This is a genomic window from Sorangium sp. So ce834 (genome assembly GCF_051521425.1).
Taxonomy (GTDB): domain Bacteria; phylum Myxococcota_A; class Polyangia; order Polyangiales; family Polyangiaceae; genus Sorangium; species Sorangium cellulosum_D.
This window is the reverse complement of sequence record NZ_CP150351.1, coordinates 9,897,999-9,954,927: the sequence shown is the minus strand read 5'-3', so window position 1 is coordinate 9,954,927 and position 56,929 is coordinate 9,897,999. Positions and strand designations below refer to the sequence as shown.

The 56,929-nt window shown below is 72.5% G+C and carries 45 protein-coding genes; 22 read left to right on the top strand and 23 right to left on the bottom strand.

Features of this window, described 5'->3' with window-relative positions; translation table 11 throughout:
* The first annotated feature begins 80 nt into the window (after positions 1-80).
* On the top strand, positions 81-467 hold the full coding sequence (locus WMF20_RS36585) for a hypothetical protein (protein ID WP_129578622.1): 387 nt from the start codon (positions 81-83) through the stop codon (positions 465-467).
* A 151-nt stretch (positions 468-618) separates the two neighbouring features.
* Complete coding sequence (locus WMF20_RS36580) at positions 619-1,317, top strand: alpha/beta hydrolase (RefSeq protein ID WP_437606416.1); 699 nt, start codon at positions 619-621, stop codon at positions 1,315-1,317.
* 251 nt (positions 1,318-1,568) lie between these two features.
* On the opposite strand, the gene WMF20_RS36575 is transcribed toward WMF20_RS36580, so the two are convergent.
* Both WMF20_RS36575 and WMF20_RS36570 read right to left on the bottom strand, forming a co-directional pair.
* Positions 1,569-3,497 (bottom strand): 2-hydroxyglutaryl-CoA dehydratase, encoded by a 1,929-nt coding sequence (locus tag WMF20_RS36575; RefSeq protein WP_437606415.1) that lies wholly within the window; start codon positions 3,495-3,497, stop codon positions 1,569-1,571.
* Between the two features lie 74 nt (positions 3,498-3,571).
* Entirely contained in the window at positions 3,572-7,180 is a 3,609-nt protein-coding gene (locus WMF20_RS36570) for a BadF/BadG/BcrA/BcrD ATPase family protein (RefSeq protein WP_437606414.1), read from the bottom strand.
* Between the two features lie 330 nt (positions 7,181-7,510).
* Between WMF20_RS36570 and WMF20_RS36565 the strand changes: the two genes are divergently transcribed.
* On the top strand, positions 7,511-8,308 hold the full coding sequence (locus WMF20_RS36565; RefSeq protein ID WP_437606413.1) for a TetR/AcrR family transcriptional regulator: 798 nt from the start codon (positions 7,511-7,513) through the stop codon (positions 8,306-8,308).
* A 24-nt stretch (positions 8,309-8,332) separates the two neighbouring features.
* Here the strand turns inward: WMF20_RS36565 and WMF20_RS36560 are convergent, their stop codons facing one another.
* Entirely contained in the window at positions 8,333-9,097 is a 765-nt protein-coding gene (locus WMF20_RS36560) for a glutamine amidotransferase (RefSeq protein WP_437606412.1), read from the bottom strand.
* A gap of 80 nt (positions 9,098-9,177) precedes the next feature.
* On the opposite strand from WMF20_RS36560, the gene WMF20_RS36555 reads away from it, so the two are divergent.
* Positions 9,178-9,822 carry a YkgJ family cysteine cluster protein gene (locus WMF20_RS36555; protein WP_437606411.1) on the top strand — a complete coding sequence of 215 codons (645 nt, stop codon included), beginning with the start codon at positions 9,178-9,180 and terminating at the stop codon, positions 9,820-9,822.
* A 12-nt stretch (positions 9,823-9,834) separates the two neighbouring features.
* Here WMF20_RS36555 and WMF20_RS36550 read toward each other — a convergent pair whose 3' ends face one another.
* Positions 9,835-10,731 (bottom strand): hypothetical protein, encoded by an 897-nt coding sequence (locus WMF20_RS36550; RefSeq protein WP_437606410.1) that lies wholly within the window; start codon positions 10,729-10,731, stop codon positions 9,835-9,837.
* A 529-nt stretch (positions 10,732-11,260) separates the two neighbouring features.
* Between WMF20_RS36550 and WMF20_RS36545 the strand changes: the two genes are divergently transcribed.
* A complete protein-coding gene (locus WMF20_RS36545; protein WP_437606409.1) occupies positions 11,261-12,529 on the top strand; it encodes an MFS transporter in 1,269 nt (422 codons plus the stop codon).
* An 85-nt stretch (positions 12,530-12,614) separates the two neighbouring features.
* Here the strand turns inward: WMF20_RS36545 and WMF20_RS36540 are convergent, their stop codons facing one another.
* Entirely contained in the window at positions 12,615-13,634 is a 1,020-nt protein-coding gene (locus WMF20_RS36540) for a hypothetical protein (protein WP_437606408.1), read from the bottom strand.
* Between the two features lie 14 nt (positions 13,635-13,648).
* Positions 13,649-14,431, bottom strand: coding sequence for an IS630 family transposase (locus tag WMF20_RS36535; RefSeq protein ID WP_437606407.1), 783 nt, complete (start codon positions 14,429-14,431; stop codon positions 13,649-13,651).
* 1,857 nt (positions 14,432-16,288) lie between these two features.
* Between WMF20_RS36535 and WMF20_RS36530 the strand changes: the two genes are divergently transcribed.
* The gene (locus WMF20_RS36530) at positions 16,289-16,714 is read left to right on the top strand and encodes a hypothetical protein (RefSeq protein ID WP_437606406.1); all 426 of its coding nucleotides are present in this window, start codon (positions 16,289-16,291) and stop codon (positions 16,712-16,714) included.
* A gap of 42 nt (positions 16,715-16,756) precedes the next feature.
* On the opposite strand, the gene WMF20_RS36525 is transcribed toward WMF20_RS36530, so the two are convergent.
* Positions 16,757-19,348, bottom strand: a complete 2,592-nt coding sequence (locus WMF20_RS36525) for an SUMF1/EgtB/PvdO family nonheme iron enzyme (RefSeq protein ID WP_437606405.1) — start codon at positions 19,346-19,348, stop codon at positions 16,757-16,759.
* Between the two features lie 129 nt (positions 19,349-19,477).
* On the opposite strand from WMF20_RS36525, the gene WMF20_RS36520 reads away from it, so the two are divergent.
* Positions 19,478-20,035, top strand: a complete 558-nt coding sequence (locus WMF20_RS36520; RefSeq protein ID WP_237244401.1) for a DJ-1 family glyoxalase III — start codon at positions 19,478-19,480, stop codon at positions 20,033-20,035.
* A 47-nt stretch (positions 20,036-20,082) separates the two neighbouring features.
* Here WMF20_RS36520 and WMF20_RS36515 read toward each other — a convergent pair whose 3' ends face one another.
* Both WMF20_RS36515 and WMF20_RS36510 read right to left on the bottom strand, forming a co-directional pair.
* A complete protein-coding gene (locus WMF20_RS36515; protein WP_129578609.1) occupies positions 20,083-20,652 on the bottom strand; it encodes a manganese efflux pump MntP in 570 nt (189 codons plus the stop codon).
* A complete protein-coding gene (locus tag WMF20_RS36510) occupies positions 20,649-20,870 on the bottom strand; it encodes a metal/formaldehyde-sensitive transcriptional repressor (protein WP_437606404.1) in 222 nt (73 codons plus the stop codon). The genes WMF20_RS36515 and WMF20_RS36510 overlap by 4 nt, the downstream gene beginning before the upstream one ends.
* Positions 20,871-21,132: 262 nt before the next feature.
* Here WMF20_RS36510 and WMF20_RS36505 point away from each other — a divergent pair, with 262 nt between their 5' ends.
* The gene (locus WMF20_RS36505; RefSeq protein ID WP_437314490.1) at positions 21,133-22,089 is read left to right on the top strand and encodes a zinc-dependent alcohol dehydrogenase family protein; all 957 of its coding nucleotides are present in this window, start codon (positions 21,133-21,135) and stop codon (positions 22,087-22,089) included.
* A 157-nt stretch (positions 22,090-22,246) separates the two neighbouring features.
* Positions 22,247-23,977 (top strand): carbon starvation CstA family protein, encoded by a 1,731-nt coding sequence (locus WMF20_RS36500; RefSeq protein WP_437606403.1) that lies wholly within the window; start codon positions 22,247-22,249, stop codon positions 23,975-23,977.
* A 166-nt stretch (positions 23,978-24,143) separates the two neighbouring features.
* Here the strand turns inward: WMF20_RS36500 and WMF20_RS36495 are convergent, their stop codons facing one another.
* Positions 24,144-25,190 (bottom strand): Glu/Leu/Phe/Val dehydrogenase dimerization domain-containing protein, encoded by a 1,047-nt coding sequence (locus tag WMF20_RS36495; protein WP_437606402.1) that lies wholly within the window; start codon positions 25,188-25,190, stop codon positions 24,144-24,146.
* Between the two features lie 120 nt (positions 25,191-25,310).
* Here WMF20_RS36495 and WMF20_RS36490 point away from each other — a divergent pair, with 120 nt between their 5' ends.
* The gene (locus WMF20_RS36490; protein ID WP_437606401.1) at positions 25,311-26,825 is read left to right on the top strand and encodes an AlkA N-terminal domain-containing protein; all 1,515 of its coding nucleotides are present in this window, start codon (positions 25,311-25,313) and stop codon (positions 26,823-26,825) included.
* Positions 26,806-27,333 (top strand): methylated-DNA--[protein]-cysteine S-methyltransferase, encoded by a 528-nt coding sequence (locus tag WMF20_RS36485; RefSeq protein ID WP_437606400.1) that lies wholly within the window; start codon positions 26,806-26,808, stop codon positions 27,331-27,333. The genes WMF20_RS36490 and WMF20_RS36485 overlap by 20 nt, the downstream gene beginning before the upstream one ends.
* Here WMF20_RS36485 and WMF20_RS36480 read toward each other — a convergent pair.
* The 5 genes from WMF20_RS36480 to egtD all read right to left on the bottom strand — a co-directional run bounded on the left by WMF20_RS36480 (position 27,298) and on the right by egtD (position 32,581).
* On the bottom strand, positions 27,298-28,599 hold the full coding sequence (locus WMF20_RS36480) for a MopE-related protein (protein WP_437606399.1): 1,302 nt from the start codon (positions 28,597-28,599) through the stop codon (positions 27,298-27,300). The genes WMF20_RS36485 and WMF20_RS36480 overlap by 36 nt on opposite strands.
* A gap of 91 nt (positions 28,600-28,690) precedes the next feature.
* Positions 28,691-29,395: a TlpA family protein disulfide reductase gene (locus WMF20_RS36475; protein WP_437606398.1), complete on the bottom strand. Its 705-nt coding sequence runs from the start codon at positions 29,393-29,395 to the stop codon at positions 28,691-28,693.
* Positions 29,392-30,090, bottom strand: a complete 699-nt coding sequence (locus tag WMF20_RS36470; RefSeq protein ID WP_129578600.1) for a hypothetical protein — start codon at positions 30,088-30,090, stop codon at positions 29,392-29,394. Before WMF20_RS36470 ends, WMF20_RS36475 begins: the two co-directional genes overlap by 4 nt.
* A gap of 7 nt (positions 30,091-30,097) precedes the next feature.
* Positions 30,098-31,432 (bottom strand): vitamin K epoxide reductase family protein, encoded by a 1,335-nt coding sequence (locus tag WMF20_RS36465; RefSeq protein ID WP_437606397.1) that lies wholly within the window; start codon positions 31,430-31,432, stop codon positions 30,098-30,100.
* Positions 31,433-31,591: 159 nt separating this feature from the next.
* On the bottom strand, positions 31,592-32,581 hold the full coding sequence (egtD, locus tag WMF20_RS36460; protein ID WP_437606396.1) for an L-histidine N(alpha)-methyltransferase: 990 nt from the start codon (positions 32,579-32,581) through the stop codon (positions 31,592-31,594).
* Positions 32,582-32,788: 207 nt separating this feature from the next.
* Between egtD and WMF20_RS36455 the strand changes: the two genes are divergently transcribed.
* The 3 genes from WMF20_RS36455 (at position 32,789) to ygfZ (ending at position 35,104) form a co-directional block, all read left to right on the top strand.
* Positions 32,789-33,367: a hypothetical protein gene (locus WMF20_RS36455; protein ID WP_129578597.1), complete on the top strand. Its 579-nt coding sequence runs from the start codon at positions 32,789-32,791 to the stop codon at positions 33,365-33,367.
* A gap of 32 nt (positions 33,368-33,399) precedes the next feature.
* Positions 33,400-34,029: a hypothetical protein gene (locus tag WMF20_RS36450; protein ID WP_437606395.1), complete on the top strand. Its 630-nt coding sequence runs from the start codon at positions 33,400-33,402 to the stop codon at positions 34,027-34,029.
* Positions 34,030-34,105: 76 nt separating this feature from the next.
* Complete coding sequence (gene ygfZ, locus WMF20_RS36445) at positions 34,106-35,104, top strand: CAF17-like 4Fe-4S cluster assembly/insertion protein YgfZ (protein ID WP_437606394.1); 999 nt, start codon at positions 34,106-34,108, stop codon at positions 35,102-35,104.
* A gap of 72 nt (positions 35,105-35,176) precedes the next feature.
* Here the strand turns inward: ygfZ and WMF20_RS36440 are convergent, their stop codons facing one another.
* Positions 35,177-37,189 (bottom strand): ABC transporter ATP-binding protein, encoded by a 2,013-nt coding sequence (locus WMF20_RS36440; protein WP_437606393.1) that lies wholly within the window; start codon positions 37,187-37,189, stop codon positions 35,177-35,179.
* Positions 37,186-38,919, bottom strand: a complete 1,734-nt coding sequence (locus WMF20_RS36435; protein ID WP_437606392.1) for an ABC transporter ATP-binding protein — start codon at positions 38,917-38,919, stop codon at positions 37,186-37,188. Before WMF20_RS36435 ends, WMF20_RS36440 begins: the two co-directional genes overlap by 4 nt.
* Positions 38,920-39,070: 151 nt before the next feature.
* On the opposite strand from WMF20_RS36435, the gene trpS reads away from it, so the two are divergent.
* On the top strand, positions 39,071-40,165 hold the full coding sequence (trpS, locus tag WMF20_RS36430; protein ID WP_437606390.1) for a tryptophan--tRNA ligase: 1,095 nt from the start codon (positions 39,071-39,073) through the stop codon (positions 40,163-40,165).
* 67 nt (positions 40,166-40,232) lie between these two features.
* Here trpS and WMF20_RS36425 read toward each other — a convergent pair whose 3' ends face one another.
* From WMF20_RS36425 to uppS, 3 genes are all read right to left on the bottom strand, one after another.
* A complete protein-coding gene (locus tag WMF20_RS36425) occupies positions 40,233-41,558 on the bottom strand; it encodes a Glu/Leu/Phe/Val family dehydrogenase (protein WP_437606389.1) in 1,326 nt (441 codons plus the stop codon).
* Between the two features lie 169 nt (positions 41,559-41,727).
* Entirely contained in the window at positions 41,728-42,549 is an 822-nt protein-coding gene (locus tag WMF20_RS36420) for a phosphatidate cytidylyltransferase (RefSeq protein WP_437606388.1), read from the bottom strand.
* Positions 42,550-42,552: 3 nt separating this feature from the next.
* Entirely contained in the window at positions 42,553-43,398 is an 846-nt protein-coding gene (uppS, locus tag WMF20_RS36415; RefSeq protein ID WP_437606387.1) for a polyprenyl diphosphate synthase, read from the bottom strand.
* 58 nt (positions 43,399-43,456) lie between these two features.
* Between uppS and WMF20_RS36410 the strand changes: the two genes are divergently transcribed.
* Both WMF20_RS36410 and WMF20_RS36405 read left to right on the top strand, forming a co-directional pair.
* Positions 43,457-44,839, top strand: coding sequence for a 3-keto-5-aminohexanoate cleavage protein (locus WMF20_RS36410; protein ID WP_437606386.1), 1,383 nt, complete (start codon positions 43,457-43,459; stop codon positions 44,837-44,839).
* The gene (locus WMF20_RS36405; RefSeq protein WP_437606385.1) at positions 44,836-47,769 is read left to right on the top strand and encodes a hypothetical protein; all 2,934 of its coding nucleotides are present in this window, start codon (positions 44,836-44,838) and stop codon (positions 47,767-47,769) included. Before WMF20_RS36410 ends, WMF20_RS36405 begins: the two co-directional genes overlap by 4 nt.
* Positions 47,770-47,897: 128 nt before the next feature.
* Here WMF20_RS36405 and WMF20_RS36400 read toward each other — a convergent pair whose 3' ends face one another.
* Both WMF20_RS36400 and WMF20_RS36395 read right to left on the bottom strand, forming a co-directional pair.
* Complete coding sequence (locus tag WMF20_RS36400) at positions 47,898-48,887, bottom strand: sigma-70 family RNA polymerase sigma factor (protein WP_129578587.1); 990 nt, start codon at positions 48,885-48,887, stop codon at positions 47,898-47,900.
* A 107-nt stretch (positions 48,888-48,994) separates the two neighbouring features.
* The gene (locus tag WMF20_RS36395; RefSeq protein WP_437606384.1) at positions 48,995-50,170 is read right to left on the bottom strand and encodes a DUF882 domain-containing protein; all 1,176 of its coding nucleotides are present in this window, start codon (positions 50,168-50,170) and stop codon (positions 48,995-48,997) included.
* Between the two features lie 293 nt (positions 50,171-50,463).
* Here WMF20_RS36395 and pilM point away from each other — a divergent pair, with 293 nt between their 5' ends.
* From pilM to WMF20_RS36370, 5 genes are all read left to right on the top strand, one after another.
* Positions 50,464-51,525: a type IV pilus assembly protein PilM gene (gene pilM / locus WMF20_RS36390; RefSeq protein ID WP_061628342.1), complete on the top strand. Its 1,062-nt coding sequence runs from the start codon at positions 50,464-50,466 to the stop codon at positions 51,523-51,525.
* Positions 51,522-52,166: a PilN domain-containing protein gene (locus tag WMF20_RS36385; RefSeq protein ID WP_129578585.1), complete on the top strand. Its 645-nt coding sequence runs from the start codon at positions 51,522-51,524 to the stop codon at positions 52,164-52,166. The genes pilM and WMF20_RS36385 overlap by 4 nt, the downstream gene beginning before the upstream one ends.
* Positions 52,166-52,804 carry a type 4a pilus biogenesis protein PilO gene (locus WMF20_RS36380; protein WP_129578584.1) on the top strand — a complete coding sequence of 213 codons (639 nt, stop codon included), beginning with the start codon at positions 52,166-52,168 and terminating at the stop codon, positions 52,802-52,804. The genes WMF20_RS36385 and WMF20_RS36380 overlap by 1 nt, the downstream gene beginning before the upstream one ends.
* Positions 52,801-53,445: a pilus assembly protein PilP gene (locus WMF20_RS36375; RefSeq protein WP_437606383.1), complete on the top strand. Its 645-nt coding sequence runs from the start codon at positions 52,801-52,803 to the stop codon at positions 53,443-53,445. Before WMF20_RS36380 ends, WMF20_RS36375 begins: the two co-directional genes overlap by 4 nt.
* A 151-nt stretch (positions 53,446-53,596) precedes the next feature.
* Positions 53,597-55,855 carry a type IV pilus secretin PilQ gene (locus tag WMF20_RS36370; RefSeq protein ID WP_437606382.1) on the top strand — a complete coding sequence of 753 codons (2,259 nt, stop codon included), beginning with the start codon at positions 53,597-53,599 and terminating at the stop codon, positions 55,853-55,855.
* A gap of 44 nt (positions 55,856-55,899) precedes the next feature.
* On the opposite strand, the gene WMF20_RS36365 is transcribed toward WMF20_RS36370, so the two are convergent.
* On the bottom strand, positions 55,900-56,838 hold the full coding sequence (locus tag WMF20_RS36365) for a LysR family transcriptional regulator (protein ID WP_437606381.1): 939 nt from the start codon (positions 56,836-56,838) through the stop codon (positions 55,900-55,902).
* Positions 56,839-56,929 lie beyond the last annotated feature (91 nt).

Below are 56,929 nucleotides of genomic sequence, written 5' to 3'. Positions count from 1 at the left end.
TCGGGCCCAGAGGCGGCGTCGGCGGGCTCTGGTACGGCCGATGCATCGGGCCGGGTGATCTCATGTTCAGAGGAGGATCCATGGCTGTCGAGGCCCTGCGCAAGAATCACATGATGGCTCACCTGCTCGGCGCGCTCGAGCGCGGCGAGTCGATCGGGCGCTACGGTCGCCTGGTATTCGCGATGATCGCCCACCACTTCCTCGATCACGACGAGCTCGTCGACTGGCTCGGCCGCGACCCGGAGGGCGGCGCCGAGGAGGCCCGCTCGCTCGCGATGCAGGTCGAGCGGCGCGGCTACAGCCCGCCGCGGCGCGAGCGGATCCTGGAATGGCAGCGACAGCAGGAGTTCCCCATCATCCCGAACGCCGACGATCCCGACGAGGGCAATGTCTACAAGGACCTCGAGTTCCCCGAGGAGGTCTATCAGCATATCAATGAGTACTACGAACAGAAGGCGGCGAGCTGACGGCGGCCGCGGCCCCGCGGGGCCGGGACCCGAGCTCGCGCGGCGGCGCCTGCTCGGCATGGGGAGCGCTGGGGCCCTGGTCGGGCTCCTGGGATGCGGGCGAGGTCAGGCGACCACGAGCCCGTCCGGGCCTCCGGAGGAGGATGAGGCAATGCGCGCCGGCGCCATCACGAACGATCCCTCGCGCCTCCGGGCGCGGCCGAGAGCCAAGCCCGGGGGCGAGGTCTCGACCGGGCTGAGCCCGCTCGGGCTGTCCCCGCGGCGCGACGGGCTGCTCTACGTCCCGGCGGGCTACCGGCCGGACCGCCCGGCGCCGCTCGTGGTCCTGCTGCACGGGGCCGGGGGCAGCGCGCACCACGGGATCGCGCTGCTGCGGGAGCTGGCGGACGCGGCGGGGCTCCTGCTGCTCGCGCCCGACTCCCGCCATTCGAGCTGGGACATCATCTCGGACGACGCGTACGGGCCCGACGTCGACTTCCTGGATCGCGCGCTCGACCAGCTGTTCCGCGGCGCCGCGGTCGATCCGGTGCGGATCGCGATCGGCGGCTTCTCGGACGGCGCGTCGTACGCGCTGTCGCTCGGGCTGACCAACGGCGACCTGTTCACCCATGTGATCGCGTTCTCGCCGGGCTTCATGGCCCCCGCGGAGCAGCGCGGCCGGCCGCGCATCTTCATCTCGCACGGCACGCAGGACCAGGTGCTGCGGATCGACCCCTGCAGCCGGCGCCTCGCGCCGCTGATCCGGGTCGCCGGGTACGACCTGCGCTACGAGGAGTTCGAGGGCCCGCACGTGGTGCCCCCGGAGATCGCGCGCGACGCCCTCCGCTGGTTCCTGCCCGCGGAGGGCTGACCCCAACGCGAGAAGAGAAGCGAGAAAAAACGCAAAGGCGCAAAGGCGCAAAGGCGCAAAGGCGCAAAGGCGCAAAGGCGCAAAGAGGAGAGAAAGAAAAGCTCCTTTCTAACTCTTCTTTTTTGCGTCTTTGCGCCTTTGCGCCTTTGCGTTTTTTCTTCTCTCTCTGCGTCTCTCAGCCCAGCTCACCGCGCCGGACCGACCTCCGAGAGGCCGAGGGAGCCGCCGGGACGAGCCCGGCGGCGGCCGCCTCACTCCGCCGCGATGGCTTCCTCGCTGTAGGTCGTGTGGCGCACCTCGGGGTTGTTCTCGAAGTACGCCTTGCCGGCCAGGCGCTTCACGAGCGGGCTGAACCGCTCCGCCGCCTTGCCCGCGAGGAGGTCGCGGACGAGCGCGACGTCCTCGCGCGCCCGCGAGAGCGTCTCCGGGTCGGTCAGGAACGCCTTTGCGGCCACCGCCTTGGCCGGAGCCGCCTTCACCGCCTCGCGGACCGCCGCCGCCGCCGCGCGGACCTTCTCCGCGGCGCGCTCGGCGGCCGACTGCTTGATGAGCGGCGCCACCTCGTAGACCAGGTTCGCGGCCGACCCGGCGACCCGGTGCGGCGCGTGGTGCAGCGGGCTCGCGTACTTCGGGTGCTTCTCGAGGAACGCCCGCACCTCGGCCTCCGTGACGCCCGCCTCCTCGTAGGCGCGGGCGAGCTCCTGCTCGGCCAGGATGCGCGCCTTGAACATGTACATCTGGATACGAGAGTAGAAGTTCGTCGCGCCGTCGCCGCTCGTCTCGACCGCGCAGAAGATCGTCCCCGGGTAACGCGCCGTGATCAGCGACTGCACGCCGTCGGAGACGCCCGAGGACGGCATGCAGCCGAACGGCTTCACGCTCACCGTGAGGTGCGCCTTCGACTTCACGGCGTTCACGATGAGCTTGCCGACCTCCATGTGCCCCTCGCCGCCGCGGAGGTCGTTCGAGTAGTAGTCCTTCGCCACGTCGGCGACGAGATCCATGTCCGGGAGGTGGTAGTCGAACAGGCCGAGCGGCAGCGCGAACGCCTGGAAGCCGACGCGCAGCGCCGACTCGGCGAGGCGCATCGTCGCGAGCCGCTTCGCCACGCCGAACTCGTCGAGGCCGGCCAGGCCGTAGTTGCCCTCGTCCGCGCCGCGCAGATCGCGCCGCTCGCGGGTGTCGCGGGCGCACTCCCAGATGTTGTAGAGCAGCCACGCGGTCGTGAGCTGGATGTCGTTCTCGCCGCCCTCGCTCTCGAGGAACTTCTGAAGGGCGTAGTTGCCGTCGCCCTCGGTCGTCATCGCCCAGAACTCGCCGATGATCGACGTCTTCGCCTTGGGCCGGAGCTTGTCCACCCGGACGGCCTCGAACTCCTTGCGCGCCTCGTAGAGCGCGCGGAAGACGTTCGTCTGCTCGTAAAGCGCCTTGTAAAGGATGCGCTTCGCGCTCTCCATCGCGCGGTTCGTCGCGCCGGGCTCGACCTCGTAAGGCCGGACGCGGTAGCCGAGCGCGTTCAGCGTGTCGCCGCAGACGATCGCCTTGATGATCGCGATGAAGAAGGCGGGGTTCATCTCGAGGCCGACGTCGTCGCCCGTCGCCTGCGAGAGGCCGCCCGTCTGCTGGAAGAGCATCACCCGGAAGCCGTCGAAGCCGGCGTCGCGCAGCGCCTTCCGGTACTCGGTCACGTACATGCCGAACCGACACGGCCCGCAGGCGCCCGCGGTCAGGAACACGTAGTTCTTGATGATGTCCTCGGTCGTCATCCCCTGCTTGTCGCGCAGGTCGATGAGGTACTTCACCAGACCGCCGACCGTGAAGTACGTCGGGTTGCACTGCCCGCGGTTGCCGAACTCCTTGCCCGTCTGGAGGCCGGCGTTGTCGCTCATCCCGAAGTAATGGACGTTGTAGCCGAGGCCCTTCAGCGCGCCCTCGCACAGGAAGTCCTGCGCCGCGGTGAGGCCGCTGATGAGGAGCGTCACGTTGTCGCGCTCCTTCTTCGTCATCTTCGGCTTGAGCATGTTGTCGACCCACTGCCGACGCTCGGCCTTCAGGCCGAGCCGCTCCCGCTCGGCCTCCTCGAACGCCCTGAGCTCCGCCTCGATGTCGATGTCCGCCTTGATGGATTTCTTCTCGCCGACCAGAGGAAGGCGCGTCTTCTGCGTGATCGTCTGTTGCATGGCGTGGCTTCCCTTCGCTCGGATGCTGGAAGGGGGCCGGACGCGCCGTCCCCCCCTCGACCTTGGCCGTGTCTTCAGGCTTCCAAGGGGACGACGGTCCCGTCGGACTGCTTCTTCTTGAGCTGGACGAGGCCCGTCTTCGGCGCCTCGGGCGGAGACGCCGGCGCGACGTAGCTCCGCACCTTCTCGGCGAGCGCCGCGATCTCCCGCTCGAGCGCGGGATCGGTGATCTTGCGCGCCGCCTGCTGCTCGCGCTTCAGCTCGAGCAGCTCGAGCCGCTTCTCGTCGATGCGGTGGACGAGCTCCGCCTTCTTCTTCGCCGCGTCCTCGAGCGCCTCCTCGTGCAGCTTGAGGCTGTGCGCGTACGTCTTCACGCGGATCTTGATCGAGCCGCCCGGCTTGTTGGCGTCGATGTCGTGCAGCGCGGCGTACGGGGTGGCGCTCGAGCTCACGATGCTGTCGATGATGCCGTAGGTCGGCGCGTCGTGGCCGCACTTGAAGCTCGAGAGGTCGAGCAAGACGACGTTCGGGTGGCGGGCGGCGAACTTGACCGCCCAGACCTTCTGCGCGCTGTTCGCCGAGTAGTTCTCGGGCCAGACGTCGTTGATGTCGAGCGGGTGCTGGCCGTTCGCGATCTCGTCCTTGAAGTACCGAGCGAGGTACTCCATGTCGCGCGGGAGCGACCGGACCGAGAGGATCGGATAGCCGAGCACCTGGAACTCCTCCGGGATGCCGTGGTTCAGGCCCGGATCGGAGTGGTACGGCCGCCCGACCATCAGGATGGCGACGCGGTTCTCGGCCTCGACCGTCTCGAGGATCGCCCGCCCCTTGTCCTGGAGGTCGCGCTCGAACTGCGAGAGCGCCCGCATCCCCTCGCGGTGCGCGTGGTCGCTCTCGTCCTCGGTGACGCCGAGCCGCGGGCCCCACGTCTCGAACATCCGGCGCGCCGTCAGCGTCATCTCGGAGAACGTGAGCGGCGGATCGAGGTACTCGATCCCGCGCGTCTTGAAGAAGTCGATCTCCTTCGTGAACGCCGCCTTCATGACGTCCGGCACGCCCGCGACGATGGGGCAGCTCGTCTTGTCCATCACCCCCTCGCCGAAGCTCGGCACGTGGGTGAGGATCGGGAAGAAGATGTAATTGAGCTTCTTCTCGTCCGAGTGGTGGGTGAAGAGGAGGTTGTGGATGTGGGCCTGCGCCACCTTGGAGGGGAAGCAGGGGTCGATGGAGCCGTACTTGCCGCCCTCGACCCACATCTCCTCGCTGGTCGCGTCGCTGAAGACGACGTTCTGCTTCGGGACGCCGAGCGCCTCGAAGTAGGCCCGGTAGTACGGGCCCGTCGAGTAGATGTTGAGGACGCGCGGGATGCCGATGCGGACGCGGCGGAGGCGCTCGCGCACCTCGGGCCCGCTCCGCCGGAACGGGCGCGTCGTCTCCACCCGGCGGATGCCGAGGAAGCCCTTCTTGACGACCACGTCCTTCACCGGCGCGCCGCCCTCCGGCAGCGGCGCCGTGTCGTAGAAGTGCCGGAAGGCGAGCTTCGACTCGTAGTCGACCAGGTTCGGGAACTGCTTCGCGATCTTCTTCCGCTCGGCGACGAGCGCGAGCATCGCCTGCTCGCTCTCGACCGTGCCCTTCTCGCACGAGAAGCCCGAGATGTAGCGGCTCGTCGTCCCGTCGGGCCGCTTCGCGTCGATGAACGTCCGCTTGCACTCGTTCGGGCAGAAGTGGCAGACCGTCTCCTCGTCGTTCTTCGTCGTGTATTCGAGCGCGATCGCCGCGTCGATCCCGATGAACGTCGAGCGGCCCCTGCGCTTCACGACCCGGAGCGTCTCGAACGCGGCGCCGAGCGCGCCGGCCTCGCCGGTGTGCGGGTGGACGAACACCTCCGCGCCGGGGACGCGCTCCTTGATGTAGTCGACCTGCGCCTTGACCGCCGCGAGGTTGTACTGCGTGCCGCCCTGGAGCACGTAGCGCGTGCCGAGCGCCGCGAGCCGCGGGATCTGCACGACGTACTGCCACACGTTCTTGGGCAGCACCTGGGCGAGGCCGGCGAGCAGCTCCTCCTTCGAGAAGCCCTCCTTCTGGAAGTTCACCCGGTCGGTGTCGAGGAAGACGGCGCAGCCGTAGCTGAACTTCGGCGCGAGCTCGGCGCCGAACGCGGTGTCGGCGTACTCGGTCACCTTCAGGCCGAACTGGTCGGCCATCGCCTGGAGCAGCATGCCGTTGCCGGCAGAGCACGAGTTGGAGAGGCGGAAGTTCGCGATGTCGCCGTTCTTCATGAACAGGACCTTGATGTCCTGTCCGCCGATATCGCAGATGACGTCGACGTCGCCGAAGAACTTCACGGCGCTCATCATGTGGGCGACGGTCTCGACGATGTTGACGTCGGCCCGCATGCACTCCTGGAGCACGTCGGCCGCGTACCCGGTGCCGCCGAAGCCGAGCACCTCGAGCTGCGCGCCCTGGTCGATCACATACTGCCGGAGCTGGGCGAGCAGCTCCTTCGCGTCCTGGATCGGGTTGCCCTTCGAGAGCTGGTAGGCCTTGCAGACGATGCTCCCGTCCTCGTCGATGAGCACCGCCTTCGACGAGGTGGAGCCGCCGTCGAGGCCGATGACCCCGCGCACCACCTGGCCGGGCGCGAGCTTCATCGGCGTGAACCTCGGGATGCTGTAGAGCTTGCGGAACTCCTCGACCTCGTCCCGCGTCTTCACGAGCGGCGGGCCCGCGCTCTCGCCGAGCCGGGCCTTGCGGCCGTTCGTCATGTACTCGATGAGCCCGGCCTTGCCGGCGTAGAGGCCGACCTCCGGCGCCTCCTTGAGCCCGTACACGCAGGCGCCGAACGCCGCGTAGTACTGCGAGTTCTCCGGGACGAAGATCGTCTCCTCGATCGGCCGGTCCTTCGGCCAGCCGTAGCCGCGCTCCTCCCAGGTCTCGGGGATCCGCTTGCGCCAGCACTCCTGGAGGAAGGGGAGGTAGGTGTTGGGGCCGCCGAGCAGGATGACCTTGTGCTTCAAGGTCGAGCCGCGCGTGAGCACCGACAGGTTCTGGAGGACGATCGCGTCGGCGAGCGAGCAGAGGATCTCCGTCGAGGGGATACCGCTCTTCACGAGGTTCACGATGTCCGTCTCGGCGAAGACGCCGCATTTCGCCGCGACGTGGTGGAGCTTCGAGTCGTCGAAGTGGATCTTGACCACCTCGCTCGACGGCAGGCCCACCTTGATCATGCACTTGTCGATGGTGGCGCCCGTGCCCGAGGCGCACTTGTCGTTCATCGACGGCGCGGCGGTCTTGTCGCCCGTCTTCTCGTCCCGCTGGAAGATGATGATCTTCGCGTCCTGCCCGCCGAGCTCGATGACGCTGCCCACGTCCGGGTGCAGGTTCTCGACCGCGAGCGTGACCGCGTTGACCTCCTGGACGAACTTGGCGCCGAGGCCGGCACAGAGGGGCGCCGCGCCCGAGCCCGTCATGAACACCCGCCAGCTCTCGCGCGGCGACGCGGGGAACGACGCCTCGATCGCCTCGAGGAGCTCCAGCACCTTCTCCGGCTGCTTCGTCTGGTGCCGCTGGTAGTCGCTCCAGAGAATCTCGAGCGTCTGCGGATCGAGCACGACGGCCTTCACGGTCGTCGAGCCGACGTCGATGCCGACCACGACCGGATCCTGGATCTGCCTTCCCATCGGGGCTCCTCCCACCGCCGTCGCCGGTCACCAGCGCCCGACTGACTGGCTGGTCAGTCGTGATGGCTACAACGGGATGACCCGAAAATCAAATGATTCGGTGCGTCTTGGCCGGCGGCGATCGCCGGTTTCCCGGGATCTGCGTCCGGGGCGCAAGGTTCCGCCGCTGGGCTCGGCGCGGCGGGGCGCGGTACGGTCGGCGCGTCGGCCCGCCCGTCGTCCACTGTCCTCCGATCTTTCCGGCGCTTTTCGGGCGGCACGCCCGGGCGACGCCGCGGCGGAGACATCGCGCCCCAGGTGACGGGCCGGTGGTGGTAAAGCGACCGGCCCATGAACAAGTCCGAGCGCCGCCAAGCCCTCCTCCGGGCGGCGCGCGCCGTGTTTTCCGAGAAGGGCTATCACGAGGCGAAGGTCGACGACATCGTCGCGCTCGCGAAGGTCGCGAAGGGGACGTTTTACCTGTACTTCCCCGACAAGCGCTCGGTGTTCGGCGAGCTCGTGCGCGGGCTCTTCTCGCGCCTCGGCGGCGCCATCCTGCGCGTGGACCCGTCGGCGGACGTGGAGGCGCAGGTCAAGCACAACATCCGCGCGATCGTGGCGGTGCTGCTCGACGATCCGGCGCTGACGAGCATCCTCCTGTCGCACGCGGCGGGGCTCGATCCGGCGTTCGTCAAGGAGCTGCGCGCCTTCCGCCAGGAGGTCAAGCTGCTCCTGGAGCGGAGCCTCGCCGAGGGGCAGCGGCTCGGCGTCATCGAGCCGGGGGACACCGAGCTCTACGCGACGTTCACGATCGGCGCGCTGAAGGAGGTGCTGTTCGAGAACGCCCTCGAGGACCAGGCCCGCCCGCGCGAGCGCATCGTCACGGCGCTCTACGATCTCCTGCGGCGCGGCTACCTCCGGATGGACCCGGCGCCCGGCCAGCCGGCGCTGCGCGCCGAGCCCGGCCCGCCGGCGCCGCGCGTCGGGCCCGGCCAGCCGGCGCCGCGCGCCAAGCCCGGCCCGCCGGCGCCGCGCGCCGACGGCGAGCCCGAGGCGCCCGCGCCGGAGGACGCCGCGCCCGCCCGGGCGGCGCGCGCGGAGCGGGCCAGCCCGCCGCGCGCCCGCCGCGCCAGGCCCCGAGGGAACTGACCGGCGCGTCAGTCAGGGCGGTGACTATGCAGGTCCGGCGGACGGCGTACGGCCGAGGCGCGGCAGGACGATGTGCGCGATGAAATTGTGCAGGGTCCGGGTGCCGAGCTGATCCGGGGAGATGCGGTCGAGGAGCGCCGGGACGTCGAGGCCCTCGGCCTGCAGGACCTCGCGGCGAAAGGCGATGTAGCCGGCGATGACGTCGTGATCCATCTCGGGGTGGAACTGCACGCCGTAGCAGGTGCTCGTGAAGCGGATGACCTGGTGGTCGTCGAGCTCGGTGAACGCGAGGCTCCGGGCGCCCTCGGGCAGCGTGCCGACCGTGTCGACGTGGGTCGCGTGGGTCTCGAAGCTCGACGGGAGGCCGTCGAAGAGGACGTCGTCGGCGCGGCGCTGGACGCGGATCCGGCCGATCTCGCGGCCGCGCGGGTTGCGGATGACCTCGCCGCCGAGCGCCTGGGCGAGGATCTGGTGGCCGAAGCAGATGCCGAACGTGGGGGTGCCGGCGCGGACGACGTCGCGCAGCCACGCCTCGCAGCGGAGCATCCAGGGCTCGCGGTGGGGGACGTTGGCCGAGGAGCCGGTGATGACGAAGGCGGCGATCCCCGGGGCGTCGGGCGCGGGGAGCTCGCCCGCGCGGGCGTCGACGACGGCGTAGCCGCCCCGCCAGGCGGCGCCGATCGTCTGCTCGATCAGGACCGCGAACTCGCCGCGCCGCTCGAGGACCGGGGGCACGGGCTCACCGGTCTTCACGATGACGATCTTCTTGTCCTTTTCGTCCTGTCCCACGCGGTCAAGATAGCAGAGCGGCCGCCTCGGCAAGGGCGGGGGCTTGGCAGCGCGGGGCGGGGGCGCGAAGATGCGCCCGCATGTCGGCCTATGTCGTGTCGCGCCCCGTGTGGCGGCGGTTTCGCCCGCGTTTCCTGGCTCGCGCTGCGGCGCACGTGAGGGCCGGCGGGCACGCGGCCGTCGTGCTGCCGGACGAGCGGATCGATCTCCTCCTCTCGGTCGACGCGCAGGGCAAGCTCACCGAGCTCGGGCTGTGGTCGCTCCTGTCGATCGAGCAGCAGCGCTTCCGGCGGGTGACCGAGGGCCCGGCGCAGGGGCTCGCGACGGCGCGGGTGAAGCGGCAGTACGAGGGCTCGGTGCTCGACTGGTGCGAGCGCGACAGCGTGCACGCCGGGGCGATCCGCGAGGTGGCGCTCGACTGCCTGGCCTGCGGCGCCTGCTGCCACGACGCGAACGTGGTGCTCGACGACGTGGACCTCTCGCGGTGGCGGGGGGCCGGGCGGGGCGACCTCACGGGGCGCGCCTACGTGCGGCGGTCGCGGGACGGGAAGATCACGCTGCGCTTCGCCGCGAGCGGCCGCTGCCAGCACCTCTGCGAGGACAGGCGCTGCGCGATCTACGAGATCAGGCCGGACAACTGCCGCGCCTTCGTCGTGGGGAGCGAGGCGTGCCTGTCGGCGCGCGAGGAGACGCTCGGGCTCCGGGACGGGGCGGCGCTGGGCTAGGCGCGCGGCCCCTCACGGGAGCGGCGCGCAGCCGGGGTAGAGCGCGTTGAAGTCGTCCCTCTTGAGGTACACCGTGATCACCTCGGGGTACTCGAACAGGCCGCCGGACCAGCCGTCCGGCCCGCTCGGCTCGGCGAAGCAGCCCTCGACGAAATCCGCCGAGGCGTCCTCGCAGGTCTGCAGCTCGGGCTGCGCCAGGTCGCGGCAGGGGCCGGCGAAGGAGAGCTCGCAATCCTCGCTCGCGCCGCAGGACCGCGAGGGCACACCGGCGCTCGGGTTCGCGCCGCACTGCGCCTCGACCGCGGCGCCCGCGCACGCGTACATGCCGTGATCCGGGCCGCTGCCGAACAGGTTGCCGTAGAACGCCGCCTCCTGCGCGTTGAACTGCGCCCGCTCGGTCGTGGTGGTCCCGAGCGCCTCGTGCTCGCCGCGCAGCGAGATGGGCACCTCGACGCCGTAGCCGTTGACGTGGGCGAGCAGGCACGCGCTCACCCAGCGCTGGCCGGCGGGATCCAGCGGCTCGTCGCGCCAGTCCGGGGCGACGCCGACGGCGCCGGGGAAGGTGTACGTCACGCCGCCGTGCGCGCCGCTGAGGCTCTCGCCCTCGGGCAGGGCGCACCGGATCACGTAGGTGAGCAGCTCGCGGCCCTCGGGGGTCTCGATGAGCGCCGTGGAGGAGAGGTCCGCGCCGCTCGGCGACAGCCCGCCCGCGGACAGGCCGTTCATCGAGAGGCGGTTCATCGAGAGGCGGTTCATCGAGAGGCGGTTCATCGAGGTGAGCGCCTCTCCCGCCGACCCGAGCTGCCCCTCGGCGGGCTCGCTCTCGAGCGCCTCCGCGAGGCAGCCGGTCTGCGCGACACCCACGGCGATTGCCGCGACAAGGATGAGCAGGTCATGCGTGCGTGACATCGATCGCTCCTGGGGCGCTCCTGGGGCCGAATGCCTCGAGCCGACGGGGGTCTCACGGGATCGCGGCGAGGCGCCTCGACCAGCGGACGATCGCTCGTGGCTCACCTCGATCCGCCCGGGCGCTGCGGGGCGTGCGAGACCCAGAAGCTGCCCTGAGGCACGGCGATTCTGCCGATGTCGGGCACTGCAACGTCCAGGCCGCGAGGGCGAGCTCGCAGGGGCCGCGAGCATCCGGGCAGGCTCGGCCGCCGCGCGTCCGCCCGACGATCCCGGGGCCGGCGATGGATGGTGCAGCTGGCCACATGGGGCGATTTGTCGCGGGCTCGCGCGCGCGATCACGCGATCGCGCGATCGCGCGATGGAAAGCCGCGGGTCGCCGCCCTTCGAGGGCGGGTGCTCTCGGTTCGCGACGTCCCCGTGCGCTCCGCGTCCCACGTGGTGGGAGGATCGCGCGCGGGAGGCGCGATGCGCGCGCGGGGCGGCGAGGGGGCACGCTCTCTGATACGTAGGCGTCGAGAGGCGCCAGACGATGCAGAAGACCGAGGGTGAGCTCGCGCGAGGGCCGGAGGAGGCGGGGGTCGAGCACGAGGTTGTCGAGGGGGCGAGGGGCCGGACCGCCGCCGCGCGGGTCCGGGCGCAGCGCGCCGCCGGGCTCCTGATCTTCCTCGCCAACGGCTTCTGCATCGGCACGTGGGTAACGCGCATCCCCGACTTCAAGCGCGCGCTCGCGCTGAGCGAGGCGACGCTCGGCAACGTGCTGCTCGCGCCGGCGCTCGGCGCGTTCGTGGGGATGCCGCTCGCGGGGTGGCTCGTCGCGCACCTGGGGAGCCGGGTCGTGGCGGTGTCCGCCGGCGCGGCGTTCGCGATCAGCCTGTTCGGGCCGGGGCTCGCGCGGACGCCGACCGAGCTGTTCCTCGTGCTCACGTTCTTCGGCGTGTCGAACGGCGTGATGGACGTGTCGATGAACGCGAACGCCGCCGAGGTGGAGGAGGCGTGGGGGCGGCCGATCATGTCGTCGTTCCACGCGCTGTACAGCGTCGGGGGGCTCGCGGGCGCGGCGGCCGGCGGGGCGCTGGCGCACGCGGGGGTGGCGCCCGCGGCGCACCTCTCCCTGGCCGCGGTGGCGGTGCTGCTCCTCGTCGGGCTGCTCTCGCCCTGGGTGCGGCCCGGCGTCCCCGCGCCGGAGCCGCCGAGGAACCCGTTCGCGCTGCCGCCCCGCGCGATGTGGCCGCTCTGCGCGATCGCGTTCCTGTGCATGTTCGGCGAGGGCGCGATGGCCGACTGGAGCGCGGTGTACCTCCGGGAGACGCTCGGCACGACGGCGGCCTTCGCGGCGACGGGGTTCGCGGCCTTCTCGGTGGCGATGGCGGCGGGCCGCTTCCTCGGCGACGGGGTGAGCAGCAGGCTGGGCCCGGTCGCGGTGGTGCGCGGCGGGGCCGTCCTGGTGACGGTGGGGCTCGCCGCGGCGCTGCTGATCGGCCGTCCGATCGCCGGCCTGTTCGGGTTCGCGTGCGTGGGGCTCGGGCTCTCGTGCGTCATCCCCACGGTCTTCAGCGCGGCCGCGCGCTCCGGCCCCACGGGCACCTCGATCGCGGCCGTCGCGACGTTCGGCTACCTGGCGTTCCTCGGCGGTCCGCCCGTGGTCGGCCACATCGCCGCGGCCACGAGCCTGCCGTTCGCGCTGTCGCTCATCGTTGTCGGGGCGATCGCCATCGTGCTGCTCGCCGGGGCCGCGGGCGGTCCGGCGAAGGCGGCGCAGGGCGCGGGGAGCCTGGCGGGAGAGCGCGTGGAGACGTGAGGTGCGGCGAGCGTGTGGCTCGTGGGCGAACGGAGACGTCTTCCGGAGCGCCTCGAGCTCCGGGCGGACCGGTCGAGGCGCCCGCTCACGCGTCGCTCTCTGGAGCGTCGCCCTCCGACGCGAGTTTTTCCTGGAGCTCCGTGGCGGTGAGGCTCCATCGATCGCCGATTCCAGCTTCGATCAGAGCATTGACGAGCGTTGCGCCCTGGCCGGTCTCGCTGAAAACCTTGACCCTGGAATCGGGTGCCAGCGAGCGAGCTGCGCGCACTGCTTCCACGACGCGGGCTGCATCCAGCCCCGCAACCAGCACCTCGGTGCGATTCGGCCCATACTCGACGATCTGCCAGAGCAGAACTCCATCCCCTTCGTAGGTCTGCTCGAGCTCATCCGTCGCCTCTCGCACCTCGCGAAGACCCAGCCGGTGCGCCGCCTCCGCCCCGACGTCGGCGAATACGTGTACCGGGACATAGTGGCCCCATTCAGACCACAGGTGCTCTTCGAGCGCGATGCGCTCGAGAAAGGTTCGCGGGGTGCCGGCCGCGACGTCGAGCTGGCCAGCGAGCCCATCATAGCGCCAGATAGCACCTGCCGCATCGCAGAACACGAAGCGTCCTCGCCACTCGCCGATGAACACCAGGTCGTGTCCACGCCAGCTCCAGAGCAGGTAGCGGCGCACTTGGGGTTCTTCGACACCACACGACAGCAGCAGAGGCTCGTCCGGGGAGGTCTGATACGCCCGGCTCCAGGAGGCCACCAGCGTCTCCGGCGATCGCATGAGGAGGCCGAGCCCCAGGACGATCGCTGGACGGCTCAGCGGGTCGGCGTCGCCCGCTCCTCCGCCGCCGGGCGCCAGCAGGCCGCCGAGATCTTGCTCGCACCGGGCGAGCGCTGGCCAGGGCGTGATTCCTCGCTCCCTCGCCCACTGCGCCACGCTCGCTTCGTCCAGCTGGGTGGAGGTGCGTACCACCCGCGCGGTTCGCGCCCACCGCGCTAGGCGCTCGGAGCCGTGAGGCGGAACGACATCAAAGTGCCGCACGCCGCCGCCGGGCGTGAACTGTGCATCTTCGATCCTGATGCCCAGCACCTCTAGTGGACTGTTCGACAAGTTTTTTAACATAATCACGCGGCATGCCGCTCAACCCAGCGGTGCATCTTCTGCCGCGTCCAGGACCACCTGAACGGGTGAGCGTAGAGCTGGTCGTACTCCCGCCAGCTCGCGTCCAGGTGCTCGACGAGCTGCTGGCGGCTGTTCCAGCTGCCGCGCTTCAAGTAGCGCTCGCTGAACGCGCGCAGCAGCAACTCGGCCTGGTTGAGCCACGAGGCGTGCGCCGGCGTCACGAGCACGCGGACGTGCGGGTAGAGGGTACGCAGCAGGGTGGTGGTCTCCTGTGCAACGTGCGACGGGGCTCCGTCCCAGATGAGGTGCACGCGTCGCGCATTGCAGCACTCGTGGAGTAACTCGGGCAGGATCGCGCGCAGGTGCTCGCTATCGTTCCGGTTGGGGCACCACCCGCGCATCTTGCCCGTGTGCACATCGAGCACCGCGGCGAAGTTCACCGTCCCGTGCCGGATGTACTCGAACTCCTGGTGCTCGACCTGGCCGCGCCTCACGGGGCGGGTCGGTCGCCGACGTTCGAGCACCTGGATGTTCGGCTTCTCGTCGAAGCAAAGTACAAGCTCGCCGCGCGCAGTGAGATCCGAGGCTCTTTCGTAGCACCACAGGATGCGCGTCGCCCTCCTCTCGAAGTCGGCATCGATCGTGGGCGTCTTCCAGTACCGCGAACGGTGGGGTTGGAGATCGGCGGTACGCAGGATCAGCGAGACGGTCGAGTGCGCAATCTTCGGCACCAGCCCACGCTCAGCCGCCACCTTCGCCAGGCTGCGCGTCGACCAGTGCGTCATGTGCAGCCCGAGCCCTGCGGGCTCACAACAGGCGAGCATCTCGAGGCCGACGCGTTGCAGAGGGGGAAAAAGCCCGGGGCCGACCCTCGCGAGGAGCGTCCTCGACCGCCCGAACCCCCACCTTTTCGTACCGACGGCAGAGGTGCCAGATCGTCTCGCGCCTCTGCTCCACGTGCGCCGCCAGTTCCTCCACGACCGTCGCCGGGTCTGCCATGGCCAAGAGCACCCGAGCTCGGCGAGCCACGCGTTGCTCGGTGCGTCCGTCGCGCACCAGCCGCTCCAGGTACGCCCGATCGTCCCGCGACAGCTCGATCTTCCTGGGTGGTCGTCCTCGCATGCCGAAGCTTACGCCACCCAGGGGAATATGTTAAAAAACTTATCAAACAGTCCACTAGCTGTTGCACGACGGCGTGCTTTCCAACGAGGACGCGTAATGCGCCGAAGTACGTTGCGCGACGATGCTCGTTTACGATATCCGTGAGTCCCGCCAGGATGGCACCGAAGGGGAGCCGTGTTGTATCCATGCACCAGGGGAGACCGATCTCTGTAGCGGCCCGTAGCGCCGCGTCGAGAGCGCCGGTGTTCGTGGTGTAGACGCGCTCTCGGCTGCCTCCATGTGGGTACGCCCCCATCACCAGCGTGTCCTCCTTCGCGAAGATTGGGGATACGTCGTCGTTCGTCGGCTCCTGTGAGAGGCCTAGATTGGTAATGAAGCTCGATAGCAGCTCACGCTGTGCTTGGCGGTTCTTTGCATTCGAGACGACGAGCGGAGGAGGGAACGGCGCCATCGCATCGACACGGGCGAGACGCTCGACCCAGTCCCGCCAGTCCTGTGCGAGATGGAGCCCGTTCAGCGTAGATATGCTACGCAGCGACTTCGGGCCGCTCGGCGCGCTGATGTACAGCGCCCCCAGGGACGGCGATGAGGCGAACGGCTTTCGGGCAGCGCCTCCCTCGCAAGACTCGACGGGAGCCGCCGAGGCGGTGTCATGTCCGAGCTCGGTACCGAGCAGGCGGGGCAGGCCTCTTCTGTCGGTCAGCTCATAGAGCTCCAGCTCCCAATCCTGGGCGCTGCTCGGGTCGAGCGGCCGCACGTCGACTCTACTCAGGTGCGCTCTGCAGAAAGGCGACCAGTCGCTCGTGCTCATATGCGCACCCAGGCGCCGCTCATGCCCATGGGACGGGTTCGGGCAGCCTCCACCGCTCCCCGGGCCGCAGGAGCCGGCGTCCTTGCCGCCGCCCTTGCCGTCGGCGCCTTGCCCGCCCCCGCCGCCGCGGCCTCCGCGCCCCCGCCGCCGCGGCCTCCGCGCCCCCGCCGCCTCCTCCGCTGCCCCCGCCGCACAGGATCCACGTCCCGGGGTTCATGCCAGGGAGGGCGGGGATGTTCGGAACCGGAGCCGTGCGCGCCATGGGACGAGGGTCGCCGGCGGCCACGCGCGGCGTCAATTCGCAGCACGTTGCCGTCTCGCAGGCGACGAAGGTGTGCCAGGACGACCTTCACCTGTGCCAATCGAGGGGGGTCCGACACTGGCTCAACCGCAATGCATTGCGACACACCGGGGTCCGGACCCCCCCGGAACGCTCCGCGGAGCGTCTCTCGGCGCGAAATTGTGCCAAAATACGCTCTGGATTGTGCGGTTCTGCGCCATTTACCCCCCGGGAAGCGCCGGATCTTGTGCCAGCAGGGGGGGTCCGGACCCCTCCGGACCGCAATGCACAGCGCCGGCGCGGGGTCGGGACCCCCTCCGAACCGCAAGTCGTATCGTCCAAGGCCGTCCTCCCAGCGCGCTCCAGGGTCGTGACGCCGTCGGCCCGGACCGGCTTGCGGTAGTTCCACCGGACCGCGAGACTCGCAGCATGGACGGCATCGACCCGAACAACCCCGTGGTGCGGCTCTGCGCCGAGGGCATGCAGGCCGAAGCCGAGGGACGGAACGAGGACGCCCGGGCCCTGTTCGAGAAAGCATGGGCCGCGCGCACCGACGATTACGAGGCGTGCATCGCCGCCCACTACGTCGCCCGCCACCAGGGGAGCGACAAGGAAACGCTCGCGTGGAACCAGGAAGCCTTGCGCCGGGCCGACGCCGTGGGCGGCGACCGGGCGCGCGGCTTCTATCCGTCGCTCGTCCTCAACCTGGGGCACTCGCACGAGGCGCTCGGCGACATGGCCGAGGCGCGCGCCTGCTACGAGCGCGCGGCGGCGCTGCTCCACGAGCTCCCCGCGGGGCCGTACGGCGAGATGGTCAGGAACGCCGTGAAGCGCGCCCGCGGGCGGGTCGAGTAGCCCGCGCCCTTCCGCCCCGTGCGTCACGGCGCCGCGGGGCGCTCACGGCGCCGGGGCGCTCTCCTGGGCCGGGGCGCCCTCCGGCGCCGGCGCATCCATGGCGCAGCGGAAGCCGATCCAGGCGTGCGCGGTCACCGGCGCCGCGGCGGTGCGGTACGTGGCCGAGAGCTTCTCCGGGCCGTCCAGGAAGCTCCCGCCGCGCACCACCTTGAGCGGGAACGACGGGTCGCCCTGCGGGTTCTCGCCGCCGGGCGGCGGGAAGACGAGGCCGTCCGAGACCCACTCGGACACGTTGCCGGCGAGATCGTAGACGCCCTCCGGGGTGCGATCGCTCGGGTGCGCGCCCGACGCGCAGGTCGCGACCTCGGTGCCGCGCGCGAGGCAGCCCTCGTTGCGGTCGTAGCAGGCGCGCTCGCACGTGGGCGCGTCGTCGCCCCAGACGTAGGCCCGCCCCGCAGCGCCGCGCGCCGCGACCTCCCACTCCGCCTCCGTGGGCAGCCGGCGGCCCCGGAAGCGGCAGTAGCTCTCGGCCTGGGAGTAGTCGACGCAGTTGATCGGGTGCCCGGTCGCGTTGCGCGGCTCGTTGCAGCGCCGCGACCACAGCTCGGCCTCCTGCTGGTCCTCGGACGCCGCCGGCGCCTGCACGCCCGGCAGGAGCTCGGGCGTCAGCGAGACGTGATCCGCGGCTCCGCACATGCGCTGCTGCATGCAGGCGCGGTAGGCGCGGACGGTCACCTCGTTGCGATCGATGTAGAACCCGCGGGTGAGCGTCACCTGGCGCGCCTCGCCCGCGGCGCCGATCGTGGTCGTGACCGGCCCGATGTAGACCATGTCGGCCGGCGGCGCCGACGGCGCGGCGGGCGCGGCGGCCGACGCCTCGGTCGGGGCGCTCTCCGCCGGCGCGGCGGTGGCGACCGCCGTCGCCGCGCCCGCGGGGGCCGTCGCCACGGCGCGCCCGGTGGGCGATGCCTTCGCGGGGGCGCGCGCGGCCGGGGCCCGCGCCGGCTTCTTGCCGTCGGGCGCCAGCACCAGGAAGTACGCCGCGGCGCCGGCGCCGCCGAGCAGGAGCGCCGCGAGGAACCAGGGAAGCGCCGCGCGCACGGGGCCGCGGCCGCGCTGCGGCGGGGCGACGGGCAGCGCGGCGTGCGGCGGGCCGCCGGCCGGGTATGGGGCGGCGCCGGGCGGCGCGGCGTGGGGCGGGCCGCCGGCCGGGTATGGGGCGGCGCCGGGCGGCGCGGCGTGGGGCGGGCCGCCGGCCGGGTGCGGGGCGGCGCCGGGCGGCGGGGGCGGCGGGCGAGCCCCGGGGTATCCGGCGGGCGCGACCGTCTCGATCATGGAGTCGTCGACCTGCGCGGTCCGGGAGCCGCCCGTCGCCAGCGCGCCGGCGGCGGAGGCCGCGCCGGAGACCGCTGCCGCGCCGCCCGTGAAGCCGGCCGCGCCGCCGCTGCCGGCCGCGCCGCCCGTGAAGCCGGCCGCGCCGCCCGTCGGCGGCCCGCCCGCGCCGTGGCTCACCTTGACCACGGCGGGCCGCGCCGGGGCGGGCGCGCGCGCGTCGGCGAGCATCGTCGGCTCGACCGGCAGGCCGGCGTGACCGGCCGCCGCGCCGAGCCCGCGCGCGGCCGCGTACTCGGCCGTCGACAGCCCGCCCGCGTGCTCCGCGCCGGGGACGTCGAGCCGCGGGCCCGACCCGGCGCGCTCGCCGAGCGCCGCGGCCGAGAGCGCGTCCCAGAACTCGCCCGCGCTCGTGAAGCGGTGCTTCGGCTCGATGGAGAGCGCCTTGTCGAGCACGCGCTCGACCGCCTCCGGCGCGTCCGGCAGCCCGCGCGCGCGCAGCGTCGGGCGCACCGCCGGGTCGGCCGAGGCGATGTAGAGCTGCGTGGGGTCGTCCCCCTCGAGCGCGCGCCTGCCGCTCACGAGCTCGACGAAGATGAGCGCGAGCGCGAACACGTCGGTCCAGGGGCCGGTCGCGCCGCGGGCCTTGTTGAACTGCTCGGGCGCCCCGTAGCGCGGCGTGAACGCGCTCGGCCCCTGCCGGGTCGCCGCGAGCGCCTCGGTGAACGTGGGGTGGTCGGCCAGCACCTTGGCGATGCCGAAATCGAGCACCTTCAGCGTCCGCACCCCGCCGACGTCCGTGAGGAACAGGTTGGCCGGCTTCACGTCCCGGTGCGCGACCTTGTGCGCGTGCGCGACGGCGAGCGCGCGCGCGGCCGGCGAGAGCAGCTGGATCGCCTCGGCGATCGACATGCCGACCTCGCCCCGGTCGCGCCGGTCCCGGAGGTGCTGCCCGAGCGTCTGGCCCTCCAGCCACTCCAGGACGAGGTAGGGCACCCACACGCCGGCCCGGGTCGTGAACGCGCCGACGTCGAGCGCCTGCACGATGCCCGAGGTGGCCCGCGACAGCCGGTGCAGGATCCGCCCCTCGCCCCGCAGCGTCTCGAGCAGGGCGTCGCGCTGCTCCGCGTCGAGCGAGGTCGGCAGCTTCAGGCACTTGATGGCGATGAGCTCGCCGAAGCCCTCGTGGACCCCGCGGTAGACCACGCCGAACCCGCCGTCGCCGATGACGGCGGCGACGCGGTACTTCCCCTCGATGGTCTGGCCCGCGAGGCCGAAAGGATCGTCGAAGGGCTCCGTCATGCCCCGCTCCTAGCGCGGAGCCGCTCGCAGGCAAAGGGGCTTCAGCGCCGCGCGCGCCCGCCCGCGCCGTCCGCTCCGGTTCGTTGGTGCTGCTTGCATCCGGCGGCCCGCGGGGCCATGGCGGTCCTCATGAAGGCACCGCGCGCGCTCGTGATCCTGGCCGAGGGAGCTGAGGAGATGGAAACCACCATCATCGTCGATGTCCTCCGGCGCGCCGAGGTCGAGGTCGTCCTCGCCGGGCTCGACGGGCCGGGGCCGGTGCGCTGCAGCCGCGGCGTGCGCCTCGTGCCGGACGTGGATCTCTCGGCGGTGGCGGGCGACTTCGACGCCGTGATCCTCCCGGGCGGCAAGGGCGGGGCCGACCGGCTGGCCTCCTCGCCGGCCGTGGGGGAGCGCCTGCACGCGCAGGCGCACGCGGGCCGCACCGTCGCGGCGATCTGCGCGGCGCCGATCGCGCTCGCGGCGCACGGGCTCTTCCAGGGCAGGACGATGACGTGCCACCCGTCCGTGAACGACGTCGTGTCGGCGCACGGCGCGATCGTCGCGAGCCCGGTGGTCGAGGACGGGCAGCTCGTGACCAGCCAGGGGCCGGGCACCGCGATGGCGTTCGCGCTGGCGCTCGTCGAGCGCCTCCGCGGCCAGGAGGTCGCGGCGAAGGTGCGGGCGCCGATGATGCTGCCGTCCTGAGCGCGCGCGGCCCGCCGAGGAGGCCAAGACGAAGGCAGGGGCAGCGACTATGCCGCCTGCAAGTGCTCGATCAAGATCTTCACGCCGAGGCCGATGAGCACGAGGCCTCCCGCGACGTCGAGCCGCTTGCCGAGCATCGCTCCGAAGCGCCTCCCGGCGAAGAGGCCGATCGCGCTCAGGACCGCCGTCGTGATCCCGATGGTGGCCAGCGAGAGCGCGAGCGGTGCGTTCAACATCGGAAGCGTGAAGCCGATCGCGAGCGCATCGATGCTCGTCGCGATGGCGAGCACGAACATGACCTTCAAGGCGAACAGGTCCTTCGGCGCGTCGTCGTCGTCGTCAGCGCTGGACCGCGCCTCCCACAGCATCTTGCCACCGATGGCCCCGAGGAGCACGAAGGCGATCCAGTGATCCCACGCCTGTACCAGGGGCCCGACACGCGCACCGAGGAGCCACCCGATCAAGGGCATGAGCGCCTGAAACCCACCGAAGAAACCGGCGACGAGCGCGACGTGCCGGGCGCGAATCACGGGGACCGCAAGCCCCCGCGCGGCCGAGACCGCCGTCGCATCCATGGCCAGGCCGAGGGCGAGCAGCAGAATCGCGCCGAAGCTCACGACGCCACCGCCGACCCGGAGATGAGCCTCGATGATCCGCGCATGAGCTCGTCGAGGGCACCTCGCGCCAAGGTCGCCGTCTGGAGAGCCGCTGCACAGCCGAGGTCGCCATCGAACGCCCGCTCCACGGCCTCCAGCCGATCGCGCGTGCGCCGCGCGCGAGCAAAGCGCCTCTTCGTGTTCTCGATCGTGTGCACCCGGAGAGCGTAGGAGACCATGCCACGTGCCACAAGCGGGCAGGAGCTTGCTCAGCTCGGGGCGCCCGCGCGGTTCATGCGGATTCCTGATCCCTGAAGGGCGGCTCAGGTGTGCTATCCGCCGTGACCAATCCAGAATCCAGCGCTCACCTCCACCAGCTCCGATCTCCTCCGGCGCCTGGCCATGCCCTTCGCTGGCCGGACCGCCGGCCGGTTGAACTAGAATGGCGGCCAGCCGGCGCTTCAGGTGTGCGCCAGCGGCGGCGCCGGGGAGGAAAATGCGATGCGAGCGATGGTCATCCCCGCCTTCGGCGGGCCCGAGCTGTTCGAGCTGCGTGAGGTAGAGCGGCCCTCGCCCGGGCCGGGCGAGGTCCTGGTGCGCGTCGTCGCGTCGGGCACGAACCCGGTCGACGCGAAGATCCGGGCCGCGGGGAGCTGGGCGCAGATCGCGCCGCCGGTGGTCCTCGGCTACGACGTCTCCGGGGTCGTCGAGGCGGTCGGCCCGGGCGTCCGCGGCTTCGCCCCCGGCGACGAGGTCTTCTACACGCCGGAGATCTTCGGCAACCCGTCGGGGAGCTACGCCGAGTACAACGTGGCGCCCGCGTCGATCGTCGCCAGGAAGCCGCGCGGCATGTCGCACGTCGAGGCGGCCGCCATCCCGCTCGCGGGCGGCACCGCGTGGGAGGCGATCGTGCGCCGGCTCGCGGTGAAGCCCGGCGAGACGGTGCTCGTCCACGGCGGGGCGGGCGGCGTCGGCTCGTTCGCCGTGCAGTTCGCCCGCGCCTCGGGCGCCCGCGTGCTCGCCTCCGCGGGCGCGGCGAACCAGGAGACCCTGCGCGGGCTCGGCGTCGATCGCCCCATCGATTACACGTCCGAGGACCCGGCCGAGGTCGCCCTGCAGGAGACCGGCGGCGCCGGCGTCGACGCGGTCTTCGACACCGTGGGCGGAGACCTCGTCGCGAAGAGCCTGCGCGCGACGCGCCCGGGCGGCCGGCTCGCCTGCGTCCTCGCGCCGCAGGGCGACCTCTCCGCGCTCTACGTGAAGAACCAGACGCTCCACGGCATCTTCCTCACCCGGGAGGCCGCGCGCCTCCGCGAGATGACGCCGCTCTTCGAGCGGGGGCTCGCGTTCCCCGTCGTCTCCGGCGTCCTGCCGCTCGAGCAGGTCGCCGAGGCGCACCGGCGCCTCGACTCGGGCCACGGCGCCGGCAAGCTGATCCTCTCGATCGCCAAGGGCTGAGCCGCCCGCGCCGAGCCGCCCGCGCCGAGCCGCCCGCGCCGACGACCGAGCCGCCGCGCCGACGACCGAGCCGCCCGCCCGGCACCCCGGGTCGCCCCCCTCGGTCGGGGCGTTTGCAGGACCACAACCGCGCGCGGATGGCCTTATACTGCGCCGCGTGCTGCCGCTGCTCGCCCTGACCGTCGTCGTCGTGCTGTGCCTTGGCTACCGCTTCTACGGGAGGCTGGTCGCGCGCAACTACGCGCTCGACGACGCCGTGGTGACGCCCGCGGTCAAGGTGAACGACGGCGAGGACTACGTGCCCACCAAGCCGTTCTACCTCTTCGGCCAGCACTTCAGCGCCATCGCCGCCGCCGGGCCGATCGCCGGCCCGATCCTCGCCGGCCAGGCGTTCGGGTGGCTGCCGTGCGTGCTCTGGATCTCGCTCGGCGTCGTGTTCATCGGCGCGGTGCACGACTTCTCCGCGCTCATCGCGAGCGTCCGCCACGGGGCCGAGAGCGTCGCCGAGATCGCGAAGCGGCACATCGGCCGGCGCGCCTGGCTGTCGATGATGATCTTCATCTGGCTCGCGCTCGCCTACGTGATCGTCGCCTTCACGGACATCACGGCGAGCACCTTCGTCGGCAAGACCGAGGAGTTCGAGGGCGGCGCGTTCCAGTTCAACCCCGGCGGCGCCGTCGCGGCGGCGAGCGCCGCCTACCTCGGCCTCTCCCTCGTCATGGGCGTGGTCGAGCGGTACCTCAAGCCGCCGCTCTGGCTCACCACGCTGATCTTCGTCCCCGCGACGCTCGGCGTCGTCTGGCTCGGGACGAAGATCTCGACCGCGTTCGTGCTGCCGGTCGACAACCCGCAGCGCGCGTTCGGCCTCATCATCCTCGTCTACTGCTTCGTGGCCTCGCTCCTGCCGGTCTGGCTGCTCCTCCAGCCGCGCGGCTACCTGGGCGGGTTCATCCTGTACGTGGCGCTCGCGGTCGGCGTGATCGGGATCTTCTTCGGGAACCTCCGGTACCCGGGGGAGTTCGAGCTGCGGCAGCCCGCGTTCACCACGTGGAACGCCGGCGGCGCGACCGGCATGCTGTTCCCGTTCCTGTTCGTCACCATCGCCTGCGGCGCCTGCTCAGGCTTCCACGGGCTCGTCTGCTCGGGGACGACGTCGAAGCAGATCTCGAAGGAGACGCACACCCACCCGGTGGGCTACGGCGCGATGCTGGCCGAGGCGTTCGTCGCGCTGATCGCGCTCGCGACGCTGGTCATCGTGGCCCAGGGGACGAAGCTGCCCGGGCCGGGCAAGATCTACGGCGACGGGATCGGCAGGTTCCTCACCGTGATCATCGGCAAGGAGCACTTCCTCTTCGCCGCGACGTTCGGCGCGATGGCGTTCTCCACCTTCGTGTTCGACACGCTGGACGTGTCGACCCGCCTCAGCCGCTACATCCTCGAGGAGCTGTTCAACTGGAAGGGGAGGGTGTTGTCCGCGGCGGCGACCGCGCTCTCGCTGGCGCCGCCGACGCTGTTCATCATGACCGCGCGCCCGCCCGCGCCCGGCGTGCGGCCCGCGTACCTCGACTTCTGGACGCTGTTCGGCACGAGCAACCAGCTGCTCGCGGCGCTGACGCTCCTCGCGGTCACGGTCTGGCTGCACCGCGAGAAGCGGCGCATCTGGTACACGGCGATCCCGATGGTGTTCGTCATGGCGATCACGGTGTGGGCCCTCATCCTGCAGGTGCGGACCGCGGTCACCGCCGTGCAGGCCGAGGGGCTCGCGCTGAACGCGACGACGATGAACGGCGTCGTGGGGGTCGCGCTGATCGGGCTCGCGCTGTCGCTGATGGTCGAGGCGGTGAAGGCGATGAAGAACGGCCCGGCCGCCGAGCCGGCGCCCGGCTAGAGCGGCGGTCACCCGCTTCGGATACGGGCCCATCTCGACGTTTTCGGTGCTCAGCGCACCGGAGTGCGCTTCCGCGCCGAAAACGCCGATCTGGACCCGTCTCCTGTGCGGGTGACCGCCGCTCTGCGACGCTCGTGCGAGGGGTGGTGGGGAACCGCTCTGGCGATCACCCGGTCGCGGCGCGCGCCCGCAGGCGCTGCTCGGCCAGCCGCTCGGCGGCGACGGCCGGCGGCGCGCCGTCGGCCGCCGCCATCTCGAGCACGCGGAGGACCGTGTCGTGGATCGCGTGGACGCGCCGCTCGACCTCGGCGCGGGACCAGCCGAAGAGATCCGCGCCGCCGCTCAGCACGCCGCCCGCGTTGGCCACGACGTCGGGCACGTAGAGGACGCCGCGCGCCGCGAGCGCCTCGCCGTGGCGCGGCTCGAGGAGCTGGTTGTTGGCGGCGCCGGCGACGATCTCCGCCCTGAGCTCCTGCACGGCGCGGTCGTCGAGGACGCCGCCAAGCGCGCAGGGGGCGAAGATGTCGGCCTGGGCCGAGGCGATCGCGTCCGGCGGCACGACCGTGGCCCCGAGCTCGGCGGCGACGTGGCGGGCGCGATCCGGCGCGACGTCCGCGACGAGGAGCCGCGCGCCGGCCCGGCGCAGCTCCGCCGCGAGCCGGCCGCCGACGCTGCCGCAGCCCTGGAGCGCGACGGTCCGGCCCGCGAGGTCGTCGCTGCCCCAGCGGTGGCGGGCCGCGGCCTGGATCGCGCGGAGCACGCCGCGCGCGGTCCACGGGGACGGGTCGCCCCCCTCGCCGGCGAGGCCCTTGACGTGGCGCGTCTCGCGCCGGATGAGCTCCATGTCCGCGGGGGTGGTGCCCACGTCCTCGCCGGTGATGAACCTGCCGCCGAGGCGCTCGATGAAGCGCCCGTGCGCGCGGAAGAGCCGCTCCCGGTCGAGCGGCCCCGCGCCGCGGAGGATGACCGCCTTGCCGCCGCCGACGTCCATCCCGGCGAGGGCGTTTTTGGTGGTCATGCCGCGCGACAGGCGCAGCGCGTCCACCAGGGCCTCCTCGTCGCTCGCGTAGGCGAGGAGCCGGGTGCCGCCGAGCGCCGGGCCCAGCGCGGTGCTGTGGATCGCGATGATGGCGCGGTAGCCCGCGGGCTCGTCCGCGCAGAACAGCACCTGCTCGTGGCCCATGGCGGCGAGGGTGTCGAACACGCTCTTCATGGCGCGCCGAGCGTACCACCGCGCGGGGCGCCGGGGGCGGCCGGGCGCCGCGGGCGCCGCCCGCCCTCCAGGTCCGAAAAGCGCCAGTGGCGCGGCGGCGCCCGCGCTACGACGCTCCGCATGCGGCTCGACGAGGAGGCTTGCTACCGCGCGCTCGAGACCCGCGACCGTCGCTTCGACGGCCGCTTCTTCACGGGCGTGCTGTCGACGGGCATCTACTGCCGCCCGATCTGCCCGGCGCGGACGCCGAAGCGGGAGCGCTGCGTCTTCTTCCCCTCGGCGGCGGCCGCGCAGGAGGCCGGCTACCGCCCGTGCCTGCGCTGCCGCCCCGAGGCGTCGCCCGGGACGCCCGCGTGGCTGGGCACGTCGGCGCTCGTCTCGCGGGCGCTCCGGCTCATCGCGGAGGGCGCGCTGGACGACGCGGACGCCCCGGCGCTCGCGGCGCGGCTCGGCGTGGGCGAGCGCCACCTCCGGCGGCTCTTCCTGCGGCACGTCGGCGCCTCCCCGCTCGCCGTGGCGCAGACGCGGCGCCTGCTCTTCGCGAAGAAGCTCCTCGACGAGACCGCCCTCTCGATGACCGAGGTGGCGCTCTCGTCGGGGTTCTCGAGCGTCCGCCGCTTCAACGACGCGATCCGCGCCACCTACGCCCGCACGCCGCGCGAGCTGCGCACGGCCGCCTCGAAGCGGGGCGGGGGGGCGGCGGGCGGCGCGCCGGACATCGCGCTCCGCCTCCCGTTCCGCCCGCCGCTCGACTGGGGCGCGCTCGCGGGCTTCCTCGGGGCGCGCGCGATCCCCGGCGTGGAGTCGGCGGGCCCCGGCGTCTACCGCCGCACGGTGCGCGTGGCCGGCGGGCACGGCGTCGTCGAGGTGCGCCCGGCGCCGGGCGAGCCTCACCTCCTCGCGCGGCTGCGGCTGCCCGGCACCGAGGGGCTCATCCACTGCGCGGAGCGCCTGCGGCGTCTGTTCGACCTCGGCGCCGATCCCGACGCGATCGCCGCGCACCTCCGGGCCGACCCGCGGCTCGCCCCCCTCGTCGCGGCGACGCCGGGCGTGCGCGTGCCGGGCGCGTGGGACGGCTTCGAGCTCGCGGTGCGGGCGATCCTGGGCCAGCAGGTGAGCGTCCGCGCCGCGACGCAGCTCGCGGGCCGCCTGGTCGAGCGGCACGGCGAGCCGCTCGCGGCGCGCGGCGGCCTGCCCGAGGGCGCCGAGGGGCTCCGCTTCGTCTTTCCGTCGCCCGAGGCGCTCGCCGCGGCGGATCTGACCGACCTCGGCGTGCCGCGCGCGCGGGCCGCGACGATCACCGCGCTCGCGGCGCGCGTGGCCCGCGGCGAGGTCGCGCTCGACGCCTCGCGCGGCCTGGACGAGGCCGTGCGCGCGCTCTGCGCGGTGCCGGGCATCGGCGCGTGGACCGCGCACTACATCGCGATGCGGGCGCTGCGCGAGCCGGACGCGTTCCCGGCCACGGATCTCGGCCTGCGGCGCGCGCTCGGCGGCGTCTCCGGCGCGGATCTCCTGGCGATGGCGGAGGCGTGGCGGCCGTGGCGCGCCTACGCGGCGATGCTCTTGTGGACGGCGGACGCGCAGGGCGCGCGGCCCGCGGAGAGGGAGAATTCGAATGGATCTCTTGCTGGATGAGGTCGAGTCGCCGCTCGGGGCCATGCTCCTCGCGGCCGGCGGCGGCGCGGTCCACGCGCTCGAGTTCGCGGATCGCGCGCCTCGCCTCCGCGCCTCGCTGGAGGCGCGCTACGGCGCGGTCACGCTGCGCAGCGCCGCGGATCCACACGGCCTCTCCGGCCGGCTGAGGGCCTACTGGCGCGGCGATCTGGGCGCGCTCACGGGCCTGCCGGTCGAGCCCGGCGGCACGCCGTTCCAGCGCCGCGTCTGGGCGGAGGTCCAGCGCATTCCCCCCGGCGCGACGCGCTCCTACGGCGAGGTCGCGGCGCTCCTCGGCCAGCCGTCGGCCTCGCGCGCGGTGGGCCTGGCGAACGGCAGGAACCCGGTCTGCCTGATCATCCCCTGCCACCGCGTCGTGGGCGCCCGTGGCGAGCTCACGGGCTACGCGGGCGGCCTCGAGCGGAAGCGGTGGCTGCTCGCGCACGAGGGAGCGTCAGGGGAAGCAGGAGCGCGGCTCCTCTGCCACTAGGAAGAAGCCGCACTCCGTCGAGTCGGAGCAGCTATAAAACGCATCGAGCTCCGCGCCGCATTGGGCCTCGCAAAATTTGTCGATGACCCCGCGGCAGCGCTCCACGACGCAGCAAGACGCCACAGACAGGCTCCGCTGGCACATCCGCGACGTGCAGGCCTGGACCTGATGGTCGACGCAGGCTTCGCAGTCGAACAGCGCACCGCGGAACTCGCGGGGAGCCGTGGTGTCCGCTTCGAAGCAGTCGTCGACGCACGAGCTCACCGTGCACGCATCGATGCACGGCTCCGTGTCGGCCGAGCACCGCGGGAGGTGGGTGTCCGGCAGCGCCTCGATCGGCTCCGCGCACGCCTTCACGACGCACGTGCCGCCCTCTCCGCACTCGCTGAGATCGTCCTGGCAGCTCACGCCGTCGCAGCAGCGCTCGCCGACCCTGCCGCACGCCGTGCAGACGCCATCGATGCAGTCCATCTCGTCGCACGCCTCGCCGCACGCGCCGCAGTGGCGCTCGTCCTGGGAGAGGTCGACGCACGTGGACCCGCACAGCGCGAGGCCATCCTCGCACGTGCACTGCCCGCCCACGCAGGTCGTGTCCGCGGGGCACGACGCCCCGCAGGCGCCGCAGTTCTCCGGATCGGACTGAACGTCGATGCAGTGAAACCCCGAGGCGGACTCGCGCGGACAGTAACCCTTCCCGGCCGGACACTCGCAGCGCCCGCTCACGCAGCGCGCATCGTCGGCGCCGCAGAGGGCGCTGTCCTTGCCCTCGTCGGCCACGCCGTCGCAGTTGTTGTCGGCGCCGTCGCACAGCTCGGCGAGCGCCGGGGCGTTCCGCGGATTGTCATCGTCGCAGTCCGCGCCGCCGCAGATCACGGGCAGCGCGCCGTCCCCATCGCCGTCGAGCCCCTCGAAGACGCACTGCCGGAGCGACTCGTCGCAGCGCTCTGCCTGGGTGCACGGATCCGCGTCCGCGCAGTCGGCCGACGTCGCGCACGCCTTGTCGATGACGCAGGCGCCCCTCACCCGATCACAGCGCCCGCCCGGACAGCGGGTGTCGTCCGCCTCCGACTCGCACCGACCGCCGATGCAGCGATCGACCGTACAGGGGATGCCGTCCGCGCAGTCCTGCGCGCTCTCGCAGGGATCGCCTGACCCTTGCTGCGGGGCGCTACGATGACAGCTCGCGAGGAGGAGCGCCGTCGACGCGACCAGCGAGGACAGACAAAGGAGAAAGGCGATACGGCGTCTTAGCAGGGAGGTTTTCATGAGGGCGCGCCTTCGAGAATAGAGCTCGACCGCGACCTCCCCACAAGCCGAGCGCCGCTTTGCGACGGCGCGCCTCGAGGAGCGCCCCCACCTACTGCTTCTTCGCCCCGAGCAGCGCCGCGATCGTCGGATAGTCGCTGTCCTCCACCGCCCCCTGGATCACGCACGTCACCTGCCCGCTGGGCGACGCGATCGCGTGGATCGGCAGCTCGGTCGCCTCCTTGACGCCGAGCGCCCGCAGCCACCCCGCCCGATGGGGCCCGTCCGGCAGCCAGTACGAGGCGCGCACCCCGTTGCCCGGCTGCGCCTCCAGGAACCGCGACAGCTGCCGCTCGTCGTCGTCGATCGAGATGAACGCCAGATCGATGAGCACGCCGGCCGCCCGCAGCTTCTGTTGCCACCCGAGCAGCCGCGGCATCTCCTCCAGGCACGGCTTGCACCACGCCGCCCAGAAGTTCACCCACACCCACTTGCCGACGCCGAACCCGATGCTCGCCGGCGGCGCCTCCTCCCCCTGGGCCGCGACCGCCGTGAGCCCCCCCGCCGAGGGCGCCGGCCGCGGCGACTGCCCCGCGCACAGGAGCCGCGGCGCTGCCGGCGCTGCCGGCGCCGCCGCGCTCGCGGGCGCCCTCGCGCTCGCCGCCGCGGCGCCGCCCGGCGCCGTCACCGCGTTGCTCCGCCCCTGGCCTGGCGTCGGCGGCGTCGGCAGATCCGCCTTGTCCCCCTCGCACCCGCCCGCGAGCCCCGCGGCCGCGGCGAGGGCGACGAGCGCGCCGATCCTCCTCGCAGCGCTCACAGCTGGCAGTCCACCCAGGAGACGAACGCGCTCCGGTTGATGGCCTCTGCCGTACATGCCTTGTCCTTGCGCGAGACGTTCCATTGGCAGTATTCCGCGCCGAGCTGGGCGAACTCGTTCCCGAGCCACAGCATCCCGACCTTCTTGTCCAGGTCCTGCTCCTTGAACTTGTCGGAGATGTCGAAGAGCACGCTGTTCGCGCGCTTGTGCGAGAGCGTCCGGTTGAACTCCGGCGTCCCCGTCTTCGACGCCCGGGCGACGATGAAGAAGTAGCGCGCCCCGCGCCGATCGAGCCACATCTCCTCGATCATCTTCTTCGCCCCGTCGTCGAGCTTCTCCGACGCGTCGTCGAACATCACGACCCCGCCGCGCTGCTTCAGCGGCGTGAAGAGCGCGTTGAAGTCGTCGTCGCTGATCGACGCGAGCGTCTTCACGTCGGCCGGCTGGCACCCGCGCCGCGCCTCGGCCCCGACCAGGCCGCACGCGTTGAGCACCCGCTGCAGCACCGTCTTGAACGCCGGCGTGCAATACGGCGCCTCGGCGTCGTTGGCGATGGCCACCGCCGGCCTCACCGCCTCGGCCACCCCCGTCCTCAGGCGCTGCGACGCGGCCTGCACCTCTCCGTGCACCGTCACGCCCGACGCGACGAGCAGCGCGCACCCGGCCACGATCCCGATGACCCCTGCGCCCCTCATGACCACCTCACCTCGTCCGGAGGGCCGGCGCGAGCTGCCTTATGGCATACGACAGCCCGATATCCGTGTCCTCGTCACAGAGCCGCGTCGTGCCCAGGAACATCTGCGGCGTCGACACGGGAAGCTTGTTGTCCACGATGAACCGGAGCATCCGGTTCAGCCGCAGCGACGTCTCCTTCGAGTCCATGCACGCGTCGAGCCCCGGCCAGCGCTGCCGGATCGCCGCCTGCACGTTGGCGGTGCCGGCCCCCGCCTTCGCCCCCGCCAGGAGCTCCTCCTGGTTGTCGTAGGCCCACTCGAGCACATCCATCGCCCGGTGATCGCTGCAGAGGATCGCCTTGGAGAGGAGGCACGCGCCCGGGTGCACCGGCCGGTCGAGCATCCAGTTGCAGTCGCTGTCGAGCGGGAACAGCACCAGCGTCACGTCGAGCTTGTCGAACACCCCCTCGGACACGAGCCGCTGGTGGAACGCCTTGCACGTCGGGCAGAGCGGATCGACGAAGATCGTCGCCGGCTGCACCGCGCCCGGGTGCTTCACCTGGAGCAGCGCGCCGTTCGGCTCGGTCGGCTTCTCCAGCTTGCCGCAGCCGGTCAGGTAGCTCGCGTAGCTCGGCAGCGCGCTCGCGTAGAGCAGCGCCGGCGTCACCGTGCACACGCCGAGCGCGACGAGCCACCCCGGCAGCAGCAGCTTCGAGCCCATGCGGCGCGCGGGGGCGGGCGCGGCGGGCGCCCCGGCCGGCGCGTCGACGCCGAGGGGCGCCATCGGCACCGTGGGCCCCACCCCGGCCGCCCCGGCCGGCCGCGGCGTCGCGCTGGACCAGGCCGCGGCGCGCGCCGCCCTGCGGTCCTCGACGAACGCCCAGACCCCGCCGGCCGCGAGCAGCGCCGACGAGACGTACATCCCGACGCACGTCTTGCAGAACACCCCGAGGCGCAGCGCCGAGATGAGCGCCATCATGAGCGACACCGCGAGCGGCGTGAGGCCCGCGACGAACAGGAAGTGCGCCGCGCGCCGCGGGGCGTGCTGGCCCGAGAGCAGCACGTAGAGCGCGAACGCCGCGAAGAACGCGAACGCGCCCAGCGCGAACAGCGAGATCGGGATACCGCCCCAGAAGCTCTCGCGGAACAGCGCGGAGTAGGGGCTGTACATCGCCACGCGGCACGCCGTGTCGGCCCCCGACTGCGCGCCGAGGCCGGGGATGAAGCTGCAGTGCAGGTCGTGGACCTGCCGGTCGAGGTGCCGGATGTAGTCGAACGTCGACGAGGCGCTGAACGCCAGTCCCAGGAGCGACCCGCTGAGCGCGAGCGCCGCAGGCCCGCGAGGACTACGACTGCCTGACATGGCCGAGTGGATTACGCGACGTCGGGCAACGCGTCAAATCGAGGACGTCCGCGCGTACGGGCGTCTCCCGACGGCGCGCGGCGCATGACGCGCGGCGCGAGCGCACCGTTCCGCGGGTCCGCGGCCCACCGGCGCGCGCGCCGCGCTGAGCCCGCCGGCTCAGCGGTCCGCCGCGCGCTCCTCGGCGAGGAGGAGCGTCGTCGAGAACCGCCCGACCGGATCGATCCACTGCTGATGACAGCGGAACCCCGCGCGCTCCCCCATGCGCACCACCTCGTCCGGGGTGTACTTGTACGAGCTCTCTGTCCAGATCGATTCGCCCTCGTCGAAGGCGACCTCGAGATCGAGCGCGCCCACGCGGATCGACTGCCGCCTGCGGCTGACGAGGTGCATCTCGACGCGCGAGGCCTCCGCGCTCCACGCCGCGCGGTGATCGAACGAGCGGAGGTCGAACGTCGCGCCGAGCTCCCGGTTGATGCGCGCGAGCAGGTTCTTGTTGAAGGCCGCGGTGACGCCGAGCGGATCGTCGTACGCGAGCACCAGATCCGCCGCGGGCTTCACGAGGTCGGCGCCGAGCAGCAGCCCGTCCCCGGCGCGGAGCGCGCCGCGCACCCCCGCGAGGAACGCCGCCGCGGCCGCCGGGGCCAGGTTGCCGATGTTCGAGCCGAGGAACAGCACGAGCACCGCGCCGCCGTCGCCCCGCGCGTCGACGGCGCGGCGCGCCGCCGCGCGGGCCAGGCCCTCCTCGTACCTCGCCCGGTGGGCCGACGCCTCCACGCGCGGCAGGCGGCCCAGGGTCCGGCGCGAGAGGTCGAGCGCCGTCTCCGAGACGTCCACGAGGTGCACGCAGAGGCGAGGCGCCCGCTTGCAGAGCGGCGCCGCCAGCAGGGCGAGCTTCTCCCCGCTGCCGCAGCCGAGCTCGACGATCGAGGCGCCGGCCCCGAACGGCGCGACCATCTCCTCGGCGTGCCGCTCGAGCAACGCCCGCTCCGCGCGCGTCAGCGGATACCAGGGGAGCTGACAGATCGCCTCGAAGAGGTGCGAGCCGAGCGCGTCGTAAAAATACTCCGGCGAGAGGTGCTTCGGCGACGCCTTCAGGCCCGACCGGACATCCGCCATGAAACGGTCGAGCGAGTCTGTCGTGTGCATCACAGAACCTTACCCGCGGACCTCCGAGAGAGCCCCTCGAAATCCATGGAGGTCCAACGATTTTCAAAGCCACCACCCGCTCGTCCATTCCCGCGAGCATTCCCGCGAGCCGCCCCATTTTCTCGGTTTCGTCACGGCCGTTGCCCACGCGATCGGCCGCTGCTAGGGAGCTGCCCTCGGGGATCCGGGATCCCAGAGCCAACTCCGATGACGACCTCTGCACCTGGCGCGGCGAGCGGCGCGCCCCATCCTGTGAAGCTTGGTCCGTTCGACGCCGAGTTCCTCGCGGACCTGCCCTACGACCCGTCGGTCCTCTTCTTCGACGAGCTCCTCGAGGTGGACGCCGAGAGGAGCCTGGTGCGCTGCCGCATGCCGACCGACCGCCCGATGCCGCTCGTCGACGCGCAGCGGGCGCACCCGCTGCTGCACCCGCGCCACGTCGCCGGCGCGATCATGGTGCACGCGACGGGGATGCTCGGCTTCGTGCACGCCTACCACCTGCTCGGCCTGCGGCACCGCGAGGGCTGGATCGGTTATGGCACCAACATCCACCGGGTCGTCTTTCGCAAGCTCGTCCAGCCGGGCGCGCCCATCGAGGCGACGTGCGTGGCGACGCGCTCCCGCCTCGGCCAGAAGCGGCACATGATCCGCTATTCGTTCGAGTTCCGGCACGAAGGCAGCGTCTGCTACGAGGGCGATCAGACGGCCGTGTGGATGCGCGTGCAGGACGTTCAAGCCATGGATTCCCGACCCGCGCTCGAGGAGCTCGAGCGATCCCTCGCTTGACCCGCGCGTTCGGCTCGTCTACCCGCCCTCCCATGCAGGATTTCGATGCGGGATCGATCGTCCCGTCCACACGCGATCTTCTCCAGGTGATCTCCACCCGCAGGAAGAACATGGCTCTGGTCGCGCTCGTCGGCTCGGAGTCGCCAGCGGAGGACGCGGTGCGGCTCCAGGAGCTCAACATCTCTGCGCTCGCGTTCGTCGAGGCGGGGCCCGCCATGCAGGGGGCCGCGCGCGCGACGAAGACCGTGCCGTCGCTCTGCCTGTCCCGGGTCGGCGATCGCGACGCCGCGCTCGCGGCGCGCTACCACGGGGCGGACGGGGTCTGCGTCGACGCGCTCCTGCCGCTCGACGACTGGGACCGCCTCGCGAAGGGGGCGCGGACGATGCGCATGCTGCCGCTCGCCCTGGCCGAGAGCCTGGAGGGGGCCGAGGCCGCCGCGAAGGCCGGCGCGCGCGCCGTCCTGGTCCGGGGCGCCTCGGCCGAGGCGGTGATCGCGTCGGTCGCGTCGCTCCCGAAGACGCTCACCGTCGTCGCCGAGGTGCTCTCGGCCGACGCCGACGCGCTCCGCCGCCTCGTGGGCCACGTCGACGCGGCGATCGTCCCGCCGGCCGTCCACACGTCGGCCCAGTTCCCGGCGCTCGTCGCCGAGGTCGATCCCTGAGCCCGGGCGGGGCGGCCGCCGAAATGTGGGGCCGCCCCTCGACGGCCCGGCCTCCCGCCTCCACGATCGGACCTCGATGAACGACGCCCACGGACTGGACGAGCAGCGGCGCGCGCTCCGCGAAGGGGCGCTCGTGCAGCCCATGCCCGAGCTCGGGACGCTGATCGTCACCGGCTCGGACCGGCAGACCTGGCTCAACGGCCTGGTCACCTGCGACCTCGCCCCGCAGAAGCCGCTGCCCGCCGGGGCGAAGGCCTCGCCGCCCGCGGGCGGAGCGTACGGGCTCAACGTGGTGAAGACCGGGAAGATCTTCGCCGAGGTGTGGATCGTGATCGCGGAGGACCGCATCTACGTCGGCGCGCTCCGGGATCGCATCGAGGCGCTGCGCGAGAGCTTCGAGCGCTACCTCATCATGGAGGACGCCGAGCTCGCGGACGCCACGGGCGAGCACGCCTGGGTCTTCGCCCACGGCCCGCGGGCCGCCGAGCTCGCGGCGGCCGGGCGCGCGGCCGGGGCGGACGCCGCGCTCGTCGACTGGACCGGCCTCGGGGGAGCGCTGTTCGTCGCGCCCCGGCAGGCCGAGGGCGCCGTGGTCGAGGCGCTGCTCGCGGCGGGCGGGGCCGGCCCCGTCCTGCCCACGACGGCGGCGGCGTGGGAGGTGCTCCGGGTCGAGAACAACGTCCCCCGGTTCGGCGTCGACTTCGACGACCAGAACTTCCCGCAGGAGGCGTCGCTCGAGGAGCGCGCCGTCTCGTTCAACAAGGGCTGCTACCTGGGGCAGGAGACGGTGTTCATGCTCCAGATGCGCGGCCACGCCAAGAAGCGGCTCGTGCAGCTCGCCGTCGAGGGGGAGGGCGACGTGCCCGCGGGCGCGGAGATCGCGCTGCCCGACGGCGCGGCCGTGGGCGCGGTGACGAGCCAGGTGAAGGATCCGGGCGGCCAGCGGGTGCTGGCGCTCGGCTACGTCAAGTACAAGCACGCCGTCCAGGGCACGGCGCTCCGGGTCGCCGGCCGGGCGGCCGAGATCACGCGCGCCCCGGGGGCGGCGGCGAGCGGCGCGGCGCCGGGGCGGTAGTTTCAGACGAACGACAGAATAGCCCTGTGCCCTCGGTGCCTCCGTGGGTCCAATCTCATATCCTCGGGCGTTTCAAGCGGGTGGAGCGGCGCTCTGGCCCTCGAGCGTCGCGCCGCTCCCGCCGTTGCCGGTGAGCTGGGTCTGGTACAACGCGCGGTAGGCGCCTCCTGCGGCGAGGAGCTCCGCGTGCGTGCCGCGCTCGACGATGCGGCCCGCGTTCATCACGAGGATCACGTCGGCGTCGCGGATCGTCGAGAGGCGATGCGCGATCACGAAGCTCGTGCGCTGGGCGCGCAGGGCGGCCATCGCGCGCTGGACGAGCACCTCGGTGCGGGTGTCGACCGAGGAGGTCGCCTCGTCGAGGATCAGGATCGCCGGGCTCGCGAGGAACGCGCGCGCGATCGTGATGAGCTGCTTCTCGCCGGCGCTCAGGTTGCCCGACTCCTCGTCGATGACGGTATCGTAACCGGCGGGCAGGGCGCGCACGAAGCGGTCGACGTGCGCCGCGCGCGCTGCCTCCTGGATGTCGGCCTCGGTCGCGGCCGCGTTGCCGAACGCGATATTGTCGCGGATCGTGCCCGAGAATAGCCATGTATCCTGCAGCACCATACCGAGCTTCGCGCGCAGCTCGTGGCGGGGCAAGCGCGCGATGTCGACACCGTCGATCAGGATCCGACCGCCGTCGAGCTCGTAAAACCGCATCAAGAGGTTCACGAGCGTGGTCTTGCCGGCGCCGGTCGGGCCGACGATCGCGACCGTCTGGCCTGGCATGATCGTGAGATCGAGGTCCTCGATCAGGGGCTCGTCGGGCTTGTAGCGAAACGTGACGTGCTCGAACCGGACCTCGCCGGTGACCTTCGGCAGGGCCGCGGGCGGGGCGGCCTCGGGCGACTGGCCCTGTTCGTCGAGCAGCTCGAACACCCGCTCTGCGGAGGCGACGCCCGATTGGAGGACGTTCGTGACGGACGCGAGCTGGCCGAGCTGCTGAGAGAACTGGCGCGAGTAGTGGATGAACGCTTGCACGCTGCCGAGCAGCATCGCGCCCGACGCGACCCGCAGGCCGCCGATGACGGCGATCGCGACGTAGGTCAGGTTCCCGACGAAATTGACCGCCGGCATGATGGTGCTGGACATGAACTGCGCGCGGAAGCTGGTCTCGAACAGCTCCTGATTCGTGGCCTGGAAGCGCGCCTCGACGTCGCCGCGCCGCCCGAGCACGTTGACGAGCGAGTGGCCGCTGAACGCCTCCTCGATCTGGCCGTTGAGCGCGCCGACCTGCGCCCACTGCGCGACGAACTTCGCCTGCGCGCGCCTCGCGACCGCCGCGGTCGTGAGCACCGAGAGCGGCACGGTGAAGAGCGTGATCACCGCGAGCACCGGTGAGATCACGACGAGCATGACGACGATGCCGACGAGCGTCAGCGCGCCGTTCATGAGCTGCGTCAGCGTCTGCTGCAGGCCCTGCGCGATGTTGTCGATATCGTTGGTGACGCGGCTCAAGAGCTCGCCGTGCGGGCGGCCGTCGAAGTAGGCGAGCGGCAAGCGGGCGAGCTTGTCCTGCGCGTCGGTGCGGAGCTGCCGCACGGTGCGCTGCACGACCCCGTTGAGCAGGTAGCCCTGCAGCCACGCGAACAGCGACGCGCCGGCGTACAGCGCCATCACGAACAGGAGCAGATCGGCGAGCTCGCGGAGCTGGATGCCGCGGCCGGGGACGACGTCCATGTGGCCCACGAGCTCGGCGAGCCGCGCCTGGCCGGAGCGCTGGAGCTCCGCGACGGCCTCGGCCTTCGTGGCGGCCGCGGGGAGGCGGGCGCCGATCACGCCGGAGAAGATGATGTCGGTCGCGCGGCCGAGCAGCTTCGGACCGGCGAGGCCGAGGCCCACGCTGAGCAGCGAGCACGCGATCGCGACCGCGAGGCGCGCGCGCTCGGGGGCGAGGCGGCCGAGGAGGCGCCGCGCGGAGGGCGCGAACCGCTTCGCCTTCTGCGGCGGCGCCGCCCCCATGCCGAAGGGGCCGCGCTGCAGCATCGGGGAGCGCGCCCCCTGGGGGGCGGCGGGCGGGGGACCGGCGCGGCGCGCGCTCATGCGGCCACCGCCGCCTCGCGCTGCGAGGCCACGATCTCCGCGTACGTCGGGCACGACGCGAGCAGCTCGCCATGCTTGCCCTGGCCGACGATCTCGCCGCCGTCGAGCACGAGGATCTGGTCCGCGTCGACGATGCTCGACACGCGCTGCGCGACGACGATCACCGTGGCGGCGCGCGTGCGCTCGGCGAGCGCCGCCCGCAGCCGGGCCTCGGTCGCGACGTCGAGCGCGGAGAAGGCGTCGTCGAACAGGAACACGCGCGGCCGGCGCAGCAGGGCGCGGGCGATCGAGAGCCGCTGGCGCTGGCCGCCGGAGACGTTCGTGCCGCCCTGCCCGATCGGCGTGTCGAGCTTTTGCGGCATGGCCTCGACGAAGTCGCGCGCTTGCGCGGCGGCGAGCGCTGCCCAGAGCTGCTCGTCGGTCGCCGCGGGGTCGCCGTAGCGCAGGTTCGAGGCCACCGTGCCGGAGAACAGGAAGGGGCGCTGCGGCACGAGCCCGGTGCACGACCACACCGCCTCGAGGTCGAGCATGCGCGCGTCGACGCCGTCGAGCCGGACCTCGCCCCGCGTCGGATCGATGAGCCGCGCGATCAGGTCGAGCAGCGTGGTCTTGCCCGAGCCGGTGCTGCCGATGATCGCGGTGACCTGCCCGGGGCGCGCGACGAACGAGACGCCGCGCAGGACGGGCAGCTCGGCGCCCGGATATCGGTACTCGACGCCTCGCAGCTCGACGACGCCGGTCGGCTCGACGAGCGTCACGGGCTGGTCGGGGGCGCGCACGGACGGCTCGGTGTTCAGCACCTCGACGATGCGCTCCGAGCACGCGGCCGCGCGCGGCAGCATGACGGCCATGAACGTCACCATCATCACCGCCATGAGGATCTGCGTCAGGTAGGCGAGGAACGCCGTCATCGAGCCGATCGCGAGCCTGCCGTCCGCGATCTGGTGCGCGCCGAACCACAGGACGGCGACGCTCGAGGCGTTGAACACGAACATCACGGCCGGGAACATCATCGCTTGCAGGCGCCCGATGTGCAGCGCGGCCTCGGTGAGGTCGCCGTTCGCGCGATCGAAGCGCGCCGCCTCGGCGGGCTCGCGCACGAAGGCGCGGATCACGCGCACGCCGGTGATCTGCTCGCGGAGCACGCGGTTCACCGCGTCGATGAGGGGCTGCATCCGCCGGAACTGCGGCACCATCCGCGACATGATCGCGACGACGGCGCCCGCGAGCAGCGGCACCGCGATCGCGAGCAGCCAGGCGAGCGACCTGTCCTCGCGCAGCGCCATCACGATGCCGCCGACGCACATGAGCGGCGAGAGGACGAGCATCGTACAGCCCATCATCACCACCATCTGCACCTGCTGGACGTCGTTGGTCGTGCGCGTGATGAGCGACGGCGCGCCGAACCGCGACAGCTCGCGCGCGGAGAACTCGCCGACGCGGCGGAACACCGCCGCGCGCAGGTCGCGGCCGAAGCTCATCGCGGCGCGCGCGCCGGCGTAGTTCGCGGCGACCGAGCACACGATTTGGACGCCGGTGATCGCGAGCATGATCGCGCCGAGCTTCAGGATGCGCGACGTGTCGCCGACGGCGACGCCATGATCGATGATGTCGGCGTTCAGGCTCGGCAAGTACAGCGAGGCGAGCGTCGCCACGAGCTGGAGCGCGACGACGATCGCGAGCAAGGGCGCCTGCGGGCGCAAGAAACGGCGCAATAGCTGCCTCAGCAAGACTCCTCCTCTTCGGAGCGGCGGCGGATGGCGTCGCGCAGGATCGCCACGACCTCCGCGGCGGTCAAGGTCGTGCCGTCGGCGATCCGCGGGTGCGTGTCCGCGAGCGACATCCTGCGCGAGCGGTGCTATGAGAGCGGTGATCTCGGCCATGAGCTCCTCGACCTCCAGCCCTTCCGCCCAGCCCGGTCGCCCCCGGATCCTCACCGGAGATACGCCCACCGGGCGCCTCCACGTCGGCCACTGGGTCGGATCCATCGAGAACCGCGTCCGTCTCCAGGACAGCTACGAGTGCTATTTTCTCATCGCCAACGTCCATGCTTTCACGACGCGCGCGGACCAGCCGGCCGACATCCGCCGCGACATGCTGGAGATCGTCAAGGACTGGTTGGCCGCGGGCATCGATCCAGAGCGCTCCACGCTCGTCCTCCAGAGCGAGGTCCCCGCGATCGCCGAGCTCACATGGTTCTTCGCGATGCAGCTCCCCTTCAACCGGGTGATGCGGAACCCGACGCTCAAGCACGAGATCGAGACCAAGGGGCTCGGCGACAAATATAGCTTCGGGTTTCCTCTGTACGCGGTCGGGCAGTGCGCCGACATCCTCGCGTTCCGCCCCGCGCTCGTCCCGGTCGGCGAGGATCAGGTCGCCCACCTCGAGATGTGCCGCGAGGTCGCGCGGCGCTTCAACCACGTCTACTGCGACGTCGATCCGGCGCTCGACGACGAGGCGCACGTCACCGCAGGAGGCCTGTTCCCGGTCCCCGCGCCGCTTTTGGGCCGCGTCGGCAGGCTGGTCGGCACCGACGGCGTCCACAAGATGTCGAAGAGCCTCAACAACGCCATCTTCCTCTCGGACAGCGCCAAGGAGATCAAGAAGAAGGTGGGGGCGCTCTACACCGGCCGGCAGAGCATGACCGACCCGGGCGACATCACGAGCTCCCTGTTCCAGTACGTGCGCGCGTTCATCAAGGATCCGGAGCGGGTCAAGGTGCTCGAGGAGCGCTATAGCCGGGGAGACAACATCGGGGACGGCCACATCAAGGCCGAGGTCTCGGCGGCGATCGACGAGCTCCTCGGCCCGATGCGCGCCCGCCGCGCCGAGTACGACAAACCCGGCGGCGACGATCGGGTCCTCGACATCCTGCGGGAGCACGCGGCGCGCGCCAACGCGGTGGCCGAGGAGACGCTCTACCTCGCCAAGCAGAAGATGAAGATGGATATCGGCCGGCGCACGCTCGGCTTCTGATTCACCCCGCGTCACCGGCGGCTCAGCCGCGCGCGGCGCGGGGGCGCCGCGCGGGCCGCGCCCCGCCTCACGGGAAGATCTCGCGCTCGCCGTACACGGCGGCGAGCCGCTGCAGCGCCACCGCGTAGGCGGCGAGCCGCAGCGTGCACTTCTTCTGCCGCGCCATCTCGGTCACCTCGCGGTAGGCCCGCTTCATCGCCTTCTCGAGCCGGGCGTCGACCTCCTCCAGCGTCCAGGTCTCGGAGCGCTTGTTCTGCACCCACTCGTAGTAGCTCACCGTGACGCCGCCCGAGTTGGCGAGGACGTCCGGCAGGATGTCGATCCCGCGCTCGAGGAGCACCTTCTCCCCCTCGGGCGTGCACGGCCCGTTCGCGCCCTCGGCCACGAGCCGGACCTGCAGCCAGCTCGCCTCCTCCACCCCGACCTGGTTCTCCAGGGCCGCCGGGATGAAGATGTCCGCCTTGAGCCGGAAGAACTCCTCGCGGCTGATCGGCTTGCCCGCCGGGTAGCCCGCGATCGAGCGGTGCTTCTTCACGTAGTCCTGCAGCTTGTGCGGATTGAACCCCTCCGGATTGTAGAGGTACCCGGTGTGGTCGCCGACCGCGACGGTCGAGGCGCCGAGCTTCGACAGGAGCACGGCCGTGTTCGAGCCGACGTTGCCGAACCCCTGCACGAGCAGCGTCGCGCCGCCGAGGTTCACGTCGTTGTCCTCGGCCCACTCGGTGATGCAGTGGACGACCCCCTGCCCGGTGGCCTTCTCGCGCCCGTACGTGCCGCCCGACGCCACCGGCTTGCCCGTCACGACGCCCTTCACCGCCTGCTTGAAGAGCTGTCCGACGGTGTTCATGTACGTGTCCATGGCCCACGCCATGGTCTTCGCGTCGGTGCCGACGTCGGGAGCAGGGATGTCCGTCTCCGGGCCGATGTTCGAGCCGAGCGCATGGAAGAAGCGGCGCGTGATGCGCTGGAGCTCGGCGCGCGACACCTCGTTCGGGTTGAACTTGATGCCCCCCTTGCCGCCGCCGAGCGGCAGGTTCATGAGCGCGCACTTCCACGTCATCATCGCGGCGAGCGCCTTGAGGTCGTCGAGCGACACCGTCTCGTGGTAGCGAATGCCCCCCTTGAACGGCCCGAGGAGGTTGTTGTGCTGGATCCGGTAGCCCTTGAAGAGCCGGATGCTTCCGTCATCCATCCGCACCGGGAAATTGACGATGATCTCGTTCTTCGGCTGGCTCAGGATCGTGGTGATGTAGCCCGGCAGCTCGATCAGGCGGGCGGCCTCGTCGAGGTAACCCTGGACGACTTTGAAGAACTCGTATTTGTGTTTATGGCCCGGAGCAGCAGCGCCGCTCACCGGCGGAGTCGTGATCTTGGTACCGACTTGATCTTGCATGGCTCTGTAACTTTCTAGTGCGCGGCGCGGCCCAGTTCAATGTGTCGGGTGCAATCATGCGACGCGTCACGCGGTTGCAGACGGCCGGGGCATCGCGTCAGCTCGGCAGTACGCGGCGCGGCGCCGCGCTCACCGTGGCGCGCGGGCGCCGCGCGACGCGGGGCGCCGTTCACGATCGCGACCAGAGGACGTAGAGATACGTGATGGTCCCGGTGACGAGCAGGGCGTCGACCCGGTCGAGGATGCCGCCGTGGCCGGGCACGATCCCGCCTGAGTCCTTGATCCCGAAGGAGCGCTTGAACAGCGACTCCCCGAGGTCCCCCGCCTGACCGAGGCCGCCCGCGACGATCGCGAGCGCGAGCCCGTCGACGAGCGGCAGCGACCGGAGGAACCAGAAGTGGGCGAGCAGCGCGCCGAGCACCGCGAAGAGCAGGCCGCCGAGGGCGCCCTCGACGGTCTTCTTCGGGCTCACCGCCTCGTAGAGCTTGCGCCGGCCGAGGAAGCGGCCGGCGAAGTAGGCGCCGGTGTCGGAGAACCAGGAGAGCAGGAGCGCCAGGACCACGAACGAGGGGCCGTCGGCGCCGCCGTCGCGCCGGAGCAGCGCCAGCGCGCCGAGCCCGCCGCCCACGTAGAGCGGGCCGAAGGTCATCGCCAGCACGCGCAGCGCCGCGGTGCGCATGTCGCCGAGGCGCACCAGCGTGACGAGCATCGCGACGAACGGCAGCAGGAAGATCAGCGCGAGCAGCGCGGCCGGCGAGCCCCCGTAGCGCCAGAGCACGCCGAGCACGCCGAGGGTGAGCGCCACGCCGGCGGCGCGCGCGGCGCGGTCGTCCGCGTGGGTCATCGCGAAGAACTCGAGCGCGCCGATGGCGGAGGCGACCGCGACGAGCGCGGCCCACCCCCAGCTCGGGCCGAGGTAGAGCAGCGAGAGGAGGACCGGTGCAGCCACGATCGCGGTGATGACCCGCATCGTGAGGTTGGAAGCAGCCAAGCGTCAGACTCCCGTCCGTGAGCCGTTGTGAGAGGCGACCTCGCGCGCGTGCCACGGCCTCCCCGCGCCGAGCGCGCCGTTCGCGCGGGCCGGCTCGTCCGCGCCGCCACCCTCGGCCTCGGCCTCGGCCTCGGCCTCGGGCTCGGCGGCGCGGACGCGCTCCTGGTAGGCCGCGATCGCGGCGAAGAGGTCGTCCTCGGTGAAGTCCGGCCACAGCCGCTCGGTGAACGACAGCTCGGCGTACGCGGCCCCGTAGAGCAGGAAGTTGGAGAGCCGCTGCTCGCCGCCGGTGCGGATGATGAGGTCCGGCTCGCCCACGCTCAGGCTCGGCAGCCGCGCGGCGAGCAGCGCCCCGTCGATCGCCTCCGGATCGAGCCTGCCGGCGACCGCCTCCATCGCGAGCTCGCGCGCCGCGGCGGCGATCTCCTCCCGCGCCCCGTAGGACAGCGCCAGCGCGAGCGTCATCTGCCGGTTCGTGGCCGACGCCTTCCGGAGCGGATCGAGCACGTCGCGCACGGGCTCGGGGAGCCGGCTGATGTCGCCGATCGCGACCAGGCGGATGTCGTTCTCGAGGATCTCGCAGCGCTCGCTCATCAGGTACTCGCGCAAGAGGCCCATGAGCGCGTCGACCTCGTTCCGGGGCCTCGCCCAGTTCTGCTCGCTGAACGCGTACAGCGTCAGCGCCTCGACGCCGAGCCTCCGGCAGACGCGCACGATGCGCCGCACGGCGGCGCTGCCGGCCTTGTGCCCGGCCTCGCGCGGCTCGCCGCGCAGCTCCGCCCAGCGGCCGTTGCCATCCATGATGATTCCGACGTGGCGCGGGAGATTTCTGGCTTCTACGAGGTTCATCGGCTGAGGGAGTTTCCCTTGTTGACTAACGACTGTCGACTGTTGAGTCTTCACGCCCATGAGCACTGGGGTTGGTCTCACGGTCACGCTGCGCGTCAGGATGGGCGCGCACGACGCACATTACGCGGGGGAGCTGTGCGATGGCGCGCGTATTCTCGCGCTCTTCGGCGACGTCGCCACCGAGCTCCTCATCCGTCTGGACGGCGACGAGGGGCTCTTCCGTGCGTACGAGGCGGTCGAGTTCCTCGCCCCGGTCCGAGCAGGCGACTTCATCGAGGCGACCGGGGTGGTCACGAAGGTCGGCGCCACGTCGCGCACCATGGCCTTCGAGGCGCGCAAGGTCGTCGCCAGCGTCCGCGAACCCGGGGTGGCGCCCTCGGCGGCGGACGCGCTGGCCGAGCCGGTCGTCGTCTGCCGGGCCCTCGGCACCTGTGTCGTCCCGAAGGAGCTCCAGCGACGGCCGCGCCTCGTCCTGCCGGCGCTGTCGGCGCCTCCCCCGGACCACGCGCAGCTCCCGGAGCCGCGGCCGATCATCACGCCGCCCCCGCGGATCATCGTCACGCCGCCGCAGAGCGCGCTGATCCTGACCGCGGCGATCGTCGGCGCCGAGACGACGCGGGCGCAGACGCCGCACCTGCCGGTCACGGCGCGCGAGCTCGCCGACGAGGCGGCGCGCTGCCGGGACGCGGGCGCCGCGGTGGTCCACCTGCACGTCCGGAACCCGGACGGGACGCCGAGCCAGTCGCGCGCCCTCTTCGCCGAGGCGATCGCCGCCATCCAGGAGAAGACCGACGTCATCCTCCAGACGTCGACCGGGGGCGCCGTCGGGATGGGCGTCGACGAGCGCGCCCAGCCGCTGCTCTGCCGCCCCGAGATGGCCACCCTGAACTGCGGCACGCTCAACTTCGGCGACGGGATCTTCGACAACGCCCGGCCGCTCATCCGGGACATGGCGGCCCGGATCCGCGAGGCGGGGAGCATTCCCGAGCTCGAGTGCTATGAGGTCGGCCATATCCATGAGGCGCTCAGCTTGCTCGCCGAGGGGCTCCTCGCCGAGCCGCTCCACTTCCAGTTCGTGCTCGGCGTGCCCGGCGGCATCGCGGCGCGCGAGGACGTGCTCCGGTTCATGATCAGCCAGATCCCGCGAGGCTCGAGCTGGGGGGTCGCCGCCGTCGGCCGGCACCAGCGCCCGATGACCGAGCTCGCCATGCAGCTCGGCGGGCACGCGCGGGTCGGGCTGGAGGACAACATCTACCTGGAGAAGGGGGTGCTGGCCGAGGGGAGCGCGCCGCTCGTCGCGCGCGCCGCCGCCTTCGCGCGGAGCGTCGGCCGAGAGGTGGTCGATCCGGACCGCGCGCGCCAGCTCCTCGGGATCCGCCCGCGCGCCGCGGCGGCCCAGGCCGTCGCTGCTGGAGGAGGGAGCGCGCTCGCGCAGGGATGACTGAACGGCCGCTCTCCACCTGGATCGATCACCTGCGGGGCCGGCTCCCGGTCGCGCTCGGTGTCGCCCTGCTCGGGGCCGTCGCGCGGCTCGCGACGCCGCCCCCGCCGGCGCGGACCGCCGACGCCATCGCCGGGATGCTCGGCGACGCGATCGGCGGCGCGGTCAGCCCGGACGATTTCGTCTGGGAGGAGCGCGGCGGGTTCCTCTCCGACGCGCTGATCGGCCGCCGGGTGCTGTTCCTGGGCGTCCCGCGGCCGCCGGACGGCGAGCTCGCGCCCGGCGAGCGCGGCGCGGAGCCCGCGCCCGACGAGCGCGGCGCCGGGCCTGCCGCGGGCGCCGGGCCTGCCGCGAGCGCCGGGCCTGCCGCGGGCGCCGGGCCTGCCGCGAGCGCCGGGCCTGCCGCGAGCGCCGGGCCTGCCGCGAGCGCCGGGCCTGCCGCGGGCGCCGGGCCTGCCGCGGGCGCCGGGCCTGCGCCCGACGAGCGCGCGCCGGACGGGCGCGGCGCCGCCGACCTGTACCGCGCGCGCGTGCGGCTCACCCGCTCCGGCCGGCCGGTGAGCCTGGGCGGCCTCCGCAACCTGACCGACACGCCCCTCGGCGACGACCGCAACCTGGTCGCCCGCGGCCGCCGCGTCGCGGTGACCACCTCCGCGTTCGGCGTCGTGCAGGGGATCACGCTGCTCGATCTCGGCGGCGGCGCGCCGGGGCCTCGGCCCCTCGGCGAGCGGCTCCGCGCGGCGATCGACGGCTGGCTCGAGACCGGGAGCGCCGACGGCGCGTCGCGCACCGAGATCGTCTTCGACACCCCGCCCGCGTCGGCGCGGCTCGACCTCGTCGACGAGGGCCTGGTGATGGCCCTCGGGCCGGAGGCGGTGCCGGCGGCGCTCAACGCAGGCACCGGCGAGGTCGACACGGGCGGCCGCGATCCGTTCGGCGCCCGCGCGCACCACCTCCCGCGCCGCGCGCCGTCGTTCCTGGAGCTCGCCGGGCCGTCCGCCGGACGCCTGCTCGGCCCGGGGGCGGCCGCCGCGGTCGAGCGGCTCGCGCTCGCCGCGGGCGGCTCCGCGGCGGGCCTCCGCGCCGCGCCGGCCGCCGCGTACCAGACCCACGGCGCCGCCGCGCCGGAGCCCGCGCCGGAGGGGTGGCCGTCGCTCTGGCCTCCGCCCCAGGTCCAGCCCGCGATCCAGCCCCCGCTGCCGGGGGAGGGGGACTGGGTGCTCGTCTCGCCCTCGCTCCCGCGCGTGCTCCCCGGCATGGACGGCGACCCGCAGCGCCCGTCGAGCCCCTTCGCCGCGACGACCCTCCGCCCCGATCCGCAGCGGGAGCACGTGCGCGTCCACCTGCTCGCGATCGACACGCGGCACGTCAAGTTCACCTTGCAGGCCGGCTTCGAGGCGCCCAGGCCGACCGTCGGCCCGCACGGCACGGGGCAGCTCCCCGACGCGGCGACGCTCCGCGGGGCCATCGGCCTCGGCGTCGGCGCGCGCGGCCCGGGCGCGCCCCCCGCGGGCGCCGGGGCGCTCGGCATGGTCGTCGGCGGGCGCGCGCTCGTGCCGCCGCGCGACGGCGCGGCCACGATCGGGGTCGACGTCTCGGGCCGGCCGTACTTCGGCGCGTGGCCCTCCGGCGGCGGCGTCGCGCGCGTGCCCTGGGCGCTCTGGCAGGGTCCGCCGACCGCGAGCCCCCGCGATCTCCGCGACGGCGGCGGCCGGCGCTTCCCCTGGGCGCTCTGGCAGGGCCCGTCGCTCTTCGAGGCGGCGAGCCCCGCGCCGGCGCTCCCGGCGCTCCCGGCGCTCCCGGCGCTCGCCAGCCCCCCCGCCGAGCGCGCCCCGGCCGGCGCGGCGCCCTCGCCCCGCGACGGCGACGACCTCGTGGTCGAGCGCTCGGCGCTCTGCATGACCGATCGCGGCTTCGTGATCCACGCGTGGAGCGGCGCCGCCGACGCCGCCGCGATGCGGGCGGCGCTCGAGCGCGCGCGGTGCCTCGCCGGCGTCTCGCTGGGCCGGGCGCCGGATCCGCTCGGGGTCGCCTTCCTGAGCCGCCGGGAGGACGGCGGCATGATCGCGGAGCGCCTCGCGCCGGAGATGTCGCTCGCGCCGCCGGCGCACGTCGCGGCGGCGTCGCCGGGCCCGTTTCTCTACTTCGAGTCGCGCTCGGCGGACGGCCCGCCGGCGCCCGATCTGTCGCTCCCGGGCGAGCGCGTCGGCTGGGCCGCGGACGGCGGCGCGCAGCCGCCGCCGGCGTGGAGCCCGGCCGTGTACGCCGCGAGCGCCGTGCACCTCGGCGCGCAGGTCCGCGTCCACGCCTTCGCGCCGGATCGGTTCCTCTTCCGCCTCCGCGCCGGATCGCGCGAGATCTCGCCGCGGACCGCGCCGAAGCTCGACGCCGAGGTGCCGGCCGACGAGCGGCCGCGCGTCATGGCGGCGATCGGCGTCGGCACCGGCCGGCGGCGCGGCCCGCGCGGGCTCGCCGTGGGCGGCACCGTCGGGCTCCGCTTCCGGGGCGAGGGGGGCCTCTTGCTGGTCCGCGGCGGCCGCGTCGAGATCCGCCCGGCCGGCGGCGTCGAGATCGGGCCGGGCGTGGACGCGACCGAGCTGCCGCTCACCGCCGACGACGGCAGGCTGCGGCCCGAGGCGCGCGAGATCGGCACGATGCGCCGGCGCAGCGCCGCGTGCGCGCTCGACGACGGGACGCTCCTCGTGGCCTCGACGACGTTCGACAGCGACGAGGCGACGACCGAGGCGCTGCTCGACCTCGGCTGCGCGCGCGTGGTCGCGCTCGATCGCGGCGCGCACCGCAACGCCTTCGTGCACCGCGCCGCCGGCGACCCGGCGCTGCAGCAGGCCTACGAGGAGACCGCGCTCTTCGCGGTCGGCCTCGCGATGCCCGGCCGGGCGCGTTGGCTCACCGAGGCGGCGCGCCCCTGAGCGGCCGCGGCTCCGGCCGGGGCCGCGGCCCCGGCCTCGGGTGAGCGGCCGCGGCGCGGGCCGGGGCCTCGGTCAGACCACGGCCCGGGCCTCGGGTGAGCGGCCGCGGCGCGGGCCGCGGCCCGCGGTCAGGCGTGGGACAGCATGCCGCGCAGCATCCCGAGCGCGCGCGTGTGCAGCTGCGACACGCGCGGCTCGCCGACCCCGAGCTCCGCGCCGATGTCCTTCAGCTTCGCCCCCTCGAAGTAGTACATGCCGATCACGCGCCGCTCCCGCTCGGGGAGCTGCGCGATGGCGAAGGACAGGGCGCGCCGCGTCGCCTGCGCCGAGATCGCCTCGATCGGGTCGTCTCCGCCGGCCATGTGCACCGACTCCTCGGCGGGGGTCACCTCGCTCAGGCTCACGAAGACGGTCGCGCCGCCGACCTTGGCGGCGGTCCCGGCCTCGACCGCCTCGCGCGCCCGCCGCGAGAGCCAGTCCTGCGCGCGGAGCTCGTCGACGATCGCCCCGCGGATCCGGAGCTTCGCGTAGCCGGCGAACGTCTCGCCGTCGCTCCCGCCGTTCTTGCGGAGCGAGTCGACGAGCCCGAGCATCCCCGCGCTGAGCAGATCGTCGCGCTGCACGTTGGGCGGCAGGTGGCGCGACACCTGCCGCACCAGCTTCCGGACGAGCGGGAAATACCCCTTCAGCACCTCCGGGCGGAGCGGCGCCCACGGCAGATCGCGGAGCTGCGGACCGCTCGCGCAGCCCGCCTCGCTACAGCACTGCGGACTGCTCGCGTCGGTGTCCGGCTCCGCGGCCTGCCACCCCTCGTCGTCCGTGCAGGGGGACGGGGGCTCCCCGGATTCCCATGCGTCGGGCGCGCAGCTGACCTCGGCGGGCTCCCAGGCCTCGTGCGCGAGCGCCGCGCCGGGCTCCTGCTCGGGGGCGCTCGGCGCATCCTCGAGCGCATCGAGGCCGAGCGCGCCGGGCGCTTCGATCAGCGCCCGGTCACACGTGACGACCGGGCAGGTCTCGCCCAGGATGACCGGCTGGACAAACTCCTCCGCGTCACAACACGGAAGGAGTGGCCTGGGAGGAGCGAACTCTTCCCGCTGCAGTCGGGTCGATTGCTGCACGTGAGGTGGATTGGTGCCACAACTCTCGCAGCGTGCAAGGTAGAGCCGTGCAATTGTGTCTGGTGCGGATGTTCAGTGTGTGGAGAGTAGCCAGCGGCCTCGGCAGCTCACCTCGCCGCCGCTGAAGCGGCTGGAGCCGGGGTGGGTGCACCTGTACCCACGCCCCTTTGCGCTTCGCTGCCGCCGCGCCCCGCATCCGAATTTGTTCCTGTGGTATTCGAGCTTTGCGGCTGGGTGGGGCGGGGCTCCCCTGACCCATACACCTCTTCTTCGGCCGAGATGGGGACATCGCGCGCCGCCTCGTCGGCCGCGACAGCGCCCCTCGAACCCTCGTAGCGCGGCGGCTCGCCAGGACCTGAGTAATCCACCCAGTAGACCTTATCTGATCGAACATCCAGGTGAACGAACGTCGAGTTGGGGTAGTATCCCACACCCGCGTTGCGAAAACCGCGGCAGAAATCGCGGACCACGGTGTTGGGCACCCCCTCGACCATGAAATCGATCGCGCGACCGAAATTGTGGTTGGAGTGCGGGGTGTACTGGGTCGGAGAGTAAGGCCGATAGCCGCTGACGACGCGGATGGTCCGGCCGCCGAAGTGGTCGCTCACCATGCCGATCAGCGTGGCCAGGCGCGGGTCGACCGGGATCGAGGCGGTGGGGGACGCGCGCATCAGCCGGCTGAGCTTGGGGAGGGACTTGGGGACGAGGCGCCCCTTCGGCGTGAGCAGCTGGACGTCGAGCCGCTCGGCGCCGCGCACCAGGCGGACCCAGCCGGGGCGCTTGGGCCGCTGCACGTAGCGCTTGCTCGGCGGCAGCGACCGGGGGTCGGCCTTCGCGTCGCGCTTCGCCGACCCCTTGCCGCGGGGACCGGCCTCGGCGGCCCGCTCCTTCGCGCTGGCGCCGCGGCTCCGCTCCGGCCCGTCGCGCAGCGCGGCCGCCCGGCCGGGCGCCCCCCGCGGCGGGCGCGCGCCGGGCTTGCCCCGCTCGGGGATCACGAGGACGAGGCCCGGGTGGATCCGCTGGCCGGGCTTGAGCCCGTTCGCCTCGCGGAGCGCGTCGACCGTGATCCGGTACCGCTTCGCGATCTTGCCGAGCGTCTGGCCGGCGTAGACCGTGTGCTGGCCGTCCTCGGCGAGCGCCTCGCCGGGCGCGGCGCTCAAGAGAAAAGCCGCCGCGAGGGCGGCGAACACGGAGCGCAGCCGCGAGGACCGCGGGCGGGGCTCCATCGCGGCCCCGGCGCGGAGGCCGAGCGTGCCGCAGAAACGGGAGATCTCCGGATGCATGAGGGGACTCTGACCTGACGTCATCCGTGCCCGACGACCGAGCCCCGGACAGTGCTACCCTGGGCTGGCGCGCGCCTGCCGGCACGACCGGCGGCGCCGTGCCGCGTATCGAGCTTCGATAGGCGGGCGAGAGGCGAGCGTAAAGCGGTTTTTTGCCCCGCGATCGGCGGTGGTGCGAAGCTTCGCCAGAAGCGGCCACAAGGGATCAGAGAGGATCGGGCGCCCGGGAGCCGGGCAACGCGGCCCGGCCCTCCCTTTCTTCATCAAGGCGGGCGCGGATCGGGACGGACGGGATGTCGGAAGGCAAGAACTTGGTCGGGGTCGACATCGGATCGAGCGCGATCAAGATCGCTCAGATCAAGGAGGGTCGTAAGGGTTACGGCCTCGTGAGGCTCGGCTACGCGCCGCTCGCGCCGCAGGCGATCGTCGACGGCCACGTCATGAACGCGCAGGCCATCGTCGAGGCGCTCGGCCGCGCGTTCTCCGAGGCCAAGATCCGCCAGCGCGAGATCGCGCTCAGCATCAGCGGCCAGGCGGTCATCATCCGCAAGATCACGGTGCCGCTGATGACCGCCGCGGAGCTCGACGAGCAGATCCAGTGGGAGGCCGAGCAGCACATCCCCTTCGACATCAAGGACGTGCACGTCGACTACGAGGTGCTGCGCCGCCGCCCCGAGGCCGGGCAGATGGACCTCCTGCTCGTCGCGGCCAAGCGCGACGAGATCAACGACTACACCCAGATCGCGAGGAACGCGAAGCTGAAGCCCATGGTGGTCGACATCGACGCGTTCACCGTCCAGAACCTGTTCGAGGTGAACCGCGGCATCCCGCCGGACCAGACGTTCGCGATCATCAACGTCGGCGCGAGCCTCGCGTCGATCAACATCGTGTCGCGCGGCGCGAGCGCGTTCACCCGCGACATCGGCAACGGCGGCAACTACATCACCGAGCAGATCCAGCGGAAGCTCGGCATCAGCTTCGAGCAGGCCGAGGAGTTCAAGTGCGCCAGCGTGACCTCGGGCCCGGGCGGCGTGCCCGCCCAGGTCATCGAGACGATCGAGCAGGTGTGCGACTCCATCGCCGGGGAGATCCAGCGCTCGCTCGACTTCTTCCTGGCCACGAGCGGTGAGGGCGACATGCACCGCATTTACCTGACCGGCGGCTCGTCCAACCTGCCGGCGCTGCCCGCGGCGATCGGGCGGCGCGCCCGGGTGGCCGTCGAGCTGATCCAGCCGATGGAGCGCATCACCGTGGAAGCGAAGGAAGTCAACCAGGAGCTGCTCCGGCTCCGGGCGGCGCAGTTCTGCGTCTCGCTCGGGCTCGCGATGCGCAAGGACCGGGAGAAGCGCTCGTGATCCGCGTCAACCTGCTCCCGCAGCGCCGCGGCACGCGCGGGGCCGCGCCCCAGGCGAGCCAGCGGTGGCTGCTCGTCACGCTCGGCGTCGTGATCCTCGAGATCGTCGCCCTCTTCCTCTTCCACCAGACGAAGGTCGAGGAGCTCGAGGAGCAGACGCGGAAGAACTCGCTGCTCCAGAGCCAGATCCAGGAGATCCGCACGCTCGTCGCGAACCACGAGGAGATCAAGAAGGCGCTCGAGGTCCTCCGCGCGCGCGAGGACGCGATCGCGAAGCTCCAGGCGGCGCGCAGCGGGCCGACGGCGGTGCTGCTCGAGCTCGCGCAGCTGCTCACGAACGGCAAGGGGCCGACCGCCGACCCGGACAAGCTCGCGCAGCTCCGCAAGGAGAACCCGCTCGCCGTCTACAACCCGTCCTGGGACAGCCGGCGGCTGTGGCTCACGAGCTACGTCGAGTCCCAGCGGACCGTGCGCATCGAGGGGCTCGCGCGCGACGGCACCGACGTCTACGAGCTCGCCCAGCGGCTCAAGCTGTCCTCGTACTTCTACGACGTGCAGCTGCTCCCGGGGAAGAAGGAGAACGAGAAGGCGTCGCGGCTCGAGCTCGTCTCGTTCGCGCTGCAGCTGAAGGTGAGGTACTGATGGCCACGAAGCCCCAGCCCGCGCAGGCCGGCTCGGCGCTCGATCGGCTGCCGCCGCTCGCCAAGGTCGGCGTCGGCGCGCTCTTCGCGGCGCTCGTCGGCATCCTGTACTTCGTCGGCTTCTACGCCGAGGTCGACTCGCAGATCGAGGGCGCCGTCCAGCGGCAGCAGTCGCTCCAGTCCGAGCTCACGAAGGCGCAGGCGTCCAAGGCCGCCTACCAGAAGGACCTCGACGAGAAGACCCGCCGCGAGCAGCTGAGCCGCGAGCAGAAGAAGATCCTCCCCGACGAGTCCGAGACGCCGGCCTTCCTCTCCGCGATCCAGGGCGTCGCGACCGTCTCCGGCGTCAACCTGACGTCCTGGAGCCCCACCGAGGAGATCCCGCAGGAGTTCTTCTCCAAGGTGCCGATGAAGCTGACGCTCTCGGGGAAGTTCCACCAGGTGGCGAAGTTCTTCCACGGCGTGGGGCAGCTCGATCGCATCATCAACCTCGAGGAGGTCCAGATCAAGGAGCCGAAGGTCGTGGGGACCGACGTGGAGGTCGAGGTGGAGTGCCTCGCGACCGCGTTCCGCGCGGTGCGCGCGGGGGAGACGCCGACGAGCGGCGTGAAGCGGCGGAGCGGCGGAGGTGTGCGGTGAACGCCGGCCGGATGATGCTGATCGCGCTCGGGGCGACCGCCCTCGCGGCCGCCTCGCTCGCGGGGTGCGGGGACGAGCCGGACGTCATCACCACCGCGCCCGCGAAGGCCAGGCCGGCGTCCAGCGCCTCGCCGGCGCGCGCCGCCGCCTCCGCGGCCGCGTCCGCGGACGCCGGCGCGCCCGAGCTGCCGCCGCTGCCGCTCCGGGAGTTCCAGGAGGCCGACTTCTCCGAGAGCGACCGGAGCCGCGACCCGTTCCGGAGCTTCGCGTCGCTCTTCGCGACGCAGGCCCGGGGGCGGGTGACGATCCAGCGCCAGGTGCTCGTGGATCGCTTCGCGCTCGACGAGCTCAAGCTCGTCGGCGTCGTCTCGCGCGCCCCCGCCCGCGCGCTGCTCACCGACCCGACGGGGCTCGGGTGGGTGGTGAAGGTGGGCGACTTCGTCGGCAAGGCCGAGATCGTGCACGCCGGCGGCCCGACGGGCGTCGACGTGGCCGTGAACTGGCGCGTCGACCGGATCCGCGACTCGGACCTCGTCTTCATCCGCGAGGACCCGTCGCACCCGGAGATCCCGCCGACCACGCGGGTGATCGCGCTGAGGCCGCTCGGCGACGCGGACGAGTCGGCCTTCGGTTCGCCCTGACCGCCACGAATTGGGCCCGATCCGGGCACCCGAAGTAGCCTCCCGGCAGCGTGACGCGGATCTCGCGTCACCGCGAAGCGGGAGTGCAATGAAGAGCAATCGAGACTATCGCCCGAGGCGGGGCGCGCTTCGCCGTGCTGCGGCACTCGGGATGATGTTGATCCTCGCTCCTGCGGGAGACGCGGACGCCGCCGCCCCGATCCGGGTGAGCGACGTCAGGCTCACGGCGCCCTCGGAAGACAGGGCCGAGATCGTGGTCGCGACGAGCGGCGCGCCGCGCTTCTCGGCGCGCGTGGCGGACGGCGGCAAGCGGATCCTCGTCGACCTCGAGGGCGCCGAGGCGGCCGGGGCGCCCGGCGCGCTCACGGACGGCAACGCGATCGTGGCGGGGGTCATGACCCAGGGGTTCGGCACGGCGGCGCAGCGCACGACGCGGGTGCTGGTGCAGCTGGCGCGCCCGGCGGCCTACCGGATCCGCGCCGAGCAGGGCGCGCTCGTGATCGAGCTCGCCGCCGCCGACGCGACCGCGCCGATGGCGGCGCGGGCCCCGGCCGGCCCCGAGGCGGCGGCGCCGGCCCGCGAGCCGGCGACGATCACCGACGTGCGCTTCGAGCATCAGGCGACGGTCGACCGGGTCGTCATCGAGCTCTCGTCGATCCCGAGCTACCGCGAGTCGACCGGGAGGGCCGGCCGCCGGGTGATCGAGCTCAGCGGCGTCCGGCTCCCCGACGCCCTCCAGCGCAAGCTCGACGTCGGCGCCTTCGGCGGCCCGGTGCGGGCGATCTCGGCGTTCCGGCGCAACAGCGACGGCTCCAAGGTCGTCGTCGAGGTCGAGCAGGCCGAGGGCGCCGCGGGCGCGCTCGCGCGCGAGGGCAACGCGCTCGTGCTCAGCGTCGCGAAGGGGGCGCTGCCCTCGACGCTCTCGGGGATCGGCGTCGACGGGGGCGCGGCGCGGCGGACCCGCACGGTGGCGCGCGAGGATCTCCTCGGCGACACGGCGCCCAGGGTCGAGACCTCGTTCGACGGGGCGGCGAGCAGCCAGGAGTCGCTCGTCGAGCCCGACCAGGCCGGCGCCTTCACGCCCGCGCTCGCGGGGCAGCAGCGGCGGTTCACGGGGCGGCGGATCGACCTCGACCTGAAGGACGCGGACATCCACAACGTCCTCCGGCTGATCTCGGACGTGGGGCGGGTGAACATCGTGACCGCCGACAACGTGAGCGGGACGGTCACCATCCGGATGCGCAACGTCCCGTGGGACCAGGCGCTCGAGACGGTGCTCCAGGCCAAGGGCCTCGGCGTGGTCCGGCAGGGCAACATGATCCGCGTCGCGCCGATCGCCGATCTCAACAAGGAGCGGGAGCTCGCGATCGCGCGGCGCAAGAGCGAGCTCCAGCTCGCGCCGATCGAGACGCGGCTCATCCCGATCAACTACGCCGAGGCGAAGGACCTCCAGGATCGCGCGAAGGATATGCTCTCGCCGCGCGGCTCGCTCGCGGTCGACGAGCGGACCAACGTGCTCATCGCGCGCGACGTCGCGGGGAACCTGAACCAGATCGAGGAGCTCGTCCGCTCGCTCGACACGCAGACGCCGCAGGTGCTGATCGAGGCGCGGGTGGTGGAGGCGACGAGCCGCTACGTGCGCGACATCGGCATCCAGTGGGGCGGCGACGGGACGTTCAGCGCGGCGACCGGCAACCCGACGGGGCTCGTGTTCCCCTCGGCGATCGGCGTCGCCGGCGGCGCGACCGACACGAACACCCCGACCGGCGGCCTCTCGCCGTTCTCGGCCTCGGTCTCGAACCCGAACTTCGCGGTGAACCTGCCGGCCATCGTCGGCGCCGGGCAGGGCGGCGCGCTCGGCTTCACGCTCGGCTCGATCAACAACACCGTCAACCTCGGCGTCCGGCTCTCCGCGGCCGAGGCGAGCGGCATGCTGCGGATCATCTCGAGCCCGCGCATCCTCACGCTCGACAACCGGGAGGCGCGGATCAGCCAGGGCACGCTGATCCCGTTCTCGCAGATCAGCGCCCAGGGCGTGCAGACGACCTTCCAGGAGGCGAAGCTCCAGCTGCTCGTCAAGCCGCACGTCACGTCGGACGGCAGCGTCGCGATGCACGTGAAGATCAACCGCGACGAGCCCGACTTCAACCAGACCTCGGCCCGCGGCGACCCCACCATCCTGAAGCGCGAGGCGGAGACCGACCTCCTGATCATGGACGGGCACACGGCGGTGATCGGCGGGATCTTCACCCGCAACACCGGCCGGAACCTCGATCAGGTGCCGTTCTTCGGGGACATTCCCATCCTCGGGCTGCTCTTCCAGCGGCGCCGCGCGAGCGACACCCGGAGCGAGCTCGTCATCTTCCTCACGCCGCGCATCGTGAACCGCGCCGAGGCGCTCGGCCGCTAGCCGCGCCGCGCGCCCCGTCTCCCTCGGATTCCCTCGGACTTCCCTCAGACGCGCTTCCGTCGGGTCGCCTCCCGCATCTGCGGGACGGCGGCCGTCACGAGGCTGCGCAGCCACGCCCGCGCGGGATCGTCCTCGGTCCGGCCGTTCCAGGCCATCGCGATCTCGAGGGACGGCAGCTCGAACGGCAGGTCGAAGGTGCGGAGCGGCATCAGGCTCGAGAACGCGCGGCCGAGGCGCGTGGCCACGGTGGCCACGAGGTCCGACGACGTGACGACGTGCGGCAGGAGGAGCACGTGCGGCACCGCGACGACCTCGCGGCGCGCGACGCCGCGCGCGGCGATGAGGTCGTCCGCGACCCCGTCGTGGGCGCCCTGCCGGGGGACCACGGCGTGCCCGAGGGCGGCGTAGGTCTGGAGGTCGACGCGCCCGCGCGCGCTCGGGTGGCTCGCGCGCGCGAGCCCGGCGAAGCGATCGTCGAAGAGCGCCGCGCGGCGCACGTCGGACGGGAGCGCGCCCTCCGGGAAGGCGCCGATCGCGAGATCGACCTCGCCGTTGCGGAGCGCGTCGACGGCGCGGGCGTCGAGGGGGAGCAGGTGGAGCGCGAGCTTCGGTCCGCTCTCCGCGAGCGCCTCGTTGAGCTGCGGCAGCAGGAGGAGCTCGACGTACGCCGTCGTGGCGATCCGGAACGCGCGCTCGCTCGCCCGCGGCTCGAAGGCCGGCCTCGCCCCGCCGAAGAGGCTCGCGAGGTCGTGCATGAGCGCCGCGACCTGCGGGGTCATCGCCTCGGCGCGCGAGGTGAGCGCCATCTGCCGCCCGACCCGGACGAGCAGCGGGTCGGAGAACAGCTCGCGCAGCCGCGTCAGCGCGTGGCTCATCGCGGGCTGGCTGAGCCCCACCCGGCGGGCCGCGAGGGTCACGCTGCGCTCCTGGAGCAAGGCGTCGAGCGCGATCACGAGGTTGACGTCGATCGCTGATAGATTCACCTGCGGAATGATAAATCAAACACGCATCCATGCGATGGATACTTACGTTTTCTTGCGCGCGGGCGCGTGTACGGGCGAGCGAGCGCGCTGG

Excerpts from the sequence above, each read along its gene's own strand:
- WMF20_RS36425 (WP_437606389.1), bottom strand. The coding sequence starts at position 41,558 with ATGCAAGATCAAGTCGGTACCAAGATCACGACTCCGCCGGTGAGCGGC.
- WMF20_RS36440 (WP_437606393.1), bottom strand. The coding sequence starts at position 37,189 with ATGAGCGCGCGCCGCGCCGGTCCCCCGCCCGCCGCCCCCCAGGGGGCG.
- WMF20_RS36470 (WP_129578600.1), bottom strand. The coding sequence starts at position 30,090 with ATGAGGGGCGCAGGGGTCATCGGGATCGTGGCCGGGTGCGCGCTGCTC.
- WMF20_RS36480 (WP_437606399.1), bottom strand. The coding sequence starts at position 28,599 with ATGAAAACCTCCCTGCTAAGACGCCGTATCGCCTTTCTCCTTTGTCTG.
- WMF20_RS36405 (WP_437606385.1), top strand. The coding sequence starts at position 44,836 with ATGACTGAACGGCCGCTCTCCACCTGGATCGATCACCTGCGGGGCCGG.
- WMF20_RS36370 (WP_437606382.1), top strand. The coding sequence starts at position 53,597 with ATGATGTTGATCCTCGCTCCTGCGGGAGACGCGGACGCCGCCGCCCCG.
- WMF20_RS36485 (WP_437606400.1), top strand. The coding sequence starts at position 26,806 with ATGGATCTCTTGCTGGATGAGGTCGAGTCGCCGCTCGGGGCCATGCTC.
- WMF20_RS36555 (WP_437606411.1), top strand. The coding sequence starts at position 9,178 with ATGTCGGCCTATGTCGTGTCGCGCCCCGTGTGGCGGCGGTTTCGCCCG.
- trpS (WP_437606390.1), top strand. The coding sequence starts at position 39,071 with ATGAGCTCCTCGACCTCCAGCCCTTCCGCCCAGCCCGGTCGCCCCCGG.
- WMF20_RS36570 (WP_437606414.1), bottom strand. The coding sequence starts at position 7,180 with ATGGGAAGGCAGATCCAGGATCCGGTCGTGGTCGGCATCGACGTCGGC.
- WMF20_RS36525 (WP_437606405.1), bottom strand. The coding sequence starts at position 19,348 with ATGACGGAGCCCTTCGACGATCCTTTCGGCCTCGCGGGCCAGACCATC.
- WMF20_RS36380 (WP_129578584.1), top strand. The coding sequence starts at position 52,166 with ATGGCCACGAAGCCCCAGCCCGCGCAGGCCGGCTCGGCGCTCGATCGG.
- WMF20_RS36510 (WP_437606404.1), bottom strand. The coding sequence starts at position 20,870 with ATGGTCTCCTACGCTCTCCGGGTGCACACGATCGAGAACACGAAGAGG.
- egtD (WP_437606396.1), bottom strand. The coding sequence starts at position 32,581 with ATGCACACGACAGACTCGCTCGACCGTTTCATGGCGGATGTCCGGTCG.
- pilM (WP_061628342.1), top strand. The coding sequence starts at position 50,464 with ATGTCGGAAGGCAAGAACTTGGTCGGGGTCGACATCGGATCGAGCGCG.
- WMF20_RS36550 (WP_437606410.1), bottom strand. The coding sequence starts at position 10,731 with ATGTCACGCACGCATGACCTGCTCATCCTTGTCGCGGCAATCGCCGTG.
- WMF20_RS36465 (WP_437606397.1), bottom strand. The coding sequence starts at position 31,432 with ATGTCAGGCAGTCGTAGTCCTCGCGGGCCTGCGGCGCTCGCGCTCAGC.
- WMF20_RS36575 (WP_437606415.1), bottom strand. The coding sequence starts at position 3,497 with ATGCAACAGACGATCACGCAGAAGACGCGCCTTCCTCTGGTCGGCGAG.
- WMF20_RS36490 (WP_437606401.1), top strand. The coding sequence starts at position 25,311 with ATGCGGCTCGACGAGGAGGCTTGCTACCGCGCGCTCGAGACCCGCGAC.
- WMF20_RS36410 (WP_437606386.1), top strand. The coding sequence starts at position 43,457 with ATGAGCACTGGGGTTGGTCTCACGGTCACGCTGCGCGTCAGGATGGGC.
- WMF20_RS36545 (WP_437606409.1), top strand. The coding sequence starts at position 11,261 with ATGCAGAAGACCGAGGGTGAGCTCGCGCGAGGGCCGGAGGAGGCGGGG.
- WMF20_RS36520 (WP_237244401.1), top strand. The coding sequence starts at position 19,478 with ATGAAGGCACCGCGCGCGCTCGTGATCCTGGCCGAGGGAGCTGAGGAG.
- uppS (WP_437606387.1), bottom strand. The coding sequence starts at position 43,398 with ATGAACCTCGTAGAAGCCAGAAATCTCCCGCGCCACGTCGGAATCATC.
- ygfZ (WP_437606394.1), top strand. The coding sequence starts at position 34,106 with ATGAACGACGCCCACGGACTGGACGAGCAGCGGCGCGCGCTCCGCGAA.
- WMF20_RS36530 (WP_437606406.1), top strand. The coding sequence starts at position 16,289 with ATGGACGGCATCGACCCGAACAACCCCGTGGTGCGGCTCTGCGCCGAG.
- WMF20_RS36535 (WP_437606407.1), bottom strand. The coding sequence starts at position 14,431 with ATGACGCACTGGTCGACGCGCAGCCTGGCGAAGGTGGCGGCTGAGCGT.
- WMF20_RS36395 (WP_437606384.1), bottom strand. The coding sequence starts at position 50,170 with ATGCATCCGGAGATCTCCCGTTTCTGCGGCACGCTCGGCCTCCGCGCC.
- WMF20_RS36450 (WP_437606395.1), top strand. The coding sequence starts at position 33,400 with ATGCAGGATTTCGATGCGGGATCGATCGTCCCGTCCACACGCGATCTT.
- WMF20_RS36565 (WP_437606413.1), top strand. The coding sequence starts at position 7,511 with ATGAACAAGTCCGAGCGCCGCCAAGCCCTCCTCCGGGCGGCGCGCGCC.
- WMF20_RS36495 (WP_437606402.1), bottom strand. The coding sequence starts at position 25,190 with ATGAAGAGCGTGTTCGACACCCTCGCCGCCATGGGCCACGAGCAGGTG.
- WMF20_RS36580 (WP_437606416.1), top strand. The coding sequence starts at position 619 with ATGCGCGCCGGCGCCATCACGAACGATCCCTCGCGCCTCCGGGCGCGG.
- WMF20_RS36455 (WP_129578597.1), top strand. The coding sequence starts at position 32,789 with ATGACGACCTCTGCACCTGGCGCGGCGAGCGGCGCGCCCCATCCTGTG.
- WMF20_RS36585 (WP_129578622.1), top strand. The coding sequence starts at position 81 with ATGGCTGTCGAGGCCCTGCGCAAGAATCACATGATGGCTCACCTGCTC.
- WMF20_RS36505 (WP_437314490.1), top strand. The coding sequence starts at position 21,133 with ATGCGAGCGATGGTCATCCCCGCCTTCGGCGGGCCCGAGCTGTTCGAG.